Here is a 56364-nt window from a genome sequence, read left to right on the forward strand (position 1 = left end):
CACCCGCTGGAACAACTCCCACAACTCGTCCGGCACCAACCGCTCAACGATGCCCACCATGACTCACAGAATACCGAGGCATCCAAATGAGATGGCTTCTTAGGGCGTCGCTCGTGCTCGACCGGCACGGCGGCCACGCCTACTGCGTCCCCTGATCCGCCAGTTCGGTGCGCCGGGATAGCCGGTGACTCGCGGACATCAGGTCAGCTGCGCAGCGGTTGCTGCGGCCGGTTGCCTCCCTTCGTCCGTCCGGACCCCGCACGGGGTGCCGTACGGACGAGGTAGAGGGGAGCCGGAGATTCCGAGCCCGGAAGGGACCACCGTCATGACCAGCACTGAGTACCGTGCCCGCGCCGAGAAGCTGCTGACTAGCAAGCACCCCTTGGACCTGAGCCAGAGCGTCATCGAGCAGGCCGCCGCGTGGGCCCAGCTGGCGACCGCCGCCGCCATTGCCGAGGCCGCCGAGAAGCAGTCCGTCGCAGCGCCGGCCGTCTCTGTCTGATCAACCGCAGCCCCGATGGTCGTCGGCCGGGTTCGACTCCCGGCCGGGGCACTGGCCCGTACGACTTTGGCCGTGCGAGCCGCCGAGACAGTCGCCTCTCGCCAAAGACCGCGACTGTCCCGCTCTCTGTCCCTTCGAAGCAGGAGAGATCAGCCATGCGTACGTACATCGGCGGTCATCAGGCCGTCAGCAGCAACGACTTCGTGGAGCTCGCCCTCGGTACCCCGGTGGAGCTGTGGCTCGGAGTGGAGGGCGAGAGCGAGATGGAGCGCGCGGCCCGTCTGGACGCGGCGCGCGACATCCTCGCGGACAACCCGAACCTGCCGAACGACGTGAGCCGGGTCGCCGCCGAGGCGATCGAGGCGTACGCGCCGGAACTGTTCAACGTGATCCCGCTGGTTCGGCCGGCGGTCCGCCGGAGCCGTTCCCGGAAGGGAGCGGCGGCATGAACGCGCTGTCCGAGGAGCGGTCGGGAGTTCCGCCGCTGACGCGCCCGGAGATGGGCCTCGCCGGTATCGGCGCGCTTGCTGCGGCCGGTGTCGGTGCGCTGGGGCTGATCTCCTCCTTCGACGCTGTGTCGGCTGCGGCTGTCCGGTGGGGGTTCGGCGAGCCGTGGATGCTGCCGGTCGGTATCGACGTGGCGATCCCGGTGTTCACCGTGGCCAACCTCCTGCTGATCCGGATGGACATGGCCCTCGCCTGGGTCCGCTTCGTTCCCTGGGTCCTCACCCTGGTGACCTGCGGTCTGAACGTCGCTGCGGGGCACGGGATGTGGGCGAAGGTCGCTCACGGCACGATGCCGCTGCTGTGGGTGGTGTTTTCCGAGATCGGCGCGCACATCTACGCCGTACGGATCGGAGCCGCGACCGGCCGACGGATGGACAAGATCCGCGCCTCGCGCTGGCTGCTCGCCTTCCCCTCCACGTTCTCGCTGTGGCGCCGGATGACGCTGTGGGAGATCACCTCCTACGCCGACGCGCTCGCGAGGGAGAAGGAGCGGCAGCTCGCCCGAGCCGACCTGCGCGAGCAGTACGGGCGCCGGTGGCGGTCGAAGACACCACGCCGCGAGCGCGTCCTGCTCCGCCTCGGCGACCTCGCCCCCGAGGGCACCGAACCCGAGCCGGAGCCGGAAGCGGTACCGGAGCCGCCCATGCCGCAGCGGGAGCCGAAGGAGCGGGCGCCGCGCAGGCGGGCCCCGCGCCCGAAGACGAAGGCGGCGAAGGCTCCGCGCACGGCGGCCGAGCTGCTTGCCGAGGCCCGCCAGGTCACCGCCGAGTGGGCGGATGACGCGATCAACGCCGAGGCGATCCGGACCGCGCTGCACTGCTCGGCCGCCAACTCCCGCACCCTGCGGGACGCGCTGCTCGCCGAGCGCGCCGACGGCCGGCCGCTCCACTCCGTCGACACCGACGAGACCGAGACCGCTGAGACGGCCGAGGAGGTCGCGGCATGAACACCCTCTTAACTGCCCTGGCTGCGGCCGGGCCGCTCGCGGCTGGATGGTCCGGCCACGTGCTGTGGCTCCGCCGCAGGCTCCGCACTGCGCGCCGTGACCCGCTCACCGGGCTGCGGACCCGGGAAGGATTCACCCGCCGTGCTACCGCTCTGTTGCGCGACGATCGGGCGGTCGTGATCCTCGCGGACGTTGACCACTTCAAGCAGATCAACGACCGCCACGGCCACAGCGCAGGAGACGCCCTGCTGAAGGCCACCGCCGACCGGCTTGCCCACTACGTCGGCCGCCACGGTGTCGCCGGACGCCTCGGGGGTGACGAGTTCGCCGCCGTCGTCATCGACACTCACGGCACTGTCGCGGACCTGCTCGCCGTCCTGCACGGCGTGCTGGCCCGCCCTGCGGACAGTGCCAACCCGGACGTGGCCACCACGGTGTCGCTCGGCTGGGTCCGCGCCGCCGACCACCCCGGGGAAGACCTCTCCCGTCTCCTGGGCCGGGCGGATGAGGCGATGTACGCGGCGAAGCAGGCCCGGGCCGGTGTCCGGCGGGCCGGGCTGGGGCGTCTGTTCGCCACGGTGGCCGGCCGCCGTTCCGGACGCCGCGGCGCCCGCACCGATACTCCCGCGATCGTGGCGGCTGCCTGATGTCCCCGACGTTCGGCAAGTGCTTCGACCCGACCGGTGCGAAGTTCGGGATACCGACCTACCCGTGGCGCTACGCCCCCGACGGCTACGCCACCCGCCGCCAGCTCCGCGCCCTCGGACTGCGCCCTGGCGGCCAGCCGGTGGCTGCTCAGGTCATGCGTCGCAGCCGCGGCCGAAAGACCGGTGTACTGGTCGGCTACCTCTACCGGATCGACCTCGCCAAGCCCATCCGGCCGATGACGTCCCGCAAGTGGGGAGCGCTCGCGCTGGCGATGCTCGCCCGCCGTACCTGCCCGCAGTGCCGACTCGATGCCGGATACGTCATCCCGCGCTCCCTCGGCACCTGCGTGTCCTGCGCCTACCCCAACGAACAGCGCGCTGCCTGAACGAGGGGGCCGAAACCCGGCCCCCTGCTCGCCTCACCCGGGGCGACGCTTATCGAACGGGCCCGACCGCCTACCTCTCACAGCGTCGGCCGGGCCCGTCTGTTCCCTCCCGAGAGAAGGAAGCTTCAGTGAAGCACCCCGACGAAGAGAACGAGTTCTTCAACCGGCTCGAAGCCGACATGGCCACCGACTGGACGGCCGACTCCGGGGCCGACGTGGTCGACCTAGACAAGGCCCGATCCGCCCGCACCGAGTCGGCCAACCCGCTCGCTGACGCGTCGGCCGACTCGAACCCCAAAGGATCGGGTGGCGAGTCGGGCGACCCGATGGCCCGCCGGTTGGTCGACGGCCCGGAGGCCGCCGGGCCCGGACATCTCGGCCGACTCGTCGGCGCGAAGCGGCGGGCGATCGTCCCTGCGTGGCTGCGCTCCACGGCTGAACTCAAGACCGCCGCCACGTGGGTGGCCTCGCACTACGCCCACCTCGCCGGGTACCACGCGCTCCGTACCCCGGTCTACGCCGGACGCCTCGCGCTCCAGGCGCCGCGCGGGGCGGCGAAGTTCGTCGGCGGCACGCTGCGGTGGGTCGCCGACCGCGAGGGCGAGCCCGTCCGACTCGCCGCCGTGCGCCGCGAGGACGCGGGGGAGTACCTGAAGCTGTCACGGCAGCGCGACGGCCGGGTCCGCCTCCGCACCCTGGTCGCCACCCTCGCGACGCTGATCGGCATGGGCGCCGCGCTCGCCCTCTACGTCCTCGCCCCGGGCTGGCTGCAGGCCGTCTCCGTCGGCGCGCTGCTGCTCGCCCTCGGCTCGGCTGGCGGACGGGCGGATGCTCCGGTGGTCAACCGGGCGGTGGAGGTCACCAAGGCTCCCAAGCTCACCTCGGACATCGTGCTCCGCGCGCTGGGAGCGCTGGGAATCCCGGCGATCAACCAGGCGCAGGGCAAGGGCCGGGACGGGTTCACGTTCACCGCCCCGATCACCCGCGACGGGCCGGGCTGGCGCGCCGAGGGTGACCTCCCCTACGGCGTGACCGTCACGGACGTGATTGAGCGCCGCGACAAGCTCGCCTCCGGCCTGCGCCGTCCGCTCGGCTGCGTGTGGCCCGAGGCCGTCCCCGAGGAGCACACCGGGCACCTCGTTCTCTGGGTCGGGGATCAGGACATGTCGACCGCGAAGAAGCCCGCTTGGCCGCTGCTCAAGGGCGGGGGCACGGACTTGTTCAAGTCGGTCGCCTTCGGCACCGACCAGCGCGGACGCTGGGTGGAGATCACGCTCATGTACATCGCGGCCGTCATCGGCGCGATCCCCCGCATGGGCAAGACGTTCCTCCTGCGCCTGCTGCTCCTGATCGCCGCCCTCGACCCGCGGGCCGAGCTGCACACCTACGACCTGAAGGGCACCGGCGACCTCGACCCGGTCGGTGAGCGCGTCTCGCACCGCCACCGCGCGGGCGACGATGACGAGGACATCGAGTACGCGCTCGCTGACCTGCGGGAACTGCGCGAGGAGCTGCGTCGGCGGGCGAAGATGATCCGCTCGCTTCCGCGGGACATCTGCCCGGAGTCGAAGGTGACCAGCGAGCTGGCGAACAAGAAGAACCTCGGCCTGCACCCGATCGTGGTCGGGGTGGACGAGTGCCAGGTGTGGTTCGAACACCCCAAGCACGGCGGGGAGTTCGAGGAGATCTGCACCGACCTCGTCAAGCGCGGCCCCGCCACCGGGATCGTGCTGCTGCTCGCCACCCAACGCCCGGACGCCAAGGCGCTGCCGACCGGGATCAGCGCGAACGCCTCGGCCCGGTTCTGCCTGAAGGTCATGGGCCAGCTGGAGAACGACATGGTCCTGGGTACGTCCAGCTACAAGCGGGGCGTGCGGGCCACGATGTTCTCCTGGAAGGACAAGGGCATCCACTACTTCGTCGGAGAAGGAGCGGACGCCCGGATCGTCTCCTCCGTCTACGTCGACGCCCCCACCGCCGAGACCATCGGCCTGCGGGCCCGCAAGCTCCGCGAGCAGGCCGGCACCCTGTCCGGCCACGCGCTGGGCGAGACGTTCGAGGACAGCAAGGCCAGCGCGTACGACCTGCTGCGCGACATCCTCGCCGTCGTCCCCGCCGAGGAGCCCAAGGTGTGGAACGAGACCGTCGTCGACCGCCTCGCCGAGCTGCGTCCCGACATCTACGGCGCCTGGGCCCAGATGGAGCCCGAGGAGAAGACGGCCCAGCTCACCAGCGCCCTGAAGCCGCATGGCATCAAGACCGGGCAGGTGGGGCGCCGCGTGAGCGGCAAGCCCGTCAACAAGAAGGGCTTCGAGCGCTCCCACATCACGGCAGCCATCACGGAACGTGACGGAAAGCGGGACGCGGGCTGACCGTCCGGGGCCGCTAACGATAGCGGGCACCCTCGCTAACGTTAGCGGCCCCGATAGCGGCCCATCTCCACCCTGATCAGGCCGTTAGTAGATAGCGGCCTACCTGCGGAAACCCCTGAAACCCGCCAGAGAGGCCCCTGATGATCCCCTTCCTCGCCGCTAGCGCATGCCTGCTCGCCATCACGCTGGGTTACGCCGCTCTGTGTGCCGCCTCACCGTTCGGCCAGTGCCGCAGGTGCGACGGACTCGGCTTCGCCCTGACGCAGACCCGCAAGGGCAAGCCCAAGCGCGGCAAGACCTGCCGCCGCTGCAACGGCCACGGCATCCGCATACGCGCCGGCCGCTGGCTCTACAACCGCGCCGCTCGCATCCACCGCGACGGCACCCGCTGAGACCCCCAGGAGCCCTGCCGTGATGTTCGAGATCTCCGCCGTCCTCCTCTTCGCCGTCGCCTCCGTCTTCGCCGTCAAGACCAAGTCGGGCGGAGCCGGAGCCGCGACCGTCCTGTTCCTCTTCGGCTTCTTCACCGCCGGGACCGGCGCCTACGAGCCCATCACCAACCTCGTGAAGTCCACCGCCACCGCCGTCTCCGACCTCGCCAACTAGCCCAGGAGCCTGAGATGAACGAAACGATCGTCCACCGCCACTGGCTGGCTCACCTCGCCCCGAAGGCCGCCCCTGCGGTCGCGACGTCCACGGTGCTGATCCTCGGGCGGATCTGGAACGCCAACGGGGCCGAACACTCCGTCGGCAACGCAGCCCTCATGGTCGTACTCGCCGCCGGAGCCGCGACGGCCGGCGCCTTCGCCTCCGCCGGACGCCGCGGAGACAGCGTCATCGCCGGAACCGCGTTCGCCGCCTCCGGAGGACTCGCGCTCGCCGGAGTCGCCGGATACGCCGACGGGCTTTCGCTCCCGCTGCTGCTGTGGGCGCTCGCCACCTCGGTCGCCTACGGGCTTGCTGCCCGCTACTGGCGCACAGACCGCCGCGACACCACCGCATACGAGCGGTGCACCACCGAACGTCGCGAGGACCACGCCCACGTCGAGCGCGTCGAAGCCCTCCGGGCCGGAGCACAGATCGAGGTCGCCCGCTCCGGCGCCGCCTACGCCGAGCAGCTCGCCACAGCCCTCATCACCCGCGCCGCGCTGCCCGGCTTCGACCCCAAGGCCCTCGCGAGCGCCGGACTCCCCGAACTCGCCGCCACCCAGACCACCAAGGAGCACTGACTCATGTTCGAGATCCGCATCATCTGCGACGCCCACGACACTGACCGAGTCACCACCACGCTGGCAGAGACGTTCACGACCGGAGCCGTCCGGCGCTCGCCCTCCCGCACCTCCGACAAGGAACGGCTCTACATCACCGCCGAGCACCGCGACGACACCGACGAGTGGCCCACGCCGGAACGGGCGTACGCCAAGGCGCCGAGCATCATCAGCGAGATCGGCTGGACCGCGCAGAGGGCACACCAGGCCGTGTGGCCCCTGCACCAGTCCGACGTGCGGGAGTTCTGGCTCCGTAAGGCCGCCCTGCTCGACCGCCTCGCTCTGGGAGATGCCAAGGGCCTCTCCGCCTCGGACGCGACCGAACTGGCCAAGGAGGCAGCCGGGGAACTCGTGATCCTGGACAACGCCGACCCGGCCCGTGAGCCGCGCGCCTACATCCGCCAGCAGTACCGCCTGTGGATGAGCCAGCGGTAGATACGCCCGAGGCGGTCGCCTCTCACCACAAGACCGCGACCGCCTCGGCTTCTCCGTCCCTTCGATAGAAACAGGAGAACCACCAGCATGACCCACCAGACCCTCATCCGGCGAGACGGCCACCGGCCGTTACTGCTGGACTTGTTCTGCTGCGCCGGCGGCGCAGCCGTGGGCTACCGCCGCGCCGGATTCGACGTCCACGGCGTCGACATCGCCCCCCGCCCCAACTACCCCTTCCCGATGCACCAGGGCGACGCGTTGGCGTTCCTGGCGGAGCTGATCGCTTCGGGGGAGATCGAGCGGTACGCGTTCGTCCACTCCTCCCCTCCCTGCCAGGCCGGCTGCGCACTCACGGTCGGCACGAACCGGTCCCAGGGCTGGGGCCGCGCCCACGTCGACCTCGTCTCCGAGACCCGCGCCCTTCTGGAGGCGTCCGGGCTGCCGTACGTGATCGAGCAGCCCAACGGCCGTGCCGAGATCCGCAAGGATCTGACCCTGTGCGGTGAGATGTTCGGGCTGGGGGTGCTGCGGCACCGGAACTTCGAGCTCGGCCGCTGGAGCGTCCACAAGCCCGAGCACATCCCTCATCGCGGCCGAGTCCGGGGCTGGAGGCACGGGGAGTTCTTCGACGGACCGTACGTCGCCGCGTATGGCAACGGCGGCGGGAAGCCGACCATTTCTGAGCTTCAGGTCGCCATGGGCATTACGTGGACGGAGGTCCGAGAGGAACTGACCGAGGCCATCCCTCCCGCCTACTCGCAGTGGATCGGGCGGGCGTTCCTCGCCCATGCCCGGCTGGGGGTGGCGGCATGACTGCCGTACGCACATACCTCTCCGTCGCCCTCTCGCTCGCTGCTGCCGGTGTGCCGGTACTGCCCCTGCGGGCGGGGAAGGTCCCGTTCGGCAACTGCTGCTCCTGCGCGAACAACGCGTGCGGCGGCCGGCCGAACATGAAGACCCCCGGCCTCTGCGCATGCCCCCGGCCGTGTCACGGGTGGGCCGCAGCCACCACCGATTCCGCTGTGCTGTCCTCCGGGCTGTGGGTGGCCGCGTGGAAGCGGGCTGGTGCCGTGGCATACCACCCGGCAGGTGCCGGGGTGACGGTCGTCGACCTGGACAACGCCGACGCGGTCGCCTGGGCCCGCGAGAGTCTGCCGTCGACACGGACCGTCTCCACGACACGGGGTGAGCACTGGATCTACCGGGGCACCATGCGCTCCGCCAACCACGTACGACCCGGCGCCGACGTCAAGTCGTCCATGGCCTACGCCCGGTGGCTCGGCCCCGGCACCGGCACCATGACCGCACTGCCGCCGGCGGTCCTCGCGCTGGTGGAGAGGGAAGAGACCACCCGCCCCGGCGAGGGGGTGGACTCTTCGTCTCTGACCCGCGCCCGGTGGGACCGGAGCGTGGCCACCGGCTGCCGGCACACCGACGCCTACGTTCGCACCGGCCTGGAGCGCGGTCTCGCCCGGATCCTGGCCCACCGCGAGACCGGCGCCGGATCGGCCGCGTACGGGGTCGCCCGGTTCCTCGCCACCCAGCACACCGGGTGCCCCGGCCCCTGCGGCCTGGACGCGATCGGCGAGCAGATCGCCGATGCGGCCATCTCCGTCGGCGTCTCCGCCCACTACGCCCGCCGAGCCGTCACCAACGGCTTTCACGGAGCCCTGGGGGCTACGGCATGAGCGCCGCCGAACAGCCCTGGCCCGTACCGACCGTGGGCGCCTCAAAGGTCGCCGCCCGACAGGGCGTCCTTTCAGCTCTTGGCTCTGACCCGCAGGAAGGCAGGACAGCAGCATGACCGCTCAGCCCGAGACGGACCTGTGGGCCGGATTCGACCCGCTGACCGCCGAGGACGTGGCCGGACCTGTGTGGGATGAGCCGGTCCCGCTCACCGCCCACCGTGACCTCCCCACCTTCCCCGTGCACGCGTTGCCCGAGTGGCTGGGCGGGATGGTCGCCGCGGTCGCGGAGGAGACCCAGACACCGGCCGACCTTGCCGGGTGCCTCGCCCTCGCCGTCATCGCCACGGCGGCCGGCGGCCGGGCCGTGGTCAACATCCGGGGCCGCTGGCGCGAGCCGGTCAACATCTACACCGCGATCGCGCTCGACCCGGGCAACCGCAAGAGCGCGGTGTTCTCCCTGATGACCGAGCCGCTCATGGCCGTGGAGAAGACGCTTGTGGAACTCTCCGGCCCTGCCCGTGCCGAGGCGGAGACCACGGCCAAGCTCGCCAAAGCTGCGGCTGACAAGGCGGCGGCCAAGGCGGCCAACGCCGAGCCCGGAATGCGGGACGGGCTGACGGCCGAGGCAGTCGCGCTCGCGCAGGCCGCCGAGGAGATCAAGGTTCCCTGCAAGCCGCAGCTCGTCGCGGACGACGTCACTCCGGAGAACCTTGCAACGCTCCTGACAGAGCAGGAGGGTCGGATCTCGGTCCTGTCCCCAGAGGGAGGGATCTTCGACATCATCGCGGGCCGCTACTCCGGCGCCCCGAACATGGAGATCTTCCTCAAAGGACACGCTGGGGACATGGTCCGCGTTAACCGGCAGGGCCGCGACGCTCAGCACATTGAGCGACCCGCCGTCACGATGGGCTTGGCCGTGCAGCCCGAAGTCCTGGAATCCATCGGGCAGATCAAGGGTGCCGACGGACGGGGCTTGCTTGCCCGCTTCCTCTATGCCCAACCTGAATCCCTTGTCGGCCGCCGCAACCTGACCCCGGAACTCATCCCGGACGATGTTGCTGCCACCTACACCCATCGTCTCGCCGGACTCGCCATGGCGATGGTGGGATGGACCGACCCGGCCGTTCTCACCCTGACGCCCGAGGCGGACGCGGTCATGCTCGCCTACCAGAAGGTCACCGAATCGCGTATCGGGAAAGGTGGCCCGCTCTCCTCCATCGTGAAATGGGCCAGCAAGCGGGACGGAGCCGTCGGCCGCATTGCAGGACTGCTCCACTTGGCCAGCCACCCGGACAACGGATGGCAGCGCCCCATCGAGGCTGCCACCCTTGCCGCGGCAACGGAGCTGGGCGACTACTTCACCGCCCATGCCCAGCACGTCTTCGACGCCATGGGAGCCGACCCCGCGCAGGAAGCCGCACACCAGGTTCTCGCCCACCTGCGGGACACCCGGTTGACCGGCTTCACCAAACGCGAGCTGTTCCGCCAGCTCTCCCGCGGTGACTTTCCCGCCATGGGCGACCTGGACCCGGCCCTCGCCCTTCTGGAAGAGCACGGCTGGCTCCGGCAGCAACCCCCGCCCCCGCGCACTGGACGCGGCGGCCGGCCGCCCTCTCCTCGCTACGAGACCCACCCCCGCCTCACTCGCGGCGCCTGACAGAACTCTGGCCGGACTGACACAACTGACAGAACCCCTGAACCGGGCCACTGACCTGCGTAAACAGCCGATACGGCTGCCGTGACGAAACCTCCGGAAACTCTGACAGAACCCAAGGCAGCCCTGAGAGCCGGTGGTGACGGAACCCTGTCGACAGAGGTTCTGTCGGAGTTTTCGCGAGTTTTGTCACGCCCGCTTCCCAGGCAGAAACCGCAGGTCAGCGGCCCGAATGCTCGGTTCTGTCAGTTCTGTCAGCGAATCCGGCCCGTGAGCCACGAAACCCACGCAGAGAAGGAGGCCCGGCCGTGACCGAGGCGCGAGACCCCTTGCTGAGCATTCCGCAAGTGCTTGCCGAGATCGATGTCCCCCGAGCGACGTTCTACCGCTGGCGTCAGCTCCGGAAGGGCCCCAAAGCCATCAAACTCCCGAACGGCACAGTCCGCATCCGCCGCTCCGAGCTGGAGCGCTGGATCGAGACACTGGAGGAAGCCGCGTGACCCACCGCAAGACCAGCACGGCGACGGGCGCCCGCAACAGCGGGCGCCCGTCGCCGTCGGAGGCTCTGACCCTCTCCACAGACGTACGGGTGTGGAAGGTCAACCAGGTGCGGAGCAAGAAGGCTCCGTACCAGATCCGTTGGACAGTAGCGGGAAAGGTGAAGGCCACCAGCTTCGCCACCGTGGCCCTCGCCGAGAGTCGCCGTTCAGAGCTGTGGCAAGCGATGCGCAAGGGCGAGGCGTTCGACGTCGAATCCGGTCTGCCGGAGTCCGAACTTCGCGCGGCTGCCGCCAAGGCGAACGAGAAGCCCGATCCCTCGTGGTGGGACTTCAGTCGTGAGTACATGGCGAGCCGGTGGCGCACGGCAGCCGCCAAAACTCGTGAGGGGCTGGCCGACAGCCTGGCCACGGTGGCGATCGCGATGATGGAGGAAGGGAAGAAGGCGCCCACGCCGGAAGAGGTGCGCCTCGCGATGCGGTGGGCCGTCGTACCGGCACACGATGGCGAGGAACCGCCGCCGGATCTCGCGCCGGCCTGTACGTGGCTCCGAACTCGATCGTTGGCCCTGTCGGCTCTCGCCGATCCCAAGGTGGTCCGGGACGTTCAGTACCGGCTCTCGTTCAAGCTGGACGACACCCCGGCAGCGGGTGAGACCTACAAGCGCCGTCGCCGTGGCTTCAACACGGCCATGGAGTACGCCATCGAGTGCGGGTACTTGGAGGAGAACCCGCTCCTGGGAGTGAAGCGCGCGGGGTCCACCAAGGGTGATGTGGTGGATCCCCGGGTCCTGGTCAACGCAGTCCAGGGCGAGCAGCTCCTCACGGCCGTCTCGTACGTGGGGTCCGTCCACCGGAACCGCGGGCGTCGACTCGTCGCCTTCTTCGCCTGCCAGCTGTATGCGGCGATGCGGCCGGCCGAGGCGGTGGGGCTACGGAAGAAGGACTGCTACCTGCCTGAGAAGGGGTGGGGGACGCTCACCCTCAGGGAGACCCGGCCGGTGTCCGGCAAGCGGTGGACGGACTCGGGGCAGCGCCATGACAAGCGTGGGCTCAAGTCCCGGGCGCCCAGGGCGGATCGCCCCGTCCCGATTCCTCCGATGCTGGTGGCCATGCTCCGGGCGCACATAGCGGAGTTCGGCCCGGCGAAGGACGGCCGGCTCTTCGCCAACGAGCGCGGCGCCGTCCTTGGGACGTCCAGCTACTGGAGGGTCTGGCAGGAGGCTCGGCCGATTGCCCTCCCGCCAGAGAAGGTGGATTCCCCGCTCGCCCACCGGCCGTACGACCTGCGGCACACCTGCATCACGAACTGGCTGAACGCAGGGGTCCCCGTCGCCGAAGTGGCCCGTCGCGCGGGCAACTCGCCCGAAGTCATCCACCGCCGCTACGAGGGCTGCATCGACGGCCATGAGGAGTTGAACAACAAGAAGATCGAGGAAGCGATGGGGTGGGGGAGCGAGGCATAGGTAGCTTGGTGAGCCGAGGCTGCTATCGCACCCCGACCTTGGCGGCTAATGCGAAGGATCGCCGCCTTCTTCGCTCTCCGGTCGGGCGTTGCGGTACTGCTTGAGGCACCAGCCGCAAACCGCAACGAGAAGGCTAGCGGCAAGGCTGCCGAGGAATTCGGGCAGAGCGTCACGCAGGATCTGGAGCAAGGGCTCGCCGACACACCATGGGCCCCAACCGTGTGTCATCCCTTTCAGTCAGGCGCTTGCGGAGGAGTGCTGGAGCGTCCAGGGGCGCGGACGCCGCTCGCTCCCTCTCCATGAGCCAGCACTGCCCGGCATCGAGGTGATCAGCCTCAAGCCTGACTGGGCAGGAACCAGTGTGCCGTGCCACGGTCCGCATCGAGGCCGTTTCTACAGGAACCCGCACCCTGGAAACTCACTCGCCACTCACTCGGGATCAGTGACAGCCAACGACAAAGAGCCGGACCCAGTGGGACTGGGTCCGGCTCTCGATGTCTGGCACATCCGCAGGTCAGCGGGTTGATCACGCTGGTCCGGCTTCTGTGCCCCCGGCAGGATTCGAACCTGCGCACACGGCTCCGGAGGCCGTTGCTCTATCCCCTGAGCTACGGGGGCGTCCGCCGCGTTCGGCGGCGACGGGTAGAACCCTACCAGCATCCGGGGCGTGGCTGTGAACAGGTATTTCCGTCGCGTCACCGGGGGCTCGTTCGCCCTCGCGGGTCCGAAGTGGGCAAAACCCGGACGCAGCCACTTCCCGCGACCTACTCTCGTCGTGTGTCAGGCGTGTCCGGCCGCGTGCTCGTTGTCGATGACAACCGAGTGATCCGGCAGTTGATCAGGGTCAATCTCGAGCTGGAGGGCTTCGAGGTCGTGACCGCGGCCGATGGTGCCGAGTGTCTGGATGTCGTCCATCAGGTCTGTCCTGATGTCGTCACCCTCGATGTCGTCATGCCCCGGCTCGACGGGTTGAAGACCGCGGAGCGGTTGCGGACCGATCCGCGGACCAGGCATGTGCCCGTGGCGATCGTCAGTGCCTGTACCCCGTACGAGGTGGACGGCGGCGTCGCCACCGGGGTCGACGCGTTTCTGGCCAAGCCCTTCGAGCCCGCCGATCTCGTTCGCGTCGTGCGGCAGCTCATGCATCGGGACGGGCGGGAGCGCGGCGAGCGGCGCGACGGACAGGAGGGGCCGTCTTCCGTCGACGGCGGGAGCAGACACGGGGCCGGGTGGGCCGGAAGCCCCAGAGGGGCCCATTAGCGGGCCCCACGAGCGGGTTCCATGAGCCGGGCCCGCGAGTGGTTCCCGCCGGTGGGTTCCGTCAGTGGTTCGCGCGCCCCTGCGCCCGCCCGTCACCGCCCCGCCCCCGGCCCGCCCGTCACCGCCCCGCCCCCGGCCCCAGCCCGCCGAGTGACCGCATCGCGAAACCGGTTCGCGTACCCACCCCCCTTCTCCCATACGCTTGTCCCGTGACCCCCGCGGACCTCTCCCTCACCGTGCTGCACGCCGTGCGCAGCGCGGTCGACGACGGTGCGCTCGTGCTACCGAGCGAGGACGTGCCCCGGAAGGTCAAGGTCGAGCGGCCGCGGCCCGGGGGACACGGGGACTACGCCAGTGGAGTCGCGCTCTCCCTCGCCCGGGCCGCCGGGCGCGGGCCGCTCGATGTCGCCGAGGTCCTGCGGGAGCGGCTCCGCCTCAGTCCCGGGATCGCCGCCGTCGACATCTCCGGGCCCGGCTTCCTCAACTTCACCCTCCGCGACGACGCCCAGCGGAAGCTCGTACGCCACATCCTCGCGAGCGGGCTCAGGTACGGGTGGGGGGCGCCGACCGGGGAGCGGGAGCAGCCCTGCTACCGCGCCGACGTCCGGGCCGCCGTCACCGCCGACGCGCTGCGGCGGATCCTCGTCTCGCAGGGCGCGCTCGTCCGTACCGGCTGCGAGGACGCCGCCGATCCCGACTGGGCCCTGCTCGGGGTACGGATCGAGGCCCAGGGCAGCCGCGGACACCTGCCCACCGACATCGCCCCCCTGCCCGCCCCGTACACCGCGCGGGAGCTGCTGCGGCGCCTCGGGGCCGACGCCGCCCGCTGGGGGCTCCTCTCCGCCGCCGCGCAAGACCAGCCCCGCCTCGGCGACGAGCTCCTCCACCAGCACGAGGGCAACCCCCTCTTCCGTGTCCGGTACGCCCACTCCCGTGCCCGGGCCCTCCTCCGTAACGCCGAGCAGATGGGGTTCGACAGCGCGGCCGAGCGACACGTCGAGGACGGGCAGGCCCTCGCCGGCCTCCTCGGCGACCACCCCCTCGTCCTCGCCTCCGCCGCCCGCCTCCGCGCCCCCGACCGGGTCGCCCGGCACCTCGAGGCCATCGCCGACGCGCTGCTCGACTTCCAGCACACCGTCCTGCCCCTCGGCGACGAGAAACCCTCGGCCGCCCACCGGTCCCGGCTCGCGCTCGCCGAAGCCGCCGGGACGGTGCTCGCCGGTGGCCTCTCCCTGCTCGGCATCAGCGCACCCGATCAGATGTGAAAGAGCTGTAGACATGAGCCGTTCCGCCCACCCCGCCGGGCCCCGCCACGCCGACGTCCTCCCCGAGGGGCACTACTCAGCCCCGCCCACCGACCTCAACCTCCTCGACCCGAAGGTGTGGGCGAGCACCGTCCGGCGGAACGACGAGGGCGTCGTGACCGTGGGCGGCCTGGGGGTCGACGAGCTCGCCGCCGAGTTCGGTACGCCCGCCTACTTCCTCGACGAGTCCGACTTCCGCGCCCGCTGCCACGCCTGGGCCGAAGCCTTCGGCAGCGACGCGGATGTGTTCTACGCCGGCAAGGCGTTCCTCTCCCGCGCCGTCGTCCGGTGGCTGAAGGAGGAGGGGCTCAACCTCGACGTCTGCTCCGGCGGCGAGCTCACCACCGCCCTCTCCGCCGGCATGCCCGCCGAGCGCATCGCCTTTCACGGCAACAACAAGTCACACCAGGAGATCCAGCGCGCGGTCGAAGCCGGTGTCGGACGCATCGTTCTCGACTCCTTCCAGGAGATCGCCCGCGTCGCCCACATCGCCGAGTCCCTCGGCAAGCGGCAGCGCGTGCAGATCCGGGTGACCGTGGGCGTCGAGGCCCACACGCACGAGTTCATCGCCACCGCCCACGAGGACCAGAAGTTCGGCATCGCCCTCGCCGGCGGGCAGGCCGCCGAGGCCGTGCGTCGCGCGCTCAAGCTGGACGGGCTCGAACTCATCGGGATCCACTCGCACATCGGCTCGCAGATCTTCGACATGGCCGGCTTCGAGGTCTCCGCCCGGCGCGTCGTGCAGCTGCTCGCCGAGGTGCGCGACGAGCACGGCGTCGAGCTGCCCGAGATCGACCTCGGCGGCGGGCTCGGCATCGCGTACACCTCCGACGACGACCCCCGTGAGCCGCAGCACATCGCCAAGGCCCTGAACGAGATCGTGACGCGCGAGTGCGAGGCCGCCGGGCTCCGTACGCCCCGCATCTCCGTCGAGCCGGGGCGCGCCATCGTGGGCCCCACCGCCTTCACCCTCTACGAGGTCGGCACGGTCAAGCCCCTGGAGGGGCTGCGTACGTATGTCAGTGTGGACGGCGGCATGTCGGACAACATCCGCACCGCGCTCTACGACGCCGAGTACAGCGTCTCCCTGGTCTCGCGGACGAGTGACGCCGATCCCATGCTCGCCCGTGTCGTCGGCAAGCACTGCGAGAGCGGGGACATCGTCGTCAAGGACGCGTTCCTGCCCGCCGACCTGGCGCCCGGCGATCTCATCGCCGTGCCCGCCACCGGCGCGTACTGCCGCTCGATGGCGAGCAACTACAACCACGCGCTTCGCCCGCCCGTCGTCGCCGTCCGCGACGGTGAGGCGCGGGTGATCGTCCGGCGCGAGACGGAGGAAGATCTCCTGCGTCTCGATGTCGGGTGATGAAATAGATGTCTCAGGATCCGGACGATGGACAGAAACCGTCGTCCGGTGAGTGAGACTGGACAACCGTAGAGATACGAAGAAGTACGAGAAACGAGGTCGGATGATGCGTACGCGTCCGCTGAAGGTGGCGCTGCTGGGCTGTGGTGTGGTCGGCTCAGAGGTGGCGCGCATCATGACGACGCACGCCGACGACCTCGCCGCGCGCATCGGTGCCCCGGTCGAGCTCGCCGGCGTCGCGGTCCGCCGCCCGGACAAGGTCCGCGAGGGCATCCCCGCGGAGCTGATCACCACCGACGCCACCGCCCTGGTCAAACGGGGCGACATCGACGTCGTCGTCGAGGTCATCGGCGGGGTCGAGCCGGCCCGCACCCTCATCACCACCGCCTTCGAGCACGGCGCCTCCGTCGTCTCGGCCAACAAGGCGCTGCTCGCCCAGGACGGTACGAGCCTCTACGCCTCCGCCGACCAGCACGGCCAGGACCTCTACTACGAGGCCGCCGTCGCCGGGGCCATCCCACTGATCCGGCCGCTGCGCGAGTCTCTCGCCGGCGACAAGATCAACCGCGTCATGGGCATCGTCAACGGCACCACCAACTTCATCCTCGACCGGATGGACACCAACGGCGCCGGGTACTCCGAAGCGCTCGACGAGGCCACCGCCCTCGGGTACGCGGAGGCCGACCCGACCGCCGACGTCGAGGGCTTCGACGCCGCCGCCAAGGCCGCCATCCTCGCCGGGATCGCCTTCCATACGCGCGTGCGTCTCGACGACGTCTACCGCGAGGGAATGACCGAGGTCACCGCCGCCGACTTCGCCTCCGCCAAGCGCATGGGCTGCACCATCAAGCTGCTCGCCATCTGTGAGCGCTCCGCCGACGGGGAGTCCGTCACCGCGCGCGTGCACCCCGCGATGATCCCGCTCAGCCATCCGCTCGCCTCCGTCCGCGAGGCGTACAACGCGGTCTTCGTCGAGGCCGAGGCCGCCGGGCGGCTCATGTTCTACGGCCCCGGCGCCGGTGGTTCTCCGACCGCCTCGGCCGTACTCGGCGACCTGGTCGCCGTGTGCCGCAACAAGCTCAACGAGGCCACCGGCCCCGGCGAGTCCGCGTACACCCAGCTGCCCGTGAGCCCCATGGGCGACGTGGTGACGCGGTACCACATCAGCCTCGACGTGGCCGACAAGCCGGGCGTCCTCGCCCAGGTCGCGACGGTCTTCGCCGAGCACGGGGTGTCGATCGACACCGTCCGTCAGCAGGGAAAGGACGGCGAGGCCTCCCTCGTCGTCGTCACCCACCGCGCGCCCGACGCCGCCCTCTCCGGGACCGTCGAAGCGCTGCGCAAGCTCGACACCGTGCGCGGTGTCGCCAGCATCATGCGTGTTGAAGGGGAGTAAGGACCCATGACCAGCAAGGGCACCCACCAGTGGCGCGGCATCATCGAGGAGTACCGGGACCGTCTTCCGGTCACGGACACGACGCCTGTCGTCACGCTCCGTGAGGGCGGCACGCCGCTCGTCCCCGCTCAGGTCCTCTCCGAGCGCACGGGCTGCGAGGTGCACCTCAAGGTCGAGGGCGCCAACCCCACCGGGTCCTTCAAGGACCGCGGCATGACCATGGCCATCACCAGGGCCAAGGAGGAGGGCGCGCAGGCCGTCATCTGCGCCTCCACCGGCAACACCTCCGCCTCGGCGGCGGCCTACGCGGTGCGCGCCGGGATGGTCTGCGCCGTCCTCGTGCCGCAGGGCAAGATCGCGCTGGGCAAGATGGGCCAGGCCCTCGTGCACGGCGCGAAGATCCTCCAGGTCGACGGCAACTTCGACGACTGCCTGACGCTGGCCCGCGGGCTCTCCGAGAACTACCCGGTGGCGCTGGTCAATTCGGTCAACCCGGTCCGTATCGAGGGTCAGAAGACCGCCGCGTTCGAGATCGTCGACATGCTCGGCGACGCCCCCGACATCCACGTGCTGCCCGTCGGCAACGCCGGCAACATCACGGCGTACTGGAAGGGGTACGGCGAGTACGCCGCGGACGGGCTCTCCACGCACCGGCCGCGCATGTGGGGCTTCCAGGCATCCGGCTCCGCCCCGCTGGTGCGCGGCGAGGTCGTCAAGGACCCGTCGACCATCGCCACCGCGATCCGCATCGGCAACCCGGCCTCCTGGGACTTCGCGATCGCCGCGCGCGACGAGTCGGGCGGCTTCATCGACGAGGTGACGGACCGTGAGATCCTGCGCGCCTACCGGCTGTTGGCGGCCCAGGAGGGCGTCTTCGTCGAGCCCGCCTCCGCCGCCTCCGTCGCCGGCCTGCTGAAGGCCGCCGAGCAGGGCAAGGTCGATCCCGGCCAGCGGATCGTCTGCACCGTCACCGGTAACGGCCTGAAGGACCCCGACTGGGCGGTCGCCGGAGCGCCCCAGCCGGTCACCGTCCCGGTCGACGCCGCGGCCGCCGCCGAGCGCCTCGGTCTCGCCTGATTCCCCGACAGGGCCCTCCCCGACGCGTCGGGGAGGGCCTCTCCGGGTGATCCCGGCGGGCGAATCCGTCAGGAACGTACATAGGCGCACAGGATGGCTCGCGACACGCATCGTGCGCCTCCTGTGCGCCCTATGTCGCGACAGAACCTTCCTTCGATAGGCTGTACCGAACCCGCCCCGTCGCATATGCGCGGTGTTGTTGCCGTTGTCGCCCGCGAGGCAGACACGGCCCCCGGGTCCCGCGTACATCCCCTGCACAACCCCGTAGTCGAACCCCCGCAGTCGCAAGTCAAGGAGAGTCATCGAGCGATGGCCGGTCCCGCGTTCCGCGCCGCCGCCGTACGGGTGCGCGTTCCCGCCACCAGCGCCAACCTCGGCCCGGGCTTCGATGCCTTCGGCCTGTCGCTGGGTCTCTACGACGACGTCGTCGTCCGGGTCGCCGACTCCGGGCTGCACATCGACATCGCCGGCGAGGGTGCCGACACCCTCCCGCGCGACGAGAGCCACCTGCTCGTGCGTTCCCTGCGCACCGCCTTCGACCTGCTCGGCGGGCAGCCGCGCGGCCTCGAGGTCGTCTGCGCCAACCGCATCCCGCACGGCCGTGGCCTCGGCTCCTCCTCCGCCGCCATCTGCGCCGGTATCGTCGCCGCCCGCGCCGTGACGATAGGCGGCGACGCCCGCCTCGACGAGGCCGCCCTGCTGGAGCTGGCCACCGAGATCGAGGGGCACCCCGACAACGTCGCCGCCTGTCTGCTCGGCGGCTTCACGCTCGCCTGGACCGAGTCCGGCGCCGCGCGGGCGATCAGGATGGATCCCTCCGATTCCATCGTTCCGGTGGTTTTCGTCCCCGGAAAGCCCGTACTGACCGAGACCGCCCGAGGTCTGCTGCCGCGCACCGTGCCGCACGTCGACGCCGCCGCCAACGCCGGTCGCGCCGCGCTCCTCGTGGAGGCGCTGACCCGCCGCCCCGAGCTGCTGCTCGCGGCCACCGAGGACCGGCTGCACCAGGAGTACCGGGCCCCGGCGATGCCCGAGAGCATCGCCCTTGTGAACCGACTGCGGGCGGACGGAGTTCCCGCGGTCATCTCCGGCGCGGGCCCCACGGTGCTCGCGCTGGCCGAACACGGGACGGCCGACAAGGTCGCCCGGCTGGCGGGCGAGGGATGGGCCGCGAACCGGCTCGACCTCGATGTGTCCGGAGCGAGCGTTCTGCCGCTCGCGCCCTAGGGACGTGCGCGGACACGTCCGGACACGGGATTGCCGGTGAGTGAGAGGGGGAATGTTTGTTGGAGCCGGTAGTGTTAACCTCAAGTCTGCACCCGACGTCTTTGTGGCGCGGTGCTGAGTGTCCCCATCAGGGACCACCCATTCTTCCGGGAGCCTCCCCAACTGCCTGAGCAGCCTGCCTGAGCAGTTTCGAGCACGCTCCGGAACCGGCACGACACCCCTCGCTCTTTTCCTGTGAGGGCCGAGCAGGGGACTCGGGCCGGACCCACAGCACGTTTTTCTCTTCCGCCGTACCCGGCGGGACCACCGCCCCGACCCGGTCCACAAGCAGGACCGTCGTCGGACAGCACAACCGGTCGCCGAGCCAGATGGCCGACGTCCGCTCCAGGGAAGGACCCTTCGTGAGCGACACCACCGATCTGATGGGCGTGACTGCCGACAACAGTGTCGACAACGCCGCGCCCGCCGCAGGTGCTGCCACTGGCACCACCGCACGGCGCCGCCGCTCCGGCACCGGCCTCGAGGGCATGGTCCTGGCCGAGCTGCAGCAGGTCGCGTCCGGCCTCGGCATCAGGGGCACCGCGCGGATGCGCAAGAGCCAGCTGATCGAGGTCATCAAGGAGGCGCAGGCTGGGGGCACCTCCCAGGCCGCAGGCTCTGGGGGAGGGGGATCCGCCGCTCCCGCCAAGGCCGACGCCGACACGGCCGAGACCAAGCCGAAGCGCCGCGCCACCTCCAAGGCCCGTACGGGCGAGGGCGCGACCGAGGCCGCCGCCTCCAAGGCCGAGAAGGCCGTCGCCCAGCAGCAGATCGACATCCCCGGTCAGCCGGCTGGGGGCACCTCCCAGGCCGCAGGCTCCGGGGGGGACGACCAGCCGGTCGGCGAGCGCCGCCGGCGCCGGGCGACGAGCCCGGCCGGCAGCCCGGAGGGCGAGGTCAAGGCCGAGTCCGCCCAGGCCGTGAAGACCGAGGCCAAGGTCGAGACCCGCGCCGAGGCCCGTACCGAAGCGTCGGAGGCCAGGGCCGAGACCGCCGTCGACACCGCCGAGGGCCGCGGCCGTCGTGACCGCGGTGAGCGGGGCGACCGCGGTGACCGTCAGCGTGACCGCGGCGACCGTGGTGACCGTCAGCGTGACCGCCGCGACCGCGGCAAGGGCGACGACCAGCAGGGTGGTGGCCAGGGCGGCCAGCGCCAGCAGCGTCAGGGCGGGCAGCCGCAGAACACCGGCCCGCAGGACGACTTCGACGACGAGGGCGGCCGCCGCGGCCGTCGTGGCCGCTACCGCGACCGCCGCGGCCGTCGTGGGCGTGACGAGTTCGCGGCCGGCGAGCCGCAGGTCTCCGAGGACGACGTCCTGATCCCCGTCGCGGGCATCCTCGACATCCTCGACAACTACGCGTTCATCCGGACCTCCGGCTACCTGCCCGGCCCGAACGACGTGTACGTCTCCCTCGCCCAGGTCCGCAAGAACGGTCTGCGCAAGGGTGACCACGTCACCGGCGCCGTGCGTCAGCCGAAGGAGGGCGAGCGCCGCGAGAAGTTCAACGCGCTGGTCCGCCTCGACTCGTCGAACGGCATGGCGGCCGACTCCGGCCGGGGCCGCCCGGAGTTCAACAAGCTGACCCCGCTCTACCCGCAGGACCGGCTCCGTCTGGAGACCGACCCGGGTGTGCTGACCACGCGGATCATCGACCTCGTGTCGCCGATCGGCAAGGGTCAGCGAGGCCTGATCGTGGCCCCGCCGAAGACCGGCAAGACCATGATCATGCAGGCGATCGCCAACGCGATCACCCACAACAACCCCGAGTGCCACCTGATGGTCGTCCTGGTCGACGAGCGTCCGGAAGAGGTCACCGACATGCAGCGGTCGGTCAAGGGCGAGGTCATCTCCTCGACCTTCGACCGCCCGGCCGAGGACCACACCACCGTTGCCGAGCTGGCCATCGAGCGCGCCAAGCGTCTCGTGGAGCTGGGTCACGACGTGGTCGTCCTGCTCGACTCGATCACCCGCCTGGGCCGCGCGTACAACCTCGCGGCGCCGGCTTCCGGCCGCATCCTGTCCGGTGGTGTCGACTCGACCGCGCTCTACCCGCCGAAGCGCTTCTTCGGTGCCGCGCGGAACATCGAGGACGGCGGCTCGCTGACCATCCTGGCCACCGCGCTGGTCGACACCGGCTCGCGGATGGACGAGGTGATCTTCGAGGAGTTCAAGGGCACCGGCAACATGGAGCTCAAGCTCGACCGGAAGCTCGCCGACAAGCGCATCTTCCCGGCGGTGGACGTCGACGCGTCCGGTACGCGTAAGGAAGAGATCCTGCTCGGCGCGGACGAGCTCGCCGTCACCTGGAAGCTGCGTCGCGTGCTGCACGCGCTCGACCAGCAGCAGGCGATCGAGCTGCTCCTCGACAAGATGAAGCAGACGAAGTCGAACGGCGAGTTCCTGCTGCAGATCCAGAAGACGACCCCGGGCGTCGGCAACAACAACGACTGACCACCCGAGATCTCCGTCACACGGCGGGAACCCGGCCCCCGGGCCGTCTTCCCGCCGTGACCTGGTCGAACACCGCACCCACCGCGCCGCGCGCGGTGGGTGCGGTGCGTTGCGGACCGTCGCTCCCCGAAACCTCACAGACGCGTATGCAACCCTTTCGGGTGTTTCGCCGTCACAGAAGGTGAATCGAGGACCTGAGGTGGAGATGACCGAGCAGAGCAGGGACGGCCGAATAGGCCCCCTACGCCCCAGCGGCCGCCGCCGCAAGCAGCCCGCCAGGGGCCGGCGCGCGGCGACCGTCGCCGCCTGGAGCGCGGCCGTGCTGGTCCTGGCCGGTGGCTCCGGACTCGGTTACGTCTACTTCAAGCTCAACGGCAACCTGCAGGGCGTCGACATCAACGCCCGGCTCGGCACCGACCGTCCCAAGAACCTCGACAACGGCTCGATGGACATCCTCGTCCTCGGCTCCGACTCCCGCTCCGGCGCCAACGCCGCCTACGGCGAGGACGAGGGCGGCGCCCGCTCCGACACCGCCATGGTCGTCCACGTCTTCGAGGGCCACCGGAAGGCCAGTGTCGTCTCCATCCCCCGCGACACCCTCGTCGAACGCCCCTCGTGCACCGACGAGAAGGGCACCGCCGTCGCCGGCGAACGGCGGGCGATGTTCAACACCGCGTACGAGGTCGGCGGCCCGGCCTGCGCGGTGAAGACCGTCGAGTCGATGTCCGGCATCCGCATGGACCACTACATCGAGGTCGACTTCACCGGCTTCAAGAAGCTCATCGACGAACTCGGCGGCGTGGAGATCACCACCACCCGGTCGATCAAGGACACCAAGAGCCACCTCGACCTCGCCCCGGGCCCCCACACCCTCGACGGCGAGCAGTCGCTCGGCCTGGTCCGCACGCGCAAGAGCGTCGGCGACGGCAGCGACCTCGGCCGCATCCAGCTCCAGCAGGCCTTCATCAAGGCCTTCATCGACCAGGTCAAGGACGTCGGCGTCTTCGGCAACCCGAAGAAGCTCCTGGACCTCGCCGACACCGCCACCAAGGCCATCACCCCCGACTCGGAGCTCGACTCCGCGGGCGAGTTGATGAGCTTCGCCAAGGGGCTGTCCGCCCTCGGCGCCGAGGACGTCCACATGATCACGATGCCGGTACGGTACGACCCCGCCGACCCGAACCGCGTCGTACCGCTGGAAGCCCAGTCCCGGCAGGTCTGGCAGGCCCTCAAGAGCGACCGGCCGATCCCGGCCTCCGCCACCGAGGACGCGGCCACCGGACAGGCCGACGGGCTCGTGAAGTAGCTCCGCGGGCGACGGACCCGGCGCCGGAATAGTTTCACCCTGGACCCGGTTTTGGGAGATACGGCCGGTCCTGGCAGACTGGTACGTCGGCCCCGGTTCACGCATGTGCATCCCGCACGGCGACCCGGTGCCCTCCCGAAACTAGGAGACACCTTGAAGCGCGAGATCCACCCCGAGTACGTCGAGACCCAGGTCAGCTGCACCTGTGGCGCGTCGTTCACCACCCGTAGCACCCTCACCGAGGGCACCATCCGTGCCGAGGTCTGCTCCGAGTGCCACCCGTTCTACACGGGCAAGCAGAAGATCCTCGACACCGGCGGCCGCGTCGCCCGCTTCGAGGCCCGCTTCGGCAAGGGTGCGGCCAAGAAGTAGCACGTCACTGCGCCGGTCCTTGGTCGCTCCCGCAGGGGGACCGGACCGGCGCTTTGCCGTCCCCGCAGTCCTTCACGCAGCAGCCCCTCACGAATTCACCAGGAGCACCCGATGTTCGAAGCGGTCGAGGAACTGGTCGGCGAGCACGCCGACCTCGAGAAGAAGCTCGCCGACCCTTCGGTCCACTCCGACCAGGCGAACGCGCGCAAGCTCAACAAGCGTTACGCGGAGCTGACCCCGATCATCGGCACCTACAAGGCGTGGAAGCAGACCGCGGACGACATCGAGACGGCCAAGGAGTTCGCCGCCGACGACCCCGACTTCGCCGCCGAGGTGAAGGAGCTGGAGAAGCAGCGCGAGGTGCTCACGGACAGGCTCCGACTGCTCCTCGTCCCGCGCGACCCCAGCGACGACAAGGACGTCATCCTGGAGATCAAGGCCGGCGCGGGCGGCGACGAGTCCGCCCTGTTCGCCGGCGACCTGCTGCGGATGTACCTGCGCTACGCCGAGCGCGTCGGCTGGAAGACCGAGATCATCGACTCCACCGAGTCCGAACTGGGCGGCTACAAGGACGTCCAGGTCGCCGTGAAGACCAAGGGCGGCAACGGCGCCACCGAGCCCGGGCAGGGCGTCTGGGCGCGCCTCAAGTACGAGGGCGGGGTGCACCGCGTGCAGCGCGTGCCCGCGACCGAGTCCCAGGGCCGGATCCACACCTCCGCGGCCGGTGTCCTCGTGACCCCAGAGGCCGAGGAGATCGACGTCGAGATCCACGCCAACGACCTGCGGATCGACGTCTACCGCTCGTCCGGTCCCGGCGGTCAGTCCGTCAACACGACCGACTCCGCGGTCCGTATCACGCACCTGCCGACCGGTATCGTCGCCTCCTGCCAGAACGAGAAGAGCCAGCTCCAGAACAAGGAGCAGGCCATGCGTATCCTCCGGTCCAGGCTGCTCGCCGCCGCCCAGGAGAAGGCCGAGGCCGAGGCCGCCGACGCCCGTCGCAGCCAGGTCCGTACCGTCGACCGGTCCGAGAAGATCCGGACGTACAACTACCCGGAAAACCGGATCTCGGACCACCGTGTCGGGTTCAAGGCGTACAACTTGGACCAGGTGCTCGACGGCGACCTGGACGCGATGATCCAGGCCTGCGTCGACGCGGACTCGGCCGCCAAGCTCGCGGCCGCAGCCTAGGACCTGGTCCCGAGGACCTTGCCGTAAGCCCCACCCCGTACCACGGAGGACCAGCGTGAACCTGCTGCTTGCCGAGGTGGCCCAGGCCACCCAGCGGCTGGCCGACGCCGGCGTTCCCTCACCGCGCTTCGACGCGGAGGAGCTCGCCGCGTTCGTGCACGGCGTCAAGCGGGGGGAGCTGCACAACGTCAAGGACGTGGACTTCGACGCCCGCTACTGGGAGACGGTCGCCCGGCGCGAAGCCCGCGAACCGCTCCAGCACATCACCGGCCGGGCGTTCTTCCGCTATCTGGAGCTCCAGGTGGGGCCCGGCGTCTTCGTGCCCCGGCCGGAGACCGAGTCGGTCGTCGGCTGGGCGATAGACGCCGTACGGGCGATGGACGTGGTCGAGCCGCTGATCGTCGACCTGTGCACCGGTTCGGGCGCCATCGCGCTCGCCATGGCGCAGGAGGTGCCGCGCTCGCGCGTACACGCCGTGGAGCTCTCCGACGACGCGCTGGTGTGGACCCGTAAGAACGCCGAGGGCTCGCGCGTCACGGTCCACCAGGGCGACGCGCTGAGCGCGCTGCCGGAGCTCGACGGCCAGGTCGACCTGGTCATCTCCAACCCGCCGTACATCCCGCTCACCGAGTGGGAGTACGTGGCGCCCGAGGCGCGCGACCACGACCCCGAGATGGCGCTGTTCTCCGGCGAGGACGGCCTCGACACGATCCGGGGGATCGAACGCACCGCGCACCGCCTGCTGCGGCCGGGCGGCCTCGTCGTGATCGAGCACGCGGACACCCAGGGCGGCCAGGTCCCGTGGATCTTCAACGAGGAGGCCGGCTGGGCGGACGCCGCCGACCACCCGGACCTGAACAACCGCCCGCGCTTCGCGACGGCCCGCAAGGCGATGCCGTGACGCGCACTGCCATGACCACGCTTGTGTACGAGGAGGCCTGCTAGATGGCTCGGCGATACGACTGCAACGAGGCGACCGACCGTGTGACCGGTCTGCGCGAGGCCGCGTCCGCCGTTCGCCGTGGCGAGCTGGTCGTGCTGCCCACGGACACCGTGTACGGGATCGGTGCGGACGCCTTCAGCTCGGAGGCAGTCGCGGACCTGCTCGCGGCGAAGGGCCGGGGCCGCAACATGCCCACGCCCGTCCTGATCGGCTCCCCGAACACGCTGCACGGGCTCGTCACGGACTTCTCCGAGCAGGCGTGGGAGCTCGTCGACGCGTTCTGGCCGGGCGCCCTGACGCTCGTCGCGCGGCACCAGCCCTCGTTGCAGTGGGACCTGGGGGACACCCGGGGCACGGTCGCGATCCGGATGCCGCTGCACCCGGTCGCGATCGAGCTGCTGACCGAAGTCGGTCCGATGGCCGTGTCGTCGGCGAACCTGACCGGGCACCCGTCGCCGGAGGACTGCGACGCGGCCCAGCAGATGCTCGGCGACTCGGTGTCGGTGTACCTCGACGGCGGCCCGACGCCGGGGATCGTCCCGTCGTCGATCGTGGACGTCACGGGCAAGGTGCCCGTGCTGCTGCGTGAGGGAGCGCTGTCGCCGGAGGAGCTCCGGAAGGTCGTACCCGACCTCGAGGTGGCCAGTTGACCGCCCCTGAGGGGCGTGGCATAGCGGGGCACGAAAGCAGTTCCTTCCGCATCCTCCACGTCAGCACCGGCAACGTCTGCCGCTCGCCGATCACCGAGCGGCTGACCCGCCATGCCCTGAGCGACCGCCTGGGCGATCCCCGGGGCGGCGGCCTGATCGTGGAGAGCGCGGGTACGTGGGGCCACGAAGGGGCCCCCATGGAGGCCAACGCGGAACTGGTCCTCGCCGACTTCGGCGCGGACTCCAGCGGCTTCGTCGGCCGTGAGCTCCTCGACGAGCACGTCATCCGCGCGGACCTCGTCCTGACCGCGACCCGTGACCACCGGGCGCAGGTCATCTCGATGGGCCACTCGGCGGGCCTGCGGACCTTCACGCTGAAGGAGTTCACCCGCCTGGTGCGGGCGATAGACCCGGCGACGCTGCCCGACCCCCTGGGGGAGGGAGTGGTGGAGCGCGCGCGGGCGCTGGTGCGTGCGGCGGCGGCTCTACGCGGGTGGCTCCTGGCGCCCTCGGTGGAGGCGGACGAGGTGAACGACCCGTACGGCGCCCCGATCACGTTCTTCCGCTCGATCGGCGAGGAGATCAACACGGCGCTGGATCCCGTGGTGACGGCCATGACGGGCGTACCGGCGCGACGCTGAGACGGTCACCGGTGACGGACGCCCGGGCTTCCGGCGCGCCGGTCCGTGCCCTCGGCGTCGGCCTCCGCGCGGCGGCCCACGGGGCCATACGGCCCAGAATCACGGCGGAAACCGGGCGAACCGCCCTCCGCGCGCCTACATTGGAGCTGAAGCCCAGCCCACGCGCCTGGAGCCACAGATGCCGGTCACCGCTCCCCCCGATGAGGAACTCGACGTCCTGCGCCGGCAGGACCCGGAGATCGCCGACGTGCTGCTCGGGGAGGTGCGCCGGCAGTCCGACAGCCTCCAGCTGATCGCCGCCGAGAACTTCACCTCGCCCGCCGTCCTCGCCGCGCTCGGCTCCCCGCTCGCCAACAAGTACGCGGAGGGTTATCCCGGCGCCCGCCACCACGGTGGCTGCGAGTTCGCCGACGCCGCCGAACGGATCGCGGTCGAGAGGGCGACCTCCCTCTTCGGCGCCGAACACGCCAACGTGCAGTCCCACTCCGGGTCTTCCGCCGTCCTGGCCGCCTACGCGGCCCTGCTGCGGCCGGGGGACACCGTCCTCGCCATGGGCCTCTCCCACGGCGGGCATCTCACCCACGGCTCGCCCGCCAACTTCTCCGGCCGCTGGTTCGAGTTCGTGCCCTACGGCGTCGACGCCGAGTCCGGGCTCGTCGACTACGAGCAGGTCGCCGCCCTCGCCCGCCACCACCGCCCCAAGGCGATCGTCTGCGGCTCGATCTGCTACCCCCGCCACCTCGACTACGCGATCTTCCGGGAGATCGCCGACGAGGTCGGCGCCTATCTCATCGCCGACGCCGCCCACCCCATCGGCCTGGTCGCCGGGGGAGTGGCCCCCAGCCCCGTCCCGTACGCCGACGTCGTCTGCGCCACCACGCACAAGGTGCTCCGCGGTCCCCGCGGCGGGATGCTCCTCTGCGGCGGCGACCTGGCCGGGCGCGTCGACAGGGCGGTCTTCCCGTTCACCCAGGGGGGCGCCCAGATGCACACCATCGCCGCCAAGGCCGTCGCCTTCGGAGAGGCCGCCTCGCCCTCCTTCGCCGCCTACACCCACCGGGTCGTCGCGCACGCCCGCCTCCTCGCCGGCGCGCTCGCCGCCGAGGGCTTCGCGATCACCACCGGCGGCACCGACACCCATCTGATCACCGCCGACCCGGCGCCCCTCGGCGTCGACGGCCGCACCGCCCGGATGCGGCTCGCGGCCGCCGGGATGGTGCTCGACACGTGCGCCCTGCCGTACGGGGACGGGCGCGGCATCCGCCTGGGCACGGCCGCCGTGACGACCCAGGGGATGGGCGCCCCGGAGATGGCCCGGATCGCCGCGCTCTTCTCGATCGCGCTACGCGACGACCCCGAGGAGACGGCGCGCGTACGCGCGGAAGTCCGTGAAATGGCGCGGCGATTTCCCCCGTACGGACCGTAGCGAAGCACCGCCGCAACCATCCTGAGCGCCCGGATGTCCTCAACCATATGGACAGCACGGCTAGGGTGTGGGGCTGAGATGGCCAGCGATTCCTGTGGGGCAGCCCGTGCGTGATTACCTGCTGACGCTATGTGTCACGGCCGCGGTGACCTATCTGCTCACCGGTCCGGTGCGGAAGTTCGCCATCGCGACCGGGGCGATGCCGGAGATCCGCGCCCGCGACGTACACCGAGAACCGACTCCGCGGCTCGGTGGCATCGCCATGTTCTTCGGGCTGTGCGCGGGTCTGCTGGTCGCGGACCACCTGCAGAACCTCAACAGCGTCTTCGAGCTCTCCAACGAGCCCCGCGCGCTGCTCTCCGGTGCCGCCCTGATCTGGCTGATCGGCGTCCTCGACGACAAGTTCGAGCTGGACGCCCTGATCAAGCTGGGCGCGCAGATGATCTCGGCGGGTGTGATGGTGATCCAGGGTCTGACGATCCTGTGGCTGCCGATCCCCGGTGTGGGCACGGTCGCGCTCACCCCCGGGCAGGGCACGCTGCTCACGGTCGCCCTGGTGGTCCTCACCATCAACGCCGTGAACTTCGTCGACGGCCTCGACGGCCTCGCCGCCGGCATGGTCTGCATCGCCGCCGCGGCCTTCTTCCTGTACGCGTACCGCCTCTGGTACGGCTACACGATCGAGGCGGCCGCGCCGGCCACCCTGTTCGCGGCCATCCTCATGGGCATGTGCCTGGGCTTCCTGCCGCACAACATGCACCCGGCGCGGATCTTCATGGGCGACTCGGGCTCGATGCTGATCGGCCTGATCCTGGCCGCCTCCGCGATCTCGATCACCGGTCAGGTCGACCCGGACACCCTGAAGATCTTCTTCGAGGGCTCGACCCGGCAGGCCACCCACGCGGCCCTGCCGGTCTTCATCCCGCTCCTCCTGCCGCTGACGATCATCGCGATCCCGATGGCGGACCTGATCCTCGCGATCGTGCGCCGGACCTGGAACGGCCAGTCGCCGTTCGCCGCCGACCGAGGCCATCTGCACCACCGGCTCCTGGAGATCGGGCACTCGCACAGCCGGGCCGTCCTGATCATGTACTTCTGGTCGGCGCTGATCGCCTTCGGGACGCTGGCGTACTCGGTGCACTCGACGTCGATGTGGATCGTGCTCGTGGTCGTAATGCTGAGCGCGATCGGTCTCGTGCTGCTCCTGCTGCCGCGCTTCTCGCCGCGGGCCCCGCGGTGGGCGGAGTCCTTCGTTCCGCCCCGCTACCGGCGCCGTCGCCCGGTCCCGCGCATGGAGGCCGTCCCGCCGGTCGCCGCCCACCCCGCCGGGGGTGCGGAGGGCGTCGAGGATCCGCTGGGGGAGCGCGTCCCGATCCCGGCCGGGGTCAACGGCTCCACCGCCATCGGCCACCGTTCGCGCTTCACCGACCGGCGGAAGGCCGGAACGCCGAGTTGACGAATGCCGTATCGGCGTCCAATACCAGACAAGTCGCCTCTCTGTCCCGCACACACGCGCGCGGTAACTCTCATGTGTGACAGCCAGCACACCTCATGGGTAAAGAACTACTCAAATAGTTTGTGATACCGTTCACGAGACCCGGCGACAGAGCCGAAAGACCGTAGTGCGACGGTCTCTTGGCCCCGAGACACACCTCGGACCGGGCTTACGCTCGTCCCTGACGACACCATCGCCCCCACCAGCAACGCGGAGACACCGCCATGCCGTCCAACGACGCACGCATCCTTCTGTCAGCTGCCATTCCCGCTGCTGCCACCGGCGCCATCGCCGCGGTCATCAGCGGCCTGGTCGCCGGCGGCAAGGGAGCGCTCGGCGCCGTCATCGGCTGCGCGGTCGTCATCCTGTTCATGGGGATCGGGCTCGTGGTGCTGCAGCGGACGGCGAAGTCGCTGCCGCATCTGTTCCAGGCCATGGGGCTCATGCTCTACACGGCCCAGCTGCTTCTCCTCCTCTTCCTGATCTTCCTGTTCAAGAAGACCACCTTCTTCGACTTCAAGGCCTTCGCGTTCACCGTGCTCGCCGCGACCATCGTGTGGATCGCCGCGCAGGCGCGTGCGTACATGAAGGCCAAGATCATGTACATCGACGACCCCAAGAAGCCGGGGTCGTCGACGTGAGGGGTAGGGCCGGGATAAAGGCGCGTTCGGCTTCCTGCTATCGTCCGGTGCCAACTGCGGCACTGCGGGCGCGGGCATCCGAGCTGACGCCTGTCCCAGCGCGAGGCTCGACGCCGAACCGCCGCCCCCTTATCCGTAAGACCAGTCCAGTGCCGACCCGCGGCTGCGTGCCGCGCCGACACAACGAGGTTGCCGTACCTATGCGCCACGCTGAAGGAGCCCGCGGTGAGTGCTGACCAGACGCTTGCCTTCGACCCGAGTTGTCACATCTTCAGTGGATGCGGCTTCCCGGCGCCGGGCCTGCACACGTTCATGTACGAGCCCGTCGCGACGGTGGGGGGCATCGACATCACCAAGCCGATGCTGCTCGCCCTCCTCGGCTCCATCGTGGTCGTCGGGTTCTTCTGGGCCGCCTTCAACAAGCCCAAGCTGATCCCCGGCAAGATGCAGATGGTCGGCGAGGCCGGTTACGACTTCGTCCGCCGCGGCATCGTCTACGAGATCATCGGCAAGAAGGACGGCGAGAAGTACGTCCCGTTCATGGTGTCGCTGTTCTTCTTCGTCTGGATCATGAACCTCTGGTCGATCATTCCGCTCGCCCAGTTCCCGGTCACCTCGCTGATCGCCTTCCCGGCCGGTCTCGCGCTGATCGTGTACGTCATGTGGATCTCGCTGACCTTCAAGAAGCACGGCTTCGTCGGCGGCTGGAAGAACATCGTCGGTTACGACAAGTCCCTCGGCGCGATCCTCCCGATGGTCGTCGTCCTCGAGTTCTTCTCGAACCTCCTCATCCGGCCCTTCACGCACGCGGTCCGACTGTTCGCGAACATGTTCGCCGGTCACCTGCTGATCGTGATGTTCTCGCTGGCCACCTGGTACCTCATGAACGGTCTGGGCTTCGTCTACGCCGGCGCCTCGTTCGTCATGGTCCTCGTGATGACGGCCTTCGAGCTCTTCATCCAGGCCGTCCAGGCGTACGTCTTCGTCCTCCTGGCCTGCAGCTACGTCCAGGGCGCGCTCGCCGAGCACCACTGAGCCGGTCCGCCCGGGACCCAGCTACACCCCCAATCCAACAGTCGTCCGGTGGCCAACCCCCACCGGGTCATTGAAAGAGAAGGAAGTAACGGCATGTCCGCTGCTCTCGACATGGTCAACCTCGCGGCCTCCGCCAAGGAGAACGTCGTCGGCAACGTCGCCTCGATCGGCTACGGCCTCGCCGCGATCGGCCCCGGCGTCGGCGTCGGCATCATCTTCGGTAACGGCACCCAGGCGCTCGCCCGCCAGCCCGAGGCCGCCGGCCTGATCCGCACCAACCAGATCATGGGCTTCGCGTTCTGTGAGGCGCTCGCCCTCATCGGCATCGTCATGGGCTTCGTCTACCAGTAAGCCGGACCGACAGCCCGAACCTTTTTACGGAAGGCACTGATGTGAACGCTCTGCTTCTTGCGCAGGCGGAGGAGCCCCAGCCTCCTCTGATCCCGCATCTTGACGAGCTCGTCATCGGCCTGATCGCCTTCGTCATCGTCTTCGGCTTCCTCGCCAAGAAGCTCCTCCCGAACATCAACAAGGTTCTGGAGCAGCGTCGCGAGGCCATCGAGGGTGGCATCGAGAAGGCCGAGTCGGCCCAGATCGAGGCCCAGAGTGTGCTGGAGCAGTACAAGGCCCAGCTCGCCGAGGCCCGCCACGAGGCCGCGCGTCTTCGCCAGGAGGCGACGGAGCAGGGCACCGCGATCATCCAGGAGATGAAGGCGGAAGGCCAGCGCCAGCGCGAGGAGATCATCGCGGCCGGCCACGCGCAGATCGAGGCCGACCGCAAGTCCGCGGCGACCTCGCTGCGCCAGGACGTGGGCAAGCTCGCCACCGACCTGGCCGGCAAGCTGGTCGGCGAGTCCCTCGAGGACGCCGCCCGCCAGAGCCGCACGATCGACCGCTTCCTCGACGAGCTCGAGGAGAAGGCCGAGGCTGTCCGATGAACGGAGCGAGCCGCGAGGCACTGGCCGCCGCACGTGAGTCCCTCGACGCACTGACCGACAACACCTCGGTCGACGCGGCGAAGCTCGCGGGCGAGCTGGCAGCCGTCACCGCGCTGCTCGACCGCGAGGTGTCGCTGCGTCGGGTCCTGACCGACCCGGCGCAGGCGGGCGAGGCCAAGGCCGAGCTCGCCGGGCGACTGCTCAGCGGTCAGGTGGGCGGCGAGGCCGTCGACCTGGTGTCCGGCATGGTGCGTTCCCGCTGGTCGCAGTCGCGTGACCTGGTCGACTCGGTCGAGGAGCTGGCGAACACCGCCGACCTCACCGCGGCGCAGCAGGCCGGCGCGCTGGACGACGTCGAGGACGAGCTGTTCCGGTTCGGCCGGATCGTGTCCTCCAGCACCGAGCTCCGCTCGGCGCTGACCGACAAGGCCGCCACGGTCTCCGCCAAGAGTGAGCTGCTGCGCGGCCTGCTCGGCGGCAAGGCCAACCCGGTCACCGAGCGACTGGTCGTCCGTCTCGTGACCCAGCCCCGGGGACGTAGCCTGGAAGCGGGACTCGAGTCCCTCTCCAAGCTCGCCGCGGCGCGCCGGGACCGGATGGTCGCCGTCGTCACCTCGGCGGTGCCGCTGACCGACCAGCAGAAGCAGCGCCTCGGTGCCCTTCTGGCCAAGCTGTACGGCCGCCAGATGCACCTGAACCTGGACGTGGACCCCACGGTCCTCGGCGGGATCTCGGTGCAGGTCGGCGACGAGGTCATCAACGGGACCATCGCGGAGCGCCTCGACGAGGCGACCCGGCGACTGGCCGGCTGACGTCAGCCACCAACTGAACACAGCATCACCTGCGGCCCGGTTGGGCCGTGCAGAGATTGCAGAAGATTCCTGGGGGTCGGCCCCCAGACCCCCTAAGAAACTTCGGGCCCAACAAGGAGAGCAGGGAACCCAGATGGCGGAGCTCACGATCCGGCCGGAGGAGATCCGGGACGCGCTGGAGAACTTTGTCCAGTCGTACCAGCCGGACGCGGCCTCGCGCGAGGAGGTCGGAACGGTCAGCCTGGCCGGCGACGGCATTGCCAAGATCGAGGGTCTGCCCTCGGCCATGGCGAACGAGCTGCTGAAGTTCGAGGACGGCACCCTCGGTCTCGCCCTCAACCTCGAGGAGCGCGAGATCGGTGCGATCGTCCTCGGCGAGTTCAGCGGTATCGAGGAGGGACAGCCGGTGCAGCGCACCGGTGAGGTCCTCTCTGTCGGTGTCGGCGAGGGATACCTGGGTCGCGTCGTCGACCCGCTCGGCAACCCGATCGACGGCCTCGGCGAGATCGCGACCGAGGGCCGCCGCGCCCTCGAGCTGCAGGCCCCGGGCGTCATGGCCCGTAAGTCGGTCCACGAGCCCATGGAGACCGGCTACAAGGCCGTCGACGCCATGACGCCGGTCGGCCGTGGTCAGCGTCAGCTGATCATCGGTGACCGTCAGACCGGCAAGACCGCGCTGTGTGTCGACACGATCATCAACCAGCGTGACAACTGGCGCTCGGGCGACGTGAACAAGCAGGTCCGCTGCATCTACGTCGCCATCGGCCAGAAGGGCTCCACCATCGCGTCCGTGCGCGGCGCCCTGGAGGAGGCCGGCGCGCTCGAGTACACGACGATCGTCGCCGCCCCCGCGTCCGACCCGGCCGGCTTCAAGTACCTGGCGCCGTACACCGGCTCCGCCATCGGCCAGCACTGGATGTACCAGGGCAAGCACGTCCTGATCGTCTTCGACGACCTGTCGAAGCAGGCCGACGCCTACCGCGCCGTGTCGCTGCTGCTGCGCCGCCCGCCGGGCCGTGAGGCCTACCCGGGTGACGTCTTCTACCTGCACTCCCGTCTGCTCGAGCGCTGCGCGAAGCTCTCGGACGAGCTGGGCGCGGGTTCGATGACCGGTCTGCCGATCGTCGAGACCAAGGCGAACGACGTATCGGCGTTCATCCCGACCAACGTCATCTCCATCACCGACGGCCAGTGCTTCCTGGAGTCCGACCTGTTCAACGCCGGTCAGCGTCCGGCCCTGAACGTCGGTATCTCGGTCTCCCGTGTCGGTGGCTCCGCCCAGCACAAGGCGATGAAGCAGATCTCCGGTCGCCTCCGTGTCGACCTCGCCCAGTTCCGTGAGCTGGAGGCGTTCGCCGCCTTCGGTTCCGACCTGGACGCGGCCTCGAAGGCGCAGCTGGAGCGCGGTCAGCGCATGGTCGAGCTGCTCAAGCAGGCTCAGTACCAGCCGATGCCGACCGAGAACCAGGTCGTCTCCATCTGGGCCGGCACCACCGGCAAGATGGACGACGTCCCGGTCGCCGACATCCGTCGCTTCGAGGCCGAGCTCCTCGCGTACCTGCGTCAGAACCACGCGGGTCTCATGAGCTCGATCCGCGAGGGCGGCAAGATGTCGGACGACACCCTGCAGTCCGTCGGTGACGCCATCGCGGAGTTCAAGAAGCAGTTCGAGACCTCTGACGGGAAGCTGCTGGGCGACGACGCTTCCGCTGCCGTCAACGTCTCGAAGTGACGACGGAAGGGACCTGACTCATGGGAGCGCAGCTCCGGGTCTACAAGCGTCGCATCAAATCCGTCACCGCGACGAAGAAGATCACCAAGGCGATGGAGATGATCGCCGCCTCGCGCGTCGTCAAGGCGCAGCGCAAGGTGCAGGCGTCGACTCCGTACGCGACCGAGCTGACCCGCGCGGTCACCGCGGTGGCCACGGGTGCGAACGACAAGCACCCGCTGACCACCGAGGCGGAGAACCCGACCCGTGCCGCGGTCCTGCTCCTGTCGAGCGACCGCGGTCTGGCCGGCGCCTTCAACTCCAACGCCATCAAGGCGGCGGAGCAGCTCACGAGGAAGCTGGAGAGCGAGGGGCGCGAGGTCGACATCTACGTCGTCGGCCGTCGTGGCATCGCGCACTACAACTTCCGTGAGCGCAAGCTGGCCGACTCGTGGACCGGCTTCACGGATCAGCCGGAGTACGCGGACGCCAAGAAGATCGCCGCTCCGCTGATCGAGGCGATCGAGAAGGACACGGCGGACGGCGGCGTGGACGAGCTCCACATCGTCTACACCGAGTTCGTCTCGATGATGACGCAGACGGCGGTCGAGGCCCGGCTGCTGCCCCTCAGCCTCGACGAGGTGGCGAAGGAGGCGGGCGAGCAGGACACGCTCCGTCCGCTGTACGACTTCGAGCCGTCGGCGGAGGACGTCCTCGACGCCCTGCTGCCGCGCTACGTCGAGAGCCGGATCTACAACGCGCTGCTCCAGTCGGCTGCCTCCAAGCACGCCGCCACGCGCCGCGCGATGAAGTCGGCGACCGACAACGCGGGAGACTTGATCAACAACCTCTCCCGACTTGCCAACGCGGCCCGCCAGGCCGAAATCACCCAGGAAATCAGCGAGATCGTCGGCGGCTCGGCAGCCCTGGCCGACGCGACCGCGGGGAGTGACAAGTAATGACGACCACTGTTGAGACGGCCGCCGCCACGGGCCGCGTCGCCCGGGTCATCGGCCCGGTCGTCGACGTGGAGTTCCCCGTCGACGCGATGCCGGAGATCTACAACGCGCTGCACGTCGAGGTTCCGGACCCGGCCGAGGAGGGCGCGACCAAGACGCTGACCCTCGAGGTCGCCCAGCACCTCGGTGACGGCATCGTCCGCACCATCTCGATGCAGCCCACCGACGGTCTGGTCCGCCAGGCCCCGGTGACCGACACCGGCAGCGGCATCACCGTGCCGGTCGGCGATGTCACCAAGGGCCGTGTGTTCAACACGCTCGGTCAGGTGCTGAACGACGACGCCTCCACCGTCGCGGACGCCCCGCGCTGGACGATCCACCGCAAGGCCCCGGCCTTCGACCAGCTCGAGTCCAAGACCGAGATGTTCGAGACCGGCCTGAAGGTCGTCGACCTTCTCACCCCGTACGTCAAGGGTGGAAAGATCGGTCTGTTCGGTGGCGCCGGTGTCGGCAAGACCGTTCTGATCCAGGAAATGATCGTCCGTGTGGCCAAGCTGCACGACGGTGTATCGGTCTTCGCGGGCGTCGGCGAGCGCACCCGTGAGGGCAACGACCTCATGGTGGAGATGGAGGAGGCCGGCGTTCTGGACAAGACCGCGCTGGTCTTCGGCCAGATGGACGAGCCCCCGGGCACCCGTCTGCGCGTGGCCCTGGCCGGTCTGACCATGGCGGAGTACTTCCGCGATGTGCAGAAGCAGGACGTGCTGTTCTTCATCGACAACATCTTCCGCTTCACCCAGGCCGGTTCCGAGGTCTCGACCCTGCTCGGCCGTATGCCCTCCGCGGTGGGTTACCAGCCGAACCTGGCCGACGAGATGGGTCTCCTCCAGGAGCGCATCACCTCGACCCGTGGTCACTCGATCACCTCGATGCAGGCGATCTACGTCCCCGCGGACGACCTGACCGACCCGGCCCCGGCCACCACCTTCGCCCACCTCGACGCGACGACGGTTCTCTCCCGTCCGATCTCCGAGAAGGGCATCTACCCGGCCGTGGACCCGCTGGACTCCACGTCCCGGATCCTGGACCCGCGCTACATCGCGCAGGAGCACTACGACGCCGCCACGCGCGTCAAGGGAATCCTGCAGAAGTACAAGGACCTCCAGGACATCATCGCGATTCTCGGTATCGACGAGCTGAGCGAGGAGGACAAGCTCGTTGTCCACCGCGCCCGCCGTGTCGAGCGCTTCCTGTCCCAGAACACCCACGCGGCGAAGCAGTTCACCGGTGTGGACGGTTCGGACGTTCCGCTCGACGAGTCGATCGCCGCGTTCAACGCGATCTGCGACGGTGAGTACGACCACTTCCCCGAGCAGGCCTTCTTCATGTGTGGTGGTCTCGAGGACCTCAAGAAGAACGCCAAGGAGCTCGGCGTCTCCTGAGCCTCGTGCTCCTGAGGGGGGCGGGTGTGCCCGCCCCCCTCGCCACGCCCACTAGAATTGACCCCAACACCCGGCACGACCGCCGGGTGGTGACCCGAGGAGCCACCCTTGGCTGCTGAGCTGCACGTCGAGCTGGTCGCCGCCGACCGGAATGTCTGGTCCGGCGAGGCCACTCTGGTCATCGCGCGTACCACCTCCGGCGACATCGGCGTCATGCCCGGCCACCAGCCGCTGCTCGGTGTGCTGGAGTCGGGCCCGGTGACCATCCGTACCAGCGAGGGCGCGACCGTCGTCGCCGCTGTGCACGGTGGGTTCATCTCGTTCGCCGACGACAAGCTGTCTCTGCTCGCGGAGATCGCCGAGCTGGCGGACGAGATCGACGCCCAGCGCGCCGAGCGTGCGCTGGAGCGCGCCAAGTCGGAGTCGGACGCCGCCGCCGAGCGTCGCGCCGACGTCCGACTGCGTGCGGTAGCGGTCCGCTGACGGACCGCGCCGAGAGTTGTGCCCTCAGCCGCGGCACGGCCTGGAGTTCTCCAGACCGTGTCGCGGCTGAGGCGATGCAGATGCGGGTTGTATTCGGTTACGCCGGCGAAGCCGGTCACGGGACGCAGCGAGGAGGTCGGTGAAGATGTTCCTCGCTCTGCTCCTGAGCGGCCTGGTCGTCGCACTGGTGGTGATCGGGCTCTTCGTCTTCGGCTTGCGCCGCAGGTTGATCCAGCGCGCCGGCGGCACCTTCGACTGTTCGCTGAGGTGGGACGTCCCCGAGGAGCCGGACGTCTCCGGCAAGGGCTGGGTGTACGGAGTGGCCCGCTACAGCGGTGACCAGGTCGCCTGGTTCCGTGTCTTCTCGTACGCGGCCCGGCCGCGCCGGGTCCTCGAACGTTCGGCGATCGAGGTCCTGGACCGCCGGATGCCCGAGGGCGAGGAGGAGCTCGCGCTGCTCTCCGACGCGGTGATCCAGGGTTGTATGCACCGAGGGATCCGCCTGGAGCTGGCGATGAGCGAGGACGCGCTCACCGGCTTCCTCGCCTGGCTGGAGGCGGCGCCTCCGGGGCAGAGGGTGAATGTCGCGTGATCGAGTGGCAACGAGGAAGGCGGGGACGGCGTGCTGCGCCGTCCCCGCCTTCCTGTGTCAGGACTTGTTCAGCCCGTTGTCGATGGCGCCGACGAGCTCGCCGCCCGTCGTGTCACCGCTGAACTCCCAGAAGAAGGCTCCGCCCAGGCCCTGGTTCTTGGCCCAGTTCATCTTGGACGTGACCGTGGCCGGGGTGTCGTAGCTCCACCAGTTGGTGCCGCAGTGGGCGTATGCCGTGCCCGCGACCGTGCCGGTGGCCGGGCAGGAGCTCTTGAGGACCTTGTAGTCCTCGATGCCCTGCTCGTACGTGCCGGCCGCCGGGCCCGTCGCCGTGCCGCCCGGGGCGGACTGGGTGACGCCCGTCCAGCCGCGTCCGTAGAAGCCGATGCCGAGCAGCAGCTTGCCGGCCGGGACGCCCTTCGCCTTGAACTTGGCGATCGCCTCGGCGGAGTTGAAGCCCGCCTGCGGGATGCCGGCGTACGAGGTGAGGGGGGAGTGCGGGGCCGTCGGACCCTTCGCCGCCCAGGCGCCGAAGAAGTCGTACGTCATCACGTTGAACCAGTTCATGTACAGCGCGGCGCCCGCGTAGTCGGCGGCGTCGATCTTGCCGCCGGCGGAGGCGTCGGCCGTGACGGCCGCCGTGACCAGGTTGTTCGCGCCGAACTTGGCGCGCATGGCCTGCATCATGTTCTTGAAGGCGGCCGGTCCGCTGGTGTCGCAGGACAGACCGCAGGCGTTCGGGTACTCCCAGTCGAGGTCGATGCCGTCGAAGACGTCGGCCCAGCGCGGGTCCTCGACCAGGTCGTAGCAGGACTGGGCGAAGGCGGTCGGGTTCTGGACGGCCTGGCCGAAGCCGCCGGACCAGGTCCAGCCGCCGAAGGACCACAGCACCTTGATGTTCGGGTAGGCCTTCTTCAGCTTGCGCAGCTGATTGAAGTTGCCGCGCAGCGGCTGGTCCCAGGTGTCGGCGACGCCGTCGACGGACTGGTCGGCGGTGTACGCCTTGTCGTGATCGGCGTAGGCGTCGCCGATGGTGCACTTGCCGCCGGTGACGTTGCCGAAGGCGTAGTTGATGTGCGTGATCTTCGAGGCGGAGCCGGACGTCACGATGTTCTTGACGTGGTAGTTACGGCCGTAGACGCCCCAGTTGGTGAAGTACCCCATCTTGACCGTGGAGCCGGGGTTCGGGTTGGTGCCGCCGCCCGTGGTCCGCACGTTCGCGGCGCCGCTGGCCGGGCCGGTCTGGTCGGCGGTGTCGCGGGCGACGACCGTGTAGCTGTAGTCGGTGCCGGCGGTCAGACCTGTGTTGGTGTACGTGAGGCCGGTGACCGTGGCGACCTTCGTGCCGCCGCGCAGGACGTCGTAGTTCTTGACGCCCTTGTCGTCGGTGGCGGCGGTCCAGGTCAGCTTGACCGAGGTGTCGGTGATCTCGGAGGCGACGGGGGTGCCGGGGGCGGAGGGCGCGCTGTCGCCGGGCTGGGTGGACCCGTCGCAGGAGGCTCCGTTGACCTTGCAGCCGCTGGGGGCGCCGGTGCCGGTGCCGTTGAAGCCGAAGGAGACGGTGGCGCCGGGGGCCAGGGTGCCGTTCCAGCCGACGTTCTTGGCGGTCCAGTGGGTCCCGGAGCCGGTGACGGTCGCGTCCCAGGCGGAGGTGACGGTGGTGCCGGCGGGGTAGTCCCACTCGACGGTCCAGGAGGAGAGGGTGGTGGTGCCGGTGTTCTTCACCGTCCACTTGCCCTCGAAGCCGGAACCCCAGTCGGAGACCTTGGTGTAGGTGGCGGTGGCCGCCGTGGCGGCCTCGGCGGGTGCGGCGAGGCCGACCATCGCGGCCAGGGGCAGGATCAGGGCGGTCAGACCGGCGGCGGCCCGGCGTCTGAACCCTGTTCTGCGCGTCGGTGCTTGAGTGCTCAACGGTGCTCCTCAAGTTGCGGACGGACAAGTAGGGGATGGTCCGTGAAGGGTGCGCGCGCCCCGCGAGCGTAGAAAGGTCTGGACCAACCGTCAAGAGGTCCAGACCAACGTCGGCGTACCGGCTTCCGCTCCCGCTCAGACCCCCAACTCCTGTGCCAGCACGGCGGCTTGCACCCTGCTGCGCAGCTCCAGCTTCCCCAGCACCTTGCTGACGTGCGTCTTCACCGTCGCCTCCGCCATGCCGAGGAGGACCGCGATCTCCGCGTTCGCCAGCCCCCGGCCCAGCGCGGAGAGCACCTCCCGCTCCCGGGGTGTCAGCGCGTCCAGTACGGACGGGTCCGCCGCTCCCGGAGGACGCGGCGGCCGGCTCGGAGCCGCGAACTCGGCGATCAGCCGGCGGGTCACCGCCGGCGCGATCAGCCCCTCGCCGCGCGCCACCGTCCGTACCGCCTCGATCAGGTCCTTCGCGTCGGTGTTCTTCAGCAGGAACCCCGCCGCGCCGGCCCGCAGCGCCCCGAAGACGTACTCGTCCAGGTCGAAGGTGGTCAGCACCAGCACATCGGCAAGCCCCTCGGAGACCACCAGCCGGGTCGCGGTCACCCCGTCCATCCGGGGCATCTGCACGTCCATCAGGACCAGGTCGGGGCGCAGCTCGCGGGCGAGCTCCACCGCCCGTTCCCCGTCCGCGGCCTCCCCGACCACCTCGATGTCCGGCGCGCTGCCCAGGATGAGGACCAGCCCCGCCCGCACCGCGCTCTGATCCTCGGCCACGATCACCCGTACCACGCCTGCGGCTCCTTGTCCTTCGTACCGACGGGCAGGACAGCCCGTACCCGCCACACCTCGCCCCCGTCGCCGGCCGGCAGGGGACCGGCCTCGAACTCCCCGTCCAGGAGCGCCACCCGCTCCCGCATCCCCACCAGACCCGCCCCGGAGCCGGGGGCGCGCGGCCCGGGCTGCCCGCCGAACGGACTGGTCACGCCGACGGTCAGGGCCCCGTCCCGGCGGCGGCCGAGCTCCACCCGGACCTCGCCGGGGGCCGCGTGCTTGAGAGCGTTGGTCAGCGACTCCTGAACGATCCGGTACGCGGCGAGCTCGACCGGCGCCGGCAGCGGGCCGGCGCCCCGGGACCGGGCGTCCTCCAGCGCGAACGTCAGCGCGCTCGGCTCCCCGTTCGCCCTGGCCTGGGTGAGCAGCGCCTCCAACCCGTCCAGGGTGGGCGCGACCGCCGGTTCGGCGTCCCCACTGCTGTCCCGCAGCAGCCCGATCAGCCGCCGCATCTCGGCCAGGCCCTCGACGCTGTTCTCCCGGATGACGGTGAGCGCCTGCCTGGTCGTCCCCGGCTCGTCGATCGACAGCGCGGCCGTGGAGTGGATCGCGATGGCGGAGAGATGGTTGGCGACCATGTCGTGCAGCTCGCGGGCCATCCGGGCGCGCTCGGCCACGACCGCCTGGGTCCGGTCCATCTCGGCGAGCAGCGCGGTCTGCTCCGCGCGCAGCCGCGCGGCATCGGCGGCCTGGCGGTGGTTGCGCACGACCGCGCCGGTGACGGCGGGGAGGAAGGAGAGCATGCCCGTGATCAGACCGACCAGCAGGGCGATCGCGTTCTGCCACCAGACGAGGAAGCCGATCGTCACGCCGATCGTGATCAGACCGGTCGTGTACGGGATGCGCCGGGCGGAGGCGGGCGAGCCGTAGACCACGGCCGCGTAGACCACGTCCGTGAACATCAAAGCGGTCACGAGGCTGCCGTGGGTGAACTGGTCGGCCACGAGAGCGAGCGTGCCGACGGTCAGGGCGGTCTGCGGCAGGGAGCGGCGCAGGGCCTCCATCGTGGCCATGACGACGAGCGGGCCCAGCGTCGCCCACCGCGCCGTGACCGGCGCGTCGTTCTGGGTGTGCAGACCGAAGGACCACATCAGCAGGCCGATGGCGAGGCCGCCGGCGGCGATGAGCAGATCGTCGCGGTGGGGACGCGGGAGGGTCACGGATCCATCCAACACGGTGGGAGGCGCCCCGGCCTCGCCGTCCGGGCCGATGCGCCCTCCGTCGAACGATGTAGACGCAGGTCGTCACCGCCGACGACGCGTCGGGCCCGGCGTCACGGGAGGGTGAGAGGGAACCGGAAGGGGAGTGCCGTGATCGTCACGCTGATCGTGATCTGCGAAGTCGGCTTCTGGGTCCTGCTGGCCGCCGGCCTCGCCACCCGCTATCTGCTGAGAATGCCGCGGGCGGGTCTCGCCCTGCTGCTGTGCGAGCCGCTCCTGGAGGTCCTGCTGCTCGTCGTCACCGCCGTCGACCTCAAGAACGGCGCCGACCCCAGCTGGCGGCACGGCCTCGCCGCGGTCTACATCGGTTACACCGTCGGCCACGGCCACCGCACGGTGAAGTGGCTCGACGGGCACGCCGCCCACCGCTTGGGCGACGCCCCGCCGCCCGTGAAGCCGCCGCGGTACGGCATGGCGCGCGCCCGCCACGAGGGCAGGGTCTGGGCGGGCTCGGTGCTCGCGGCGGCCGTCGCGAGCGCACTGCTGCTGCTCGCGGCCTGGTACGTCGGCCCGGACGGGAACACCGAGTCGCTGAAGAGCTGGATCTTCGTCGCCTGGCGGGCCGCCGGCATCCACGGCCTGATCGCGCTCTCGTACACGATCTGGCCGAAGAAGGCACCGGCGGCGGACAGCGGGGCGGGGGCCGAGGCGGCGACCGGGGCAGGTCCGAAGACGGACTCAGCGCTCCCCGCCCGGGACCCAGAGCACGTCCCCGACCTCCTTGTTCGCCGTCCGGGCCAGGATGAAGAGCAGGTCCGATAGCCGGTTGAGGTAGGTCGCGGTGAGGGCGTTCATCGTCTCGCCGTGCACCTCGATCGCGGCCCACGTGGAACGCTCCGCGCGCCGGACCACCGTGCACGCCTGGTGCAGCAGCGCCGCACCGGGTGTGCCGCCCGGCAGGATGAAGGAGCGCAGCTTCTCCAGCTCCTCCAGGAAGCGGTCGCAGTCCGCCTCCAGCTTGTCGACGTAGGACTGCTCCACCCGCAGCGGCGGATACTTCGGGTCCTCGACCACCGGGGTGGAGAGGTCCGCGCCGACGTCGAACAGGTCGTTCTGGACACGGACGAGGACCTTCACGACCTCCTCGTCGAGCTGCCCGAGGGCGATGGCCGTACCGATGACGGCGTTGGCCTCGTTGGCGTCGGCGTAGGCCGAGATCCGCAGATCGGTCTTGGCGGTCCGGCTCATGTCGCCCAGCGCGGTGGTGCCCTGGTCGCCGGTACGGGTGTAGATGCGCGTCAGATTGACCATGACCCCAGCGTAGTTACGCTCCGGCCGTCCGGAGCGTCCGTGTGCCGACCGTCACGGCGAGGCGGCGGGCCGCCCGGGACGCGTCCTCCTCCCTGGTGAGCCCGAAGCTGGACCGGATACTTCCCAGGATCCGCTCCGGGGACAGCCCGGTCGCCCGTCAGGGCGTGCGAGGGTCCTGGGCCGAGCTGTCGCAGGCCGACCCGTCGGGACGGCGGTGTCCGTCGGCGGCTGGACGGTGGAGGTCTCGTTGTTCGCCGGCACCACCGACACCAGCGCGGTGTCGGCGGTGCAGCGCGTCAGCCACCTGCCGTGCGGTGACCCGCCCCTCGCCGTCGACGGGCGGCACGGTCACCTCGTGTGCGTCCGGCCTCAGGGAACGGCAGGTGTCCGGAACGGACTTGTGATCCACAGCCGTCGTCACCACGTGGCGGCGGCCTCCGGAACGGACGACCCTGGGTGCCGCCGAGCACGAGCAGACCGGTGCCGCGTGGTCCCACCCGGAGCCGTTCGGACCCGCGCCGGGAGGTGAGCGCGGTGAGGAGCATCGGTCCGCTGAACTCCAGGGTGACGACCACGCCCGGCGGCAGCCGGGAGGTCGCCTCGCAGAAGGGGAGCCGCATGACGGCGAAGACGGCTCCGCAGGGGAGGGGCAGCCGCCGGTGGGTGCGCAGCAGCTTCGGCGCGGGCCGGGAGAGCAGGACGAGCAGGGCCGCGGCGATGAGCAGTCGGAGCGGGGTCGCGCCGGCCGGCCCGGTCTGAAGAGACGGCCGCCGCACACGGTCGCCCTGTACCGCCAGGGGGTATGCGGTGACGCGGAGTCCGACGCGAACCGGACACGAATGGCGCGCGGAGGGGTGTCGCGAGTGTGACGTCCGTCAAACGGGGCGTGACGCACATTACTTAGCGGTCACAGGGGGGCTCACGCCCGCTAATCTCCGCCGGAGAGCCAGAAGTGAACAGGTGTTGAGGGGTGGAAGACGTGGCCAGGAAGCTCGCCGTCATCGGGGCCGGACTCATGGGGTCCGGAATCGCGCAGGTCTCGGCCCAGGCGGGGTGGGACGTCGTCCTGCGCGACGTCACCGACGCCGCCCTCACCCGCGGCACGGACGGCATCAAGGCGTCGTACGACCGCTTCGTCGCCAAGGGCCGGCTGGACGCCGCCGACGCCGAGGCCGCCCTCGGCCGGATCACCGCCACCACCGAACTCGACGCCGTCGCCGACGCCGACATCGTCGTCGAGGCCGTCTTCGAGAAGCTGGAGGTGAAGCACGAGATCTTCCGCTCCCTCGACAGGATCGCCAAGGACGGGGCCGTGCTCGCCTCCAACACCTCCGCCATCCCGATCACCAAGATCGCCGCGGTGACGGAGCGCCCGGAGGCCGTCGTCGGCACCCACTTCTTCTCGCCGGTCCCGATGATGCAGCTCTGCGAGCTGGTCCGCGGCTACAAGACGAGCGACGAAACCCTCGCCACGGCACGGGAGTTCGCCGAGTCGGTCGGCAAGACCTGCATCGTCGTCAACCGCGACGTGGCCGGTTTCGTCACCACCCGCCTCATCTCCGCCCTGGTCGTCGAGGCCGCCAAGCTCTACGAGTCCGGCGTGGCGACCGCCGAGGACATCGACATCGCCTGCAAGCTGGGGTTCGGCCACGCCATGGGCCCGCTCGCCACCGCCGACCTCACCGGGGTCGACATCCTGGTGAACGCCACCAGCAACATCTACACCGAGTCGCAGGACGAGAAGTTCGCGCCGCCGGAGCTGATGCGCCGGATGGTGGACGCCGGTGACATCGGCCGCAAGAGCGGGCAGGGCTTCTACAAGCACTGAAGTCCCGCGACCGTTCGCCATCACCCCACAGGGTGAATTCGGTATCAGTTCGCTTACAAGGCGCAACGCTTCTGCGCCGACGGCAGTCAGTTGTTGCAAAGACGGAGCACTCCCGGGGAGCGTATATGCACATCAGGGGCGACCACGTCGAGCTGGTCGTCGGGGGCCGCCTCGACGTTCGCAGCGCGGCGGACGCCCGTACGGTCCTGCACTCGGCCGTCGACGACGGAGTCGGCGACCTCGTACTGGACCTGACCGGTCTCGACTCCTGGGACGCCACCGGTCTCGGGGTCATCATGGGCGCACACCGCCGGGCCGGCCGCTGCGGCCGCCGGCTGGTGCTGCGCGGGGTGCCGCCCCAGATGCAGCGCCTCCTCGTGGCGACCCGGCTGCACCGCATCCTGGCCATCGAAGGCGGCCTCGCGGCGGAGTCGCTGCCCCGCGTGTGAGGGCGCACCCGACGCGTGCGGCCTTTGCGTCGTGTGCGTCGTTTTCGACGGGTGACATCGCGTCGTACCGACTGTGAAGCTGCTGTGCGAACCCGGCGTCACGCCCCAATCCTCATGAGACCGTGACGTCTGGGGCGGGGCGGCACCCCGCCTGTTCCGAGAATCTCGAAGAAGGTCTAGGGTTCGGTCGCCTGCCCATTGACGGACCCACCCGGCGGGCACCGGACCAGAAGCGACAGCGAGCGTGCAGATCGGCCGGAGGGGCTTCGGCACGCACCGCTTTTGGGGGGCTTGGACCATGGACCCGATGAACCGGGGGCCGGAAGAGTACGGCCACGGCCACGACGGCGACGACGCCCGCGAGGGACGCGGTGGACCCGCGCCCGAGCGCGGCCCCTCGACGCCCACCCGCGTGCGCACCGCCCGCGTCGTCGCGGGTGACCTGCTGCTCACCGTCAACCCCGTCGACGGCAGCGAGATCGAGGCCTGCCCGCCCGGATCCCAGCCAGCGCCGCCGCGCCGCCGCACCGCCCAGGAGCGGGCCGAGGCGGCCCGCGCGGCCACCCCGCCCGTACCGCCGGGCCCCGCGAGCCCCCGGCTGCCGCTGGTCGAACGCCAGGAGGAGCACGAGCGGCTCGTCCAGCTCCTCGCCCGCGGCCGCTCCGTCCGCGTCACCGGCCCCTCCGGCTCCGGCCGCACCGTCCTGCTCGACGCCGTCGCCGCCGACTGCGCGGACATCGCCCCCGACGGCGTCGTCCGCCTCTCCGGCCACCACCGCACGCCCACCGAGCTGCTGTACGAACTCTTCGCCACCGTCCTGCACGCCCCGGAACACCGCCCCGACCGTCCGGCGCTCCTGGAGCTGGTCCGCGACATCGGCGCGGTCGTCGTCGTCGACGACCTGGAGTTCGGCGGCGCCACCCTCGACGAGCTGCTCACCGCCGCCCCCGAGTGCGCCTTCCTGCTCGCCGCCGGCCCCGATGCCCCGGCCCCCTCGCCCGACGCCCACATCGAGGAGATCGTTCTCGCCGGCCTCGGCCGGGCCGCCGCCCTCGAACTCCTGGCGAACGCCGTCGACCGGCCGCTCACCGAGGACGAGGCCAACTGGGCCGGCGACCTCTGGTTCGAGTCCGAGGGCCTGCCGCTGCGCTTCGTCCAGGCCGGCGCCCTGCTCCGCCAGCGCGACCGGCTCCGGGTCACGCCCGCCGAGTTCGACGCCTTCGGTGTCCAGGAGGACGCCACTCCCGCGGAGCTCGCGGCGTCCTCGGAGTTCGACGCCTTCGGCGCCCTCGACGACGCCTTCGGGCCCGCCGCGAGCCCCGGGAAGGGGGCGCCCGCCGACCCGGCCGACGTCGAACTGCGCGACGTACCGCTGCCGAGCCTCGGCGAGGGCGCGGCGCCCGCCGCCCTGCTCGCCTCCCGGCTCAGCCGCTCCGCGCAGGAGACCCTGCGCTTCGCCGTCGCCCTCGGCGGAGAGGTGCCGCACCAGGCCCACCTCCCGGCCCTCGTGGGCGACACCCACGCGGACGCCGCCGTCGGCGAACTCATGGCCTGCGGACTGCTCACCCCCGTCGGCACCCGCTACCGCCTCGCCGTCGGCGTCCTCACCCAGCTCCTGGCCCACGGATACGACGAGGAGGCCACCGACCGGGCCCACACCGTCGCCCAGCACTACGCCTGGTGGGCCGGACACCCCTCCGTCACTCCCGCTCGCGCCGTCGCGGAGTCCGACGCGGTGCTCGCCGCGCTGACCGCGCTCCTTCCCGGACCGGACGCCGAGCACCCCGGCGCCGCCGTCCTTCTCGCCCGCAGCGCCGCGCCCGCGTTCGCCGCCGGACTGCACTGGGGCGCCTGGGAACGGACCCTGCGCGCCGGCCAGGAGGCCGCCCGCCTCGCCGGAGAGGTGGCCGAAGAGGCCTACTTCCAGCACGAGTTGGGCATTCTCGCGCTTTGCTCCGGAAACCTGGAGCGGGCCCGCGCCGCACTGGAGGCGTCCATCGGCATGCGCGGCGCGCTCGCCGACAAGCGCGGCACCGTCGCCGGCCGCCGGGCACTCGCGCTGGTCGCCGACCGCACCGGAGACCCGCTGCCCGGCGACCCCACCCCCGGTCGAGGCACGCCCGCCGTCCTCCGCAAGGAGGGGCCCCTCTCCCCGCCCCGTGGCACCCCGGCCGCGCTCATGCCGCCTCCCGCCACCCCGGCGCCGGTCTCTCCGGCGCCGGTCCCAGCGGTCTCCCCGTTCCCCGCGTTCCCGGACTTCCCCGACGAGGGCCCGACGCACATCTCCCGCTCCGAGACCTCCGGCGCCGGAAGCGGCAACGGCGGCATCGGCGGTATGAAGCGGGCCGCCCGCCTCGGCATCGTCGCCGGGGCCCGGCGCAACCTGGTCGCGGTCGGCACGGGCGCGCTCCTGGCCGCCGTCCTCGGCACCGTCGTGACCATCGGCGCCACCTCCGGCAGCGCCGAGGACCCGGCGAACAACCGGGTGACCTCCGACCGTACGGCGAGCGAGGACACCGGTGACGACGGCCTCGACGCGGAAGAGCCGGCCGCGGACGAGTCGGTCCGGCCCTCGGACTCCGGCTCCCCGAGCACCCCGGGCCCCTCGGGCTCGGCGACGAATCCCGGCACCGGCGCGACCAACACCCCGGGCGGCTCGGAGTCCCCGGCCGCCACCGCCACCGACACCCCGACGACCGGGGGACCGGCGCCGTCGACGGGTGCCCCGCGCCCGACGACGAGCCCCACGACCAAGCCGAAGCCGACGACGACGCCGCCCAAGCCGTCCACGACGCCTCCGACGCCTCCGACCTCGACACCGCCCACGACGACGCCGTCTCCCACCGAGACGACGGCCCCGCCGAGCTCCGCCTCCGCCACCCTCAGCAGCGGTCCCACCTCGGGCGACCCCACCACCGGCACCCCCGCCTGACGGGCGGGCCACGGCACGGCAGCGGCCCCGGGCGCGTTCACCGCACCCGGGGCCGCCCCGTACTCGTACTCGTGAAGCCGTGCCCGCCCGCTAGAAGAGCCGCAGCTTGTCGTCCTGGATGCCGCGCAGCGCGTCGTAGTCCAGGACCACGCAGTCGATCCCGCGGTCCGTCGCCAGCACCCGCGCCTGCGGCTTGATCTCCTGCGCGGCGAAGACGCCCTTGACCGGCGCGAGGTGCGGATCGCGGTTCAGCAGCTCCAGGTAGCGGGTCAGCTGCTCCACGCCGTCGATCTCGCCGCGCCGCTTGATCTCCACGGCGACCGTCGCCCCGTCCGCGTTCCGGCACAGGATGTCGACCGGGCCGATCGCCGTCGGGTACTCGCGGCGGATCAGCGTGTGGCCCTCGCCGAGTGTCTCGATGCGGTCGGCGAGCAGCTCCTGGAGGTGTGCTTCCACGCCGTCCTTGATGAGACCGGGGTCAACACCCAGCTCGTGCGAGGAGTCGTGGAGGATCTCCTCCATCGTGATGATCAGTTTCTCGCCCGCTTTGTTCACCACGGTCCAGATGCCGGCCTCCCCGTCGACGCCCTCCTTGAGGGTGCACGGCGGGGACATCCAGTTGAGCGGTTTGTACGCCCGGTCGTCGGCGTGGATGGAGACACTGCCGTCTGCCTTGACCAGGATCAGACGGGGAGCGGAGGGCAGGTGGGCCGTGAGCCGGCCGGCGTAGTCCACGGAGCAGCGGGCGATGACGAGACGCATGGTCGGCAACGCTACAAGACACACGCTGTTCCGCGCGATTCGGCTGTTAACGCCCGCCCAACGCCCGTCGGTTATTGGCCGGTTGTGGCCCCAATCTCCTGGTGCCCTCCGGACGGCGCGCTTACCGTGGAAGCAGGAGGTCGCCGTCCGTGCACGCTGCGTGTCGCACGGGGGGTCTCCATCCCTGCCCGTAAGACCCCGCCCGGCGGGGTCGCGAGAGGAGAACCCATGTCGCTCGACGTCTCACCGGCGCTGTTGGAACAGGCCGAGCGAGGCGAGGTCGACGAAGCCGACTTCGTCGACTGCGTCCGGACCTCCCTGCCCTACGCATGGGAGATGATCAGTTCTCTGGTGGCTCAGCTGAAGGTGGACGGCGGAGAGTTCGCCGACAACCAGACGCCGCCGCCGAACGAGCAGGCACGTGGTCAGCTGTTGCGTGCACTCGCGAGTGATGCGATCCGTGGTGCGCTGCAGCGGCACTTCGGTGTGCGTCTGGCCTTCCAGAACTGCCACCGTGTGGCGGTGTTCCCGTTGGATCCGGCGGTGGACGAGCGGCTCGCCCGCTTCACCTCCGTACGGGGTCAGCTGCTCAACCAGTCGCCGGAACTGCGCGACTGCTGAGGCATGGTGCTGCCGCTCCGCATCGCGCGAGACGCGAACGATGCGAGAGGTGTCGGAGCGGCGGCATCCCGCGCTCACCCATCGACGCACGATGACCATCGATCGACTCATGACGAGCGACGACGCACGCCGCGACGCGTCACACCAGCTGCGGCAGAACCTCCGCGCCCAGCCGCCGCACGTTCTCCTCGGTGGCCGCGAGATCGCCCGTGCCCTCGGCGAGCAGCGCGAAGCGCGTGATGCCCGTACGCTCCGAGGTCGCCGCCAGCCGGTCCACCGCGAGCCGCGGCGTGCCCACGGGGTGGAGCGCGCACAGCAGCTCCGTGTACGCGACGGGGTCCCGCATCGAGCGGTGCCGGCCGTCCACCGTCACATGGGCGTCAAGACCCTGCTTCAGCCAACCGGGCATCGCCTTCACCAGCGCCTCGGCAGCGTCCGCCCGCCGGTCCGCGAGCTGGGCGACACCCGCCGAGACATGGCCGGCGCCGATCCGCGCGATCTCGTCCGGGGTGTGCCCGGCCTCCCGCGCGAAGCGTCGCCAGGCGGCCACCATCTCGGCCTTGTCCTCGTCACCGCAGTGCATCCCCAGCAGCATCGGCAGCCCCCGCTCGGCGGCCAGCCGGACGCTGGTCGGCGAGGTGCAGGCGACGACCACCTCGGGCGACGGGTCACCGCCGATCAGCTCGTCGGCGCGGGGCACGACGGCCACCTCGCGGAAGGCGAAGCGTTCTCCCTCGGCCCCGACGCGGGGCTCGTTCAGCCAGCGCAGCAGCAGGTCGAGCGATTCGGGGAAGCCCTTCTCGTACGCCTCCAGGCCCGCGCCGAACACCTCCAGATCCACCCACGGCCCGCCCCTGCCCACCCCGAGGGTGAAGCGGCCTCCGGAGGTCAGGTGCAGCAGCGCGGCCTGCTCGCCCAGCGCGACAGGGTGGACGGTGGGGAGCACACTCACCGCCGTGCCGACCCGGAGCCGCCGCGTGCGCCCGAGCAGCAGTGCCGCCAGGGTCACGGCGGACGGACAGACGCCGTACGGAACGAAGTGGTGCTCGGCGAGCCAGACGGAGTCCAGCCCCGACTCCTCGGCGACCTCGGCGGTCCGCACCGCTCGGTGCAGCGCCTCCCCCTGACCTTGACCCGGGAACTGGGCGGCCAGAACAAATGTGCCTACGCGCATCGCCTTCTGCCTCCTTGCGGCCGACGCGTTCTCTCCCCCTCGTACTGGCAACAACGTCTGACACGTGCCAAAGGCAACGGCCCCTCATGAAGTTCTTGCGATATTCCGCTAACCAGTCCTGGAGGGTGGGGCGGGCCACCGTGTCGCGGCCCGTAGGCTTGTCGGCACCATCCGTGTTCCCGGCCCCCCGTGAGGTGAATCGTGTCCCCGCGTCGCAACCGCCCTCAAGGCGGCGAGAGGCCCGATCCCCAGGCCGAGTCGGGCGACCGGTACGGCGGATCGCAGCGCACCGAGTTCTGGCAGGGCCAGGAGTGGCTCGTCCGGCACGTGGCCGGCGCCGGCGCCTCAGGCAAGCGCTACCGCTGCCCCGGCTGCGACCAGGAGATCCTCGGGGGCGCCCCGCACGTCGTGGCCTGGCCGGAGTACGGCGGGGTGGACGACCGACGGCACTGGCACAAGGCGTGCTGGAACGCGAAGGACCGCCGCACCTCAAGGGTGCAGCGGTCCCGTAACGCGCCGAGGTACTGAGCCCTTGGGGCTCGCCCCCGGCGATCGAGGCTCAGGTCCCTCAGACGTCCCGGCTGTTCAGCAGGGCGTACGCGCCGGCGCCCGCCGCCGCCGTGATGACCAGCAGGATCCACACCGGGTCCCAGCCCGAGGGCCCCGACTGCCCCATGGCCGACCTGCCCGCGTACAGCGCGATGAGCTGGCTCGGGATCGCGTAGTCGAGGAGCCACTCCTGCACCTTGGCCAGCGACTCCGAGAACATGAACATGGCCGCCACCAGAGGCAGCAGCAGCACGCCGATCATGATGGTGATGGCACCCGCCGAGTGCCGGACGACCGCGCCGACCGCGAGCGCAAGCAGCCCCAGCTCGGCCATGAACAGACCGACGCCGACCGTGGCCCGCAGCCACTGCCCGGAGGTGGGCTCCGCGGCGTTGTCCACCATCGCCACCTGCGCCAGGCCGACCAGGGTCGCCGTGACCGTGGTGATCGTGAAGACCAGCAGGAAGAAGACGATCGCCTTCGCCGTCAGGACCCGCGCCCGGCTCGGGCAGGCGGTCAGCGTGGTGCGGATCATGCCCGTGCCGTACTCGGAGGCGATGGTCAGCACCCCGAGCGTGATCACACAGATCGAGCCGAGCAGCACACCGAAGAAGCCCAGGCCGAGCGCCGACTCGTTCTCGGTCGGCGCGTTCGACGAGGACACGATCGCCGCCACGGCCAGCCCGACGCCCAGCATCAGGAGCACCATCACGCCCAGCGTCCACATCGTGGAGCGCAGGGAACGGATCTTCGTCCACTCCGACGCGAGCGCGTCACCGAGGTGGGCCTTGCGGACCGGAATGGGGGAGACGTACGAGTGGGGGGTGGTCATCGGGGGTCCTCGGGCTTCTGGGCGGGCTCGCTCTGCGCTTGCGCGGCGTACGGGTTCTGTCCGGGCGGCGGCGGGGCGTACCAGCCCTGCTGCGGCACCTCGGGGACCACCGGCTGCTGCGGCGGCGTCCCGTACCCCCCGTGCTGCGGCTGCGGCTGCTGGAGATGGGCCAGCTGGTCCTCGGTGGAGCGGTAGTCCACGGCGCCCTGCGTCATCCGCATGTACGCCTCCTCCAGGGACGCCTGGTGCGGCGACAGCTCCCAGAGCCGTACGTCCGCGTCGTGCGCCAGATCGCTGATCCGGGGGAGCGGCACGCCGGTCACGCGCAGCGCCCCGTCCGGCTCGGACATCACCCGGCCGCCGGCCTCGATGAGGGCGGCCGTCAGTTTCTCCCGCTGCTGCGGCTCCGTCTGCGGGGTGCGCACCCGCGCGAAGTCGGCGGAGTTCGCCGAGATGAAGTCCGTGACGCTCATGTCGGCGAGCAGCTGGCCGCGGCCGATCACGATCAGATGGTCGGCGGTCAGCGCCATCTCGCTCATGAGGTGGCTGGAGACGAAGACCGTCCGGCCCTCGGCCGCGAGCTTCTTCATCAGGTTCCGGACCCAGAGGATGCCCTCGGGGTCGAGGCCGTTGACCGGCTCGTCGAAGAGCAGCACCTGCGGGTCGCCGAGCAGCGCCGCCGCGATGCCGAGGCGCTGCCCCATGCCGAGCGAGAAACCCTTGGAGCGGCGCTTGGCGACGTCCTGGAGGCCGACGACCCCGAGGACCTCGTCCACCCGCTGCGCCGGGATACCGGCGAGCTGGGCGAGCGACAGCAGGTGGCTGCGGGCGCTGCGGCCGCCGTGCACGGCCTTGGCGTCGAGCAGCGCCCCGACCTGGCGGGGCGCGTTCGGCAGCTGCCGGAAGGGATGGCCGCCGATCGTGACGTGGCCGGAGGTCGGCCGGTCGAGACCAAGGATCATGCGCATGGTCGTCGACTTGCCGGAGCCGTTGGGCCCGAGGAAACCGGTGACGGTCCCGGGCCGTACGTGGAAGGAAAGGTTGTACACGGCCGTCTTGGCGCCGTAGCGCTTCGTCAGGCCGACTGCCTCGATCATTCTCCAGAGCCCCATCGACAGGTCAGGTCGTCGTCGGGGCCGTGGCCGTCGGCCGGAGCCCCCCGTATGAGCTAGGAGCTTATCGAGCCGTTGACGGTTCCGGCGAAGCGTGAACTGTGAACGACGGCCCCTACGCGTCCCGCCGCTTCAGGACCAGGTAGCCGCCCAGGAGCGAGGCGGCCACCCAGATCAGCATGATCCCGAGCCCGCCCCACGGGCCGTACGGAGCCTTCTCCGAGTTCAACGCGTCGGGCACGACCTGCATGATCTTGGATCCGGCCTGGTCGGGGAAGTACCGGGCCACCTCCTTGGCCTTCGGGACCGCCGACAGGATCTGCGAGACCAGGAAGAAGAACGGCACGAGAATGCCGAGGGAGAGCATCGAGGAGCGCAGCATCGCCGCCACGCCCATGGAGAAGACCGCGATCAGACCCATGTAGAGCCCGCCGCCGACCACCGCCCGCAGGACGTTGTCCGCGCCGAGCGTGGTGCGGTGCTCGCCGAGCAGCGCCTGCCCCAGGAAGAACGACAGGAAGCTCGTCGCCAGACCGACCACCAGGGCGAGCGCCCCGGCCACCGCGATCTTGGAGAAGAGGAAGGTGGCGCGCTGTGGAACGGCCGCCAGCGAGGTGCGGATCATGCCCGACGAGTACTCGGTGCCGACCACCAGGACCCCGAAGACCACCATCGCCAGCTGGCCGAGCATCATCCCGGAGAAGCTGACGAAGGTCGGGTCGAACGTCGCCCGCTCGGCCTCGCTGAGGTCGTCGAACGTCGACTGCAGCAGCGCGCACAGCGCCGCCCCCATCGCCACCGTCACGAGCAAAGCGCTCGCCAGGGTCCAGACCGTCGAGGAGACCGTCCGGATCTTGGTCCACTCCGACTGGAGGACCGCGGATACCGCTGCCATCGTTCAGGCTCCCTTGGTGGTGTCGCCCCAGCGGGGTCCGGCGGCGGGGGGCGCCGTCACGCCCTGTCCGTCCGCGCCGTGTACGTTCGTGCCGTGCGCGTGGTACTCCACCGCGCCGGCCGTCATCTGCATGAACGCCTCTTCCAGGGAGGCGCGCTGCGCACTCAGCTCGTGCAGCACCAGGCCGTTCTCGGCGGCCAATTCACCGAGCTTCTCGGTCGTGGCCCCGTCCACCTCCAACGTGCCGCCGCCCGCCTCGACGGGGGTGAAACCGTTGGCGTGCAGGGCGTCCAGGAGCTGCTCCCGCTGCGGCGAGCGGAGCCGTACGTAACTCCGTGAATTCTGCTGGATGAAATCCGCCATCGACGTGTCGGCCAGCAGCTTTCCCTGGCCGATCACGATGAGATGATCAGCCGTCAGGGCCATTTCACTCATCAGATGACTGGAAACGAAGATCGTCCGACCCTCGGCCGCGAGCGCCTTCATCAGATTGCGGATCCAGTGAATTCCCTCGGGGTCCAGACCATTGACGGGTTCGTCGAACATCAGGATCTCGGGATCACCGAGAAGCGCCGAGGCGATTCCCAGCCGCTGCCCCATGCCGAGGGAGAAGCCCTTCGACTTCTTCCGCGCGACCGCCGTCAGGCCGACCAGGTCGAGGACCTCGCCGACGCGGCTCGCCGGGATGCGGTTCGACTGCGCGAGGCAGAGCAGGTTGTTGTACGCGGAGCGGCCGCCGTGCATCGCCTTGGCGTCGAGCAGCGCCCCGATGTACTTCAACGGCTCCTGCAGCTCGCGGTAGTGCTTGCCGTCGATCCGCACCGTACCGCTCGTCGGATTGTCCAGATCGAGCATCATGCGCATGGTCGTCGA

Annotated in this window: 57 protein-coding genes and 1 tRNA gene (1 of these 58 only partly in view); 46 read left to right on the plus strand and 12 right to left on the minus strand. The window is 70.4% G+C overall.

Going from position 1 to position 56364, the window contains the following annotated elements:
• The first annotated feature begins 325 nt into the window (after positions 1 to 325).
• The 15 genes from IE136_RS24710 to IE136_RS24780 all read left to right on the plus strand — a co-directional run bounded on the left by IE136_RS24710 (position 326) and on the right by IE136_RS24780 (position 12368).
• Complete coding sequence (locus IE136_RS24710; protein ID WP_189601451.1) at positions 326 to 502, plus strand: hypothetical protein; 177 nt, start codon at positions 326 to 328, stop codon at positions 500 to 502.
• 155 nt (positions 503 to 657) lie between these two features.
• Positions 658 to 951, plus strand: a complete 294-nt coding sequence (locus tag IE136_RS24715) for a hypothetical protein (RefSeq protein ID WP_189601452.1) — start codon at positions 658 to 660, stop codon at positions 949 to 951.
• Complete coding sequence (locus IE136_RS24720) at positions 948 to 1955, plus strand: DUF2637 domain-containing protein (protein WP_189601453.1); 1008 nt, start codon at positions 948 to 950, stop codon at positions 1953 to 1955. The genes IE136_RS24715 and IE136_RS24720 overlap by 4 nt, the downstream gene beginning before the upstream one ends.
• On the plus strand, positions 1952 to 2602 hold the full coding sequence (locus IE136_RS24725; RefSeq protein WP_189601454.1) for a GGDEF domain-containing protein: 651 nt from the start codon (positions 1952 to 1954) through the stop codon (positions 2600 to 2602). Before IE136_RS24720 ends, IE136_RS24725 begins: the two co-directional genes overlap by 4 nt.
• Positions 2602 to 2988 carry an RRQRL motif-containing zinc-binding protein gene (locus IE136_RS24730; RefSeq protein WP_189601455.1) on the plus strand — a complete coding sequence of 129 codons (387 nt, stop codon included), beginning with the start codon at positions 2602 to 2604 and terminating at the stop codon, positions 2986 to 2988. Before IE136_RS24725 ends, IE136_RS24730 begins: the two co-directional genes overlap by 1 nt.
• A 128-nt stretch (positions 2989 to 3116) precedes the next feature.
• Entirely contained in the window at positions 3117 to 5360 is a 2244-nt protein-coding gene (locus tag IE136_RS24735; RefSeq protein ID WP_189601456.1) for a cell division protein FtsK, read from the plus strand.
• A 140-nt stretch (positions 5361 to 5500) separates the two neighbouring features.
• Positions 5501 to 5752 carry a hypothetical protein gene (locus IE136_RS24740; protein ID WP_189601457.1) on the plus strand — a complete coding sequence of 84 codons (252 nt, stop codon included), beginning with the start codon at positions 5501 to 5503 and terminating at the stop codon, positions 5750 to 5752.
• Between the two features lie 22 nt (positions 5753 to 5774).
• Positions 5775 to 5966, plus strand: a complete 192-nt coding sequence (locus IE136_RS24745; protein WP_229819115.1) for a hypothetical protein — start codon at positions 5775 to 5777, stop codon at positions 5964 to 5966.
• Between the two features lie 14 nt (positions 5967 to 5980).
• Positions 5981 to 6589 (plus strand): hypothetical protein, encoded by a 609-nt coding sequence (locus IE136_RS24750; protein ID WP_189601459.1) that lies wholly within the window; start codon positions 5981 to 5983, stop codon positions 6587 to 6589.
• Positions 6590 to 6592: 3 nt separating this feature from the next.
• Positions 6593 to 7063, plus strand: a complete 471-nt coding sequence (locus IE136_RS24755; RefSeq protein ID WP_189601460.1) for a hypothetical protein — start codon at positions 6593 to 6595, stop codon at positions 7061 to 7063.
• Positions 7064 to 7150: 87 nt separating this feature from the next.
• A complete protein-coding gene (locus IE136_RS24760; protein ID WP_189601461.1) occupies positions 7151 to 7876 on the plus strand; it encodes a DNA cytosine methyltransferase in 726 nt (241 codons plus the stop codon).
• Entirely contained in the window at positions 7873 to 8751 is an 879-nt protein-coding gene (locus IE136_RS24765) for a bifunctional DNA primase/polymerase (protein WP_189601462.1), read from the plus strand. The genes IE136_RS24760 and IE136_RS24765 overlap by 4 nt, the downstream gene beginning before the upstream one ends.
• Before the next feature lie 112 nt (positions 8752 to 8863).
• The gene (locus tag IE136_RS24770; RefSeq protein WP_189601463.1) at positions 8864 to 10408 is read left to right on the plus strand and encodes a YfjI family protein; all 1545 of its coding nucleotides are present in this window, start codon (positions 8864 to 8866) and stop codon (positions 10406 to 10408) included.
• Between the two features lie 305 nt (positions 10409 to 10713).
• Entirely contained in the window at positions 10714 to 10905 is a 192-nt protein-coding gene (locus IE136_RS24775) for a helix-turn-helix transcriptional regulator (protein WP_189601464.1), read from the plus strand.
• Positions 10902 to 12368: a tyrosine-type recombinase/integrase gene (locus IE136_RS24780; RefSeq protein WP_189601465.1), complete on the plus strand. Its 1467-nt coding sequence runs from the start codon at positions 10902 to 10904 to the stop codon at positions 12366 to 12368. The genes IE136_RS24775 and IE136_RS24780 overlap by 4 nt, the downstream gene beginning before the upstream one ends.
• Before the next feature lie 546 nt (positions 12369 to 12914).
• On the opposite strand, the gene IE136_RS24785 is transcribed toward IE136_RS24780, so the two are convergent.
• Positions 12915 to 12986: transfer RNA gene (locus IE136_RS24785), tRNA-Arg, on the minus strand.
• A gap of 111 nt (positions 12987 to 13097) precedes the next feature.
• On the opposite strand from IE136_RS24785, the gene IE136_RS24790 reads away from it, so the two are divergent.
• From IE136_RS24790 to IE136_RS24910, 25 genes are all read left to right on the plus strand, one after another.
• Positions 13098 to 13628: a response regulator gene (locus tag IE136_RS24790; RefSeq protein WP_158990468.1), complete on the plus strand. Its 531-nt coding sequence runs from the start codon at positions 13098 to 13100 to the stop codon at positions 13626 to 13628.
• 209 nt (positions 13629 to 13837) lie between these two features.
• On the plus strand, positions 13838 to 14893 hold the full coding sequence (gene nrtL / locus IE136_RS24795) for an ArgS-related anticodon-binding protein NrtL (protein WP_189601466.1): 1056 nt from the start codon (positions 13838 to 13840) through the stop codon (positions 14891 to 14893).
• A 13-nt stretch (positions 14894 to 14906) separates the two neighbouring features.
• Entirely contained in the window at positions 14907 to 16298 is a 1392-nt protein-coding gene (lysA, locus tag IE136_RS24800) for a diaminopimelate decarboxylase (RefSeq protein WP_158990472.1), read from the plus strand.
• A gap of 103 nt (positions 16299 to 16401) precedes the next feature.
• The gene (locus IE136_RS24805; RefSeq protein ID WP_158990474.1) at positions 16402 to 17694 is read left to right on the plus strand and encodes a homoserine dehydrogenase; all 1293 of its coding nucleotides are present in this window, start codon (positions 16402 to 16404) and stop codon (positions 17692 to 17694) included.
• Positions 17695 to 17700: 6 nt separating this feature from the next.
• The gene (gene thrC, locus IE136_RS24810) at positions 17701 to 18771 is read left to right on the plus strand and encodes a threonine synthase (protein ID WP_158990476.1); all 1071 of its coding nucleotides are present in this window, start codon (positions 17701 to 17703) and stop codon (positions 18769 to 18771) included.
• 309 nt (positions 18772 to 19080) lie between these two features.
• A complete protein-coding gene (thrB, locus tag IE136_RS24815; RefSeq protein WP_158990478.1) occupies positions 19081 to 19998 on the plus strand; it encodes a homoserine kinase in 918 nt (305 codons plus the stop codon).
• Positions 19999 to 20399: 401 nt separating this feature from the next.
• Positions 20400 to 22490 (plus strand): transcription termination factor Rho, encoded by a 2091-nt coding sequence (gene rho / locus IE136_RS24820; protein ID WP_158990480.1) that lies wholly within the window; start codon positions 20400 to 20402, stop codon positions 22488 to 22490.
• A 205-nt stretch (positions 22491 to 22695) separates the two neighbouring features.
• A complete protein-coding gene (locus IE136_RS24825) occupies positions 22696 to 23796 on the plus strand; it encodes an LCP family protein (RefSeq protein ID WP_158990482.1) in 1101 nt (366 codons plus the stop codon).
• 153 nt (positions 23797 to 23949) lie between these two features.
• Positions 23950 to 24168 (plus strand): 50S ribosomal protein L31, encoded by a 219-nt coding sequence (rpmE, locus tag IE136_RS24830; RefSeq protein ID WP_158990484.1) that lies wholly within the window; start codon positions 23950 to 23952, stop codon positions 24166 to 24168.
• A gap of 111 nt (positions 24169 to 24279) precedes the next feature.
• Positions 24280 to 25359 carry a peptide chain release factor 1 gene (gene prfA / locus IE136_RS24835; protein ID WP_189601468.1) on the plus strand — a complete coding sequence of 360 codons (1080 nt, stop codon included), beginning with the start codon at positions 24280 to 24282 and terminating at the stop codon, positions 25357 to 25359.
• Between the two features lie 55 nt (positions 25360 to 25414).
• Positions 25415 to 26260, plus strand: coding sequence for a peptide chain release factor N(5)-glutamine methyltransferase (gene prmC / locus IE136_RS24840; RefSeq protein ID WP_158990488.1), 846 nt, complete (start codon positions 25415 to 25417; stop codon positions 26258 to 26260).
• A gap of 44 nt (positions 26261 to 26304) precedes the next feature.
• The gene (locus IE136_RS24845) at positions 26305 to 26952 is read left to right on the plus strand and encodes an L-threonylcarbamoyladenylate synthase (RefSeq protein WP_158990490.1); all 648 of its coding nucleotides are present in this window, start codon (positions 26305 to 26307) and stop codon (positions 26950 to 26952) included.
• Positions 26949 to 27593 carry an arsenate reductase/protein-tyrosine-phosphatase family protein gene (locus tag IE136_RS24850; RefSeq protein WP_158990492.1) on the plus strand — a complete coding sequence of 215 codons (645 nt, stop codon included), beginning with the start codon at positions 26949 to 26951 and terminating at the stop codon, positions 27591 to 27593. Before IE136_RS24845 ends, IE136_RS24850 begins: the two co-directional genes overlap by 4 nt.
• A 178-nt stretch (positions 27594 to 27771) precedes the next feature.
• Positions 27772 to 29019, plus strand: a complete 1248-nt coding sequence (gene glyA, locus IE136_RS24855; RefSeq protein ID WP_158990494.1) for a serine hydroxymethyltransferase — start codon at positions 27772 to 27774, stop codon at positions 29017 to 29019.
• Positions 29020 to 29113: 94 nt separating this feature from the next.
• Positions 29114 to 30475: an MraY family glycosyltransferase gene (locus IE136_RS24860; protein WP_189601469.1), complete on the plus strand. Its 1362-nt coding sequence runs from the start codon at positions 29114 to 29116 to the stop codon at positions 30473 to 30475.
• 263 nt (positions 30476 to 30738) lie between these two features.
• Positions 30739 to 31155: a Cg1360 family ATP-synthase-associated protein gene (locus tag IE136_RS24865; protein ID WP_158990498.1), complete on the plus strand. Its 417-nt coding sequence runs from the start codon at positions 30739 to 30741 to the stop codon at positions 31153 to 31155.
• Positions 31156 to 31380: 225 nt separating this feature from the next.
• Positions 31381 to 32190 (plus strand): F0F1 ATP synthase subunit A, encoded by an 810-nt coding sequence (gene atpB / locus IE136_RS24870; protein WP_158990500.1) that lies wholly within the window; start codon positions 31381 to 31383, stop codon positions 32188 to 32190.
• A 93-nt stretch (positions 32191 to 32283) separates the two neighbouring features.
• Positions 32284 to 32541, plus strand: a complete 258-nt coding sequence (gene atpE, locus IE136_RS24875; protein ID WP_158990502.1) for an ATP synthase F0 subunit C — start codon at positions 32284 to 32286, stop codon at positions 32539 to 32541.
• Positions 32542 to 32582: 41 nt separating this feature from the next.
• Positions 32583 to 33128, plus strand: a complete 546-nt coding sequence (locus tag IE136_RS24880; protein ID WP_158990504.1) for a F0F1 ATP synthase subunit B — start codon at positions 32583 to 32585, stop codon at positions 33126 to 33128.
• Positions 33125 to 33940, plus strand: coding sequence for a F0F1 ATP synthase subunit delta (locus tag IE136_RS24885; RefSeq protein ID WP_158990506.1), 816 nt, complete (start codon positions 33125 to 33127; stop codon positions 33938 to 33940). Before IE136_RS24880 ends, IE136_RS24885 begins: the two co-directional genes overlap by 4 nt.
• Positions 33941 to 34073: 133 nt before the next feature.
• Complete coding sequence (gene atpA / locus IE136_RS24890) at positions 34074 to 35672, plus strand: F0F1 ATP synthase subunit alpha (protein ID WP_158990508.1); 1599 nt, start codon at positions 34074 to 34076, stop codon at positions 35670 to 35672.
• 20 nt (positions 35673 to 35692) lie between these two features.
• Positions 35693 to 36610 (plus strand): F0F1 ATP synthase subunit gamma, encoded by a 918-nt coding sequence (locus IE136_RS24895; RefSeq protein WP_189601470.1) that lies wholly within the window; start codon positions 35693 to 35695, stop codon positions 36608 to 36610.
• Positions 36610 to 38052, plus strand: a complete 1443-nt coding sequence (atpD, locus tag IE136_RS24900) for a F0F1 ATP synthase subunit beta (RefSeq protein WP_158990512.1) — start codon at positions 36610 to 36612, stop codon at positions 38050 to 38052. Before IE136_RS24895 ends, atpD begins: the two co-directional genes overlap by 1 nt.
• Before the next feature lie 108 nt (positions 38053 to 38160).
• Positions 38161 to 38535, plus strand: a complete 375-nt coding sequence (locus tag IE136_RS24905) for a F0F1 ATP synthase subunit epsilon (protein ID WP_158990514.1) — start codon at positions 38161 to 38163, stop codon at positions 38533 to 38535.
• A gap of 145 nt (positions 38536 to 38680) precedes the next feature.
• Positions 38681 to 39127 carry a DUF2550 domain-containing protein gene (locus IE136_RS24910; protein ID WP_158994699.1) on the plus strand — a complete coding sequence of 149 codons (447 nt, stop codon included), beginning with the start codon at positions 38681 to 38683 and terminating at the stop codon, positions 39125 to 39127.
• Between the two features lie 57 nt (positions 39128 to 39184).
• On the opposite strand, the gene IE136_RS24915 is transcribed toward IE136_RS24910, so the two are convergent.
• The 3 genes from IE136_RS24915 to IE136_RS24925 form a co-directional block, all read right to left on the minus strand.
• Positions 39185 to 41038, minus strand: a complete 1854-nt coding sequence (locus tag IE136_RS24915; protein WP_373309130.1) for a glycoside hydrolase family 18 chitinase — start codon at positions 41036 to 41038, stop codon at positions 39185 to 39187.
• Between the two features lie 135 nt (positions 41039 to 41173).
• Positions 41174 to 41824, minus strand: coding sequence for a response regulator (locus tag IE136_RS24920; RefSeq protein WP_158990516.1), 651 nt, complete (start codon positions 41822 to 41824; stop codon positions 41174 to 41176).
• On the minus strand, positions 41812 to 43026 hold the full coding sequence (locus IE136_RS24925; RefSeq protein ID WP_158990518.1) for a sensor histidine kinase: 1215 nt from the start codon (positions 43024 to 43026) through the stop codon (positions 41812 to 41814). Before IE136_RS24925 ends, IE136_RS24920 begins: the two co-directional genes overlap by 13 nt.
• Positions 43027 to 43176: 150 nt before the next feature.
• Between IE136_RS24925 and IE136_RS24930 the strand changes: the two genes are divergently transcribed.
• On the plus strand, positions 43177 to 43848 hold the full coding sequence (locus tag IE136_RS24930) for a hypothetical protein (protein ID WP_158990520.1): 672 nt from the start codon (positions 43177 to 43179) through the stop codon (positions 43846 to 43848).
• On the opposite strand, the gene IE136_RS24935 is transcribed toward IE136_RS24930, so the two are convergent.
• A complete protein-coding gene (locus tag IE136_RS24935) occupies positions 43765 to 44337 on the minus strand; it encodes a cob(I)yrinic acid a,c-diamide adenosyltransferase (protein ID WP_158990522.1) in 573 nt (190 codons plus the stop codon). The genes IE136_RS24930 and IE136_RS24935 overlap by 84 nt on opposite strands.
• 296 nt (positions 44338 to 44633) lie before the next feature.
• Complete coding sequence (locus IE136_RS24940) at positions 44634 to 45113, minus strand: DMT family transporter (RefSeq protein ID WP_189601471.1); 480 nt, start codon at positions 45111 to 45113, stop codon at positions 44634 to 44636.
• Positions 45114 to 45316: 203 nt separating this feature from the next.
• On the opposite strand from IE136_RS24940, the gene IE136_RS24945 reads away from it, so the two are divergent.
• From IE136_RS24945 to IE136_RS24955, 3 genes are all read left to right on the plus strand, one after another.
• Entirely contained in the window at positions 45317 to 46165 is an 849-nt protein-coding gene (locus IE136_RS24945) for a 3-hydroxyacyl-CoA dehydrogenase family protein (protein ID WP_158990526.1), read from the plus strand.
• A gap of 125 nt (positions 46166 to 46290) precedes the next feature.
• Complete coding sequence (locus IE136_RS24950) at positions 46291 to 46614, plus strand: STAS domain-containing protein (protein WP_024761898.1); 324 nt, start codon at positions 46291 to 46293, stop codon at positions 46612 to 46614.
• Positions 46615 to 46912: 298 nt separating this feature from the next.
• Entirely contained in the window at positions 46913 to 49546 is a 2634-nt protein-coding gene (locus tag IE136_RS24955) for an ATP-binding protein (protein ID WP_189601472.1), read from the plus strand.
• 90 nt (positions 49547 to 49636) lie between these two features.
• Here the strand turns inward: IE136_RS24955 and nucS are convergent, their stop codons facing one another.
• A complete protein-coding gene (nucS, locus tag IE136_RS24960) occupies positions 49637 to 50308 on the minus strand; it encodes an endonuclease NucS (RefSeq protein WP_189601473.1) in 672 nt (223 codons plus the stop codon).
• Positions 50309 to 50536: 228 nt separating this feature from the next.
• Here nucS and IE136_RS24965 point away from each other — a divergent pair, with 228 nt between their 5' ends.
• Positions 50537 to 50929 (plus strand): SCO5389 family protein, encoded by a 393-nt coding sequence (locus tag IE136_RS24965; protein ID WP_017236120.1) that lies wholly within the window; start codon positions 50537 to 50539, stop codon positions 50927 to 50929.
• Positions 50930 to 51068: 139 nt separating this feature from the next.
• Here the strand turns inward: IE136_RS24965 and IE136_RS24970 are convergent, their stop codons facing one another.
• Positions 51069 to 52103: an LLM class flavin-dependent oxidoreductase gene (locus IE136_RS24970; protein ID WP_158990532.1), complete on the minus strand. Its 1035-nt coding sequence runs from the start codon at positions 52101 to 52103 to the stop codon at positions 51069 to 51071.
• Between the two features lie 201 nt (positions 52104 to 52304).
• Between IE136_RS24970 and IE136_RS24975 the strand changes: the two genes are divergently transcribed.
• Entirely contained in the window at positions 52305 to 52631 is a 327-nt protein-coding gene (locus IE136_RS24975; RefSeq protein ID WP_158990534.1) for an Rv1322 family protein, read from the plus strand.
• Positions 52632 to 52671: 40 nt separating this feature from the next.
• Here IE136_RS24975 and IE136_RS24980 read toward each other — a convergent pair whose 3' ends face one another.
• The 4 genes from IE136_RS24980 to IE136_RS24995 form a co-directional block, all read right to left on the minus strand.
• Positions 52672 to 53484 (minus strand): ABC transporter permease, encoded by an 813-nt coding sequence (locus IE136_RS24980; RefSeq protein ID WP_158990536.1) that lies wholly within the window; start codon positions 53482 to 53484, stop codon positions 52672 to 52674.
• The gene (locus IE136_RS24985; protein WP_158990538.1) at positions 53481 to 54581 is read right to left on the minus strand and encodes an ATP-binding cassette domain-containing protein; all 1101 of its coding nucleotides are present in this window, start codon (positions 54579 to 54581) and stop codon (positions 53481 to 53483) included. The genes IE136_RS24980 and IE136_RS24985 overlap by 4 nt, the downstream gene beginning before the upstream one ends.
• Positions 54582 to 54711: 130 nt before the next feature.
• A complete protein-coding gene (locus IE136_RS24990; RefSeq protein ID WP_158990540.1) occupies positions 54712 to 55491 on the minus strand; it encodes an ABC transporter permease in 780 nt (259 codons plus the stop codon).
• Between the two features lie 3 nt (positions 55492 to 55494).
• On the minus strand, positions 55495 to 56364 hold the 3' portion of the coding sequence (locus tag IE136_RS24995) for an ABC transporter ATP-binding protein (RefSeq protein WP_158990542.1). Its footprint extends 120 nt past the window's final position; only the last 870 of its 990 coding nucleotides appear in the window; the start codon falls outside the window, past its right edge; the stop codon is at positions 55495 to 55497.

The organism is Streptomyces lateritius (assembly GCF_014649715.1).
Lineage (GTDB): Bacteria > Actinomycetota > Actinomycetes > Streptomycetales > Streptomycetaceae > Streptomyces > Streptomyces lateritius.

Excerpts from the sequence above, each read along its gene's own strand:
- IE136_RS24805 (WP_158990474.1), top strand. The coding sequence starts at position 16,402 with ATGATGCGTACGCGTCCGCTGAAGGTGGCGCTGCTGGGCTGTGGTGTG.
- atpA (WP_158990508.1), top strand. The coding sequence starts at position 34,074 with ATGGCGGAGCTCACGATCCGGCCGGAGGAGATCCGGGACGCGCTGGAG.
- IE136_RS24910 (WP_158994699.1), top strand. The coding sequence starts at position 38,681 with ATGTTCCTCGCTCTGCTCCTGAGCGGCCTGGTCGTCGCACTGGTGGTG.
- IE136_RS24750 (WP_189601459.1), top strand. The coding sequence starts at position 5,981 with ATGAACGAAACGATCGTCCACCGCCACTGGCTGGCTCACCTCGCCCCG.
- IE136_RS24740 (WP_189601457.1), top strand. The coding sequence starts at position 5,501 with ATGATCCCCTTCCTCGCCGCTAGCGCATGCCTGCTCGCCATCACGCTG.
- IE136_RS24845 (WP_158990490.1), top strand. The coding sequence starts at position 26,305 with ATGGCTCGGCGATACGACTGCAACGAGGCGACCGACCGTGTGACCGGT.
- IE136_RS24765 (WP_189601462.1), top strand. The coding sequence starts at position 7,873 with ATGACTGCCGTACGCACATACCTCTCCGTCGCCCTCTCGCTCGCTGCT.
- glyA (WP_158990494.1), top strand. The coding sequence starts at position 27,772 with ATGCCGGTCACCGCTCCCCCCGATGAGGAACTCGACGTCCTGCGCCGG.
- IE136_RS24720 (WP_189601453.1), top strand. The coding sequence starts at position 948 with ATGAACGCGCTGTCCGAGGAGCGGTCGGGAGTTCCGCCGCTGACGCGC.
- IE136_RS24970 (WP_158990532.1), bottom strand. The coding sequence starts at position 52,103 with ATGCGCGTAGGCACATTTGTTCTGGCCGCCCAGTTCCCGGGTCAAGGT.
- IE136_RS24745 (WP_229819115.1), top strand. The coding sequence starts at position 5,775 with ATGTTCGAGATCTCCGCCGTCCTCCTCTTCGCCGTCGCCTCCGTCTTC.
- thrB (WP_158990478.1), top strand. The coding sequence starts at position 19,081 with ATGGCCGGTCCCGCGTTCCGCGCCGCCGCCGTACGGGTGCGCGTTCCC.
- IE136_RS24980 (WP_158990536.1), bottom strand. The coding sequence starts at position 53,484 with ATGACCACCCCCCACTCGTACGTCTCCCCCATTCCGGTCCGCAAGGCC.
- IE136_RS24865 (WP_158990498.1), top strand. The coding sequence starts at position 30,739 with ATGCCGTCCAACGACGCACGCATCCTTCTGTCAGCTGCCATTCCCGCT.
- IE136_RS24990 (WP_158990540.1), bottom strand. The coding sequence starts at position 55,491 with ATGGCAGCGGTATCCGCGGTCCTCCAGTCGGAGTGGACCAAGATCCGG.
- IE136_RS24760 (WP_189601461.1), top strand. The coding sequence starts at position 7,151 with ATGACCCACCAGACCCTCATCCGGCGAGACGGCCACCGGCCGTTACTG.
- lysA (WP_158990472.1), top strand. The coding sequence starts at position 14,907 with ATGAGCCGTTCCGCCCACCCCGCCGGGCCCCGCCACGCCGACGTCCTC.
- IE136_RS24710 (WP_189601451.1), top strand. The coding sequence starts at position 326 with ATGACCAGCACTGAGTACCGTGCCCGCGCCGAGAAGCTGCTGACTAGC.
- atpD (WP_158990512.1), top strand. The coding sequence starts at position 36,610 with ATGACGACCACTGTTGAGACGGCCGCCGCCACGGGCCGCGTCGCCCGG.
- thrC (WP_158990476.1), top strand. The coding sequence starts at position 17,701 with ATGACCAGCAAGGGCACCCACCAGTGGCGCGGCATCATCGAGGAGTAC.
- IE136_RS24895 (WP_189601470.1), top strand. The coding sequence starts at position 35,693 with ATGGGAGCGCAGCTCCGGGTCTACAAGCGTCGCATCAAATCCGTCACC.
- IE136_RS24985 (WP_158990538.1), bottom strand. The coding sequence starts at position 54,581 with ATGATCGAGGCAGTCGGCCTGACGAAGCGCTACGGCGCCAAGACGGCC.
- prfA (WP_189601468.1), top strand. The coding sequence starts at position 24,280 with ATGTTCGAAGCGGTCGAGGAACTGGTCGGCGAGCACGCCGACCTCGAG.
- IE136_RS24885 (WP_158990506.1), top strand. The coding sequence starts at position 33,125 with ATGAACGGAGCGAGCCGCGAGGCACTGGCCGCCGCACGTGAGTCCCTC.
- IE136_RS24730 (WP_189601455.1), top strand. The coding sequence starts at position 2,602 with ATGTCCCCGACGTTCGGCAAGTGCTTCGACCCGACCGGTGCGAAGTTC.
- IE136_RS24825 (WP_158990482.1), top strand. The coding sequence starts at position 22,696 with ATGACCGAGCAGAGCAGGGACGGCCGAATAGGCCCCCTACGCCCCAGC.
- IE136_RS24725 (WP_189601454.1), top strand. The coding sequence starts at position 1,952 with ATGAACACCCTCTTAACTGCCCTGGCTGCGGCCGGGCCGCTCGCGGCT.
- IE136_RS24955 (WP_189601472.1), top strand. The coding sequence starts at position 46,913 with ATGGACCCGATGAACCGGGGGCCGGAAGAGTACGGCCACGGCCACGAC.
- IE136_RS24950 (WP_024761898.1), top strand. The coding sequence starts at position 46,291 with ATGCACATCAGGGGCGACCACGTCGAGCTGGTCGTCGGGGGCCGCCTC.
- nucS (WP_189601473.1), bottom strand. The coding sequence starts at position 50,308 with ATGCGTCTCGTCATCGCCCGCTGCTCCGTGGACTACGCCGGCCGGCTC.
- IE136_RS24770 (WP_189601463.1), top strand. The coding sequence starts at position 8,864 with ATGACCGCTCAGCCCGAGACGGACCTGTGGGCCGGATTCGACCCGCTG.
- atpE (WP_158990502.1), top strand. The coding sequence starts at position 32,284 with ATGTCCGCTGCTCTCGACATGGTCAACCTCGCGGCCTCCGCCAAGGAG.
- IE136_RS24935 (WP_158990522.1), bottom strand. The coding sequence starts at position 44,337 with ATGGTCAATCTGACGCGCATCTACACCCGTACCGGCGACCAGGGCACC.
- IE136_RS24715 (WP_189601452.1), top strand. The coding sequence starts at position 658 with ATGCGTACGTACATCGGCGGTCATCAGGCCGTCAGCAGCAACGACTTC.
- IE136_RS24965 (WP_017236120.1), top strand. The coding sequence starts at position 50,537 with ATGTCGCTCGACGTCTCACCGGCGCTGTTGGAACAGGCCGAGCGAGGC.
- IE136_RS24755 (WP_189601460.1), top strand. The coding sequence starts at position 6,593 with ATGTTCGAGATCCGCATCATCTGCGACGCCCACGACACTGACCGAGTC.